Consider the following 54629-nt stretch of genomic DNA (forward strand, 5'->3'; position numbering starts at 1 on the left):
GGCCTGCGATGTGGCCCTCGTCACCGGCCGCCGGAGTGGCCGGGCGCCAGCGGCCGGTCAGTTCGCGGGCACGTCCGCGGGCACCGTCAGGGTCGGGTCGTCGATGTCGAAGTACCGCGGCCACTCCCGGCCCCGCCCCATCCGCAACAACCGCACCAGCGGTCGGCTGCGCGCCGACCGGGCGTCACGCACGAGGTCGGTGTGCACCTGCCGGGACAACGCGAGCCGGCGACTGGCGGCGATGACCGCCCCACAGTCCGGATCGGCCGGGTCCAGCTGCACCCCGCGCAGCTGCCGGGTCAGGTCGTTCTCCGCCGCCTCCCGCTCGTCCGGAGGGGCGTCCAGAGCGATCCGGGCCGCCGCGTACAGCTCGACGCCGAAGCGCCGCTCGGCCAGCACGGCGGCGGCCGCCGCCCGGCGCAGCAGGTGCGCGTCGAGGGCCCGCGCCGCCAGTTCCGCGCGGCCCTGCAGCCGCTCTACCCGGCCTGCGGTCCAGATGAGGTACGCCCCGACCAGCCCCACGACCAGGATCGCGGCCACCACCCACCACATGTGCGGCATCGTAGTGCTGCTCCGTTTCCGTCCGTCCGGGCACGGCCACGCCCGTCACCCGGGTCAGCGTCCGCACCATCCGTCACACCGGCTCAGCCCAGCCCCACCCATTCCTGGTCGATGACCCGCCCATCGGTTGCCTCGATCGCCGCTGCGTATACCTCCAGAACACGGCGAGCAACCACCGGCCAGTCGAAATTCGCCACCACCTGATCGCCGCAGACGCTCAGCTCGGCCCGACCGGCCGGGTCGTCCAGCAGGTCAGCCAACGCGTCGCGCAGCCCCGCCGGGTCGCCGGTGGGGAAGAGCCGCCCGGCCCGCCCGCCGTCGAGCACCCGCCGGAACGCGTCCAGGTCGCTCGCCACCACCGTCGTGCCGGCGGCCAGCGCCTCGGTGAGGATCATGCCGAACGACTCGCCGCCAGTGTTCGGCGCCACGTAGAGGTGCACACTGCGCAGCATCCGTGCCTTGTCCGGCTCGGAGACCAGCCCGAGGAAGGTCACCCGCTCGCGCAGCTCGGCCGGGAACTGGTCGTACAGGTCGTCGGCGTCACCCGGGCCGGCGACCAGCAGCCGCAGCTCGGGGCGGGTGGCGGCCAGCTCGACGAAGGCGTCCCGCAGCACCGGGAAGCCCTTGCGCGCCTCGGTGAACCGGCCCAGGAAACCCAGCGTGCCGCCCGTACCCGGAGTGCACTCCCCCGGCCAGCCGGGCAACGGCTCGGCGTCGGTGAACTTGGCCACCGCCACCCCGTTGGGAATCTCCACGGCGCCGCCGTCCATGTGCTCCACCTGCACCTTGCGGGCCAGGGCACTGACCGCGATCCGGGCGGTGATCCGCTCCAGCACGATCTGGAGCACACCCTGCGCGGCGGCCAGCACCCGCGAGCGGGTCATCGCGGTGTGGAAGGTGGCCACCACCGGCCCGCGGGCGGACAGCACCGCCAGCAACGACAGGCTCAGCGTGAGCGGCTCGTGCACGTGCAGGACGTCGAAGTCGCCGTTGGTGATCCACCGCCGGACCCGGGCGGTGGAGACCGGGCCGAACGCGATCCGGGCCACCGAGCCGTTGTACGGCAGCGGCACGGCCCGGCCGGCGGAGACCACGTACGCCGGCAGCGGAGAGTCCTCGTCAGCCGGGGCGAGCACGCTGACCTGGTGGCCGAGCGCGATCAACGCTTCGGCGAGGTCCATCACGTGGTTCTGCACCCCGCCCGGGACGTCGAAGGAGTACGGGCACACGATGCCGATCCGCATGCGTCAGCGCCCCTCGTCCGAGACTGTGGGGCTCCGCCTCACCGTGCACCCACCCCCTCAGGCCTGACCGGTGGCCGACGAGGGCAGCGCGGCGCCGCCCCCCGTCCCCCGCTGGTCCAGCCACATCCGCTGCAACATGTGCCAGTCTTCCGGATGCCGGGCGATACCCGCCGCCAGACGGTCGGCGATCATCTGGGTCAGCGACCGGACCCGCTGGTCCAGCGGCCCGGTCTCGGGCGCGGGCACCGGCAGCGGGCCGGAGAGCGAGGCGCACGCCGCGTCCGGTTCGTACCACAGTGACGCCACGTAGAGCGGCGCACCGGTGTGCAACGCGAGCAGGGCCGGCCCGGCCGGCATCCGGGTCTTCCCGCCGAAGAAGTCCACCTCCACCCCGCGGGCGGAGAGATCCCGGTCGGCCAGCAGCGGCACCACCGCACCGGCGCGTACGCGATCCAGCAGCACGTCGAACGCCGGGCGCGGCCCACCGTGGGTCGGCAGAATCTCCATCCCGAGGACCTCTCGGAACGCCAGGAAACGCTTGTACACGCCCTCCGGCTTGAGCCGCTCCATGACCGTGGTGATCGGCCAACCGGTGGCCGCCACCCAGGCGCCGGCGGCATCCCAGTTGCCGGCGTGCGGCAGCGCCACCACCGCGCCCCGGCCGGCGGCCACGTCGGCGGCGAGCAGCTCGGCGCCGTCGAGCCGGAAACTGGACAGGATCTGCGACCGGCTCAGGGCGGGCAGCCGGAACGCCTCCATCCAGTACCGGGCGTACGAGCGCAACCCGCGCTTGACGAGATCGTCCAACTCGGCGTCGGGCAGCTCGGGGCCGACCACCCGGCGCAGGTTCGCGCGCAGTCGGGCCGTACCCCCGCCGCCGGCGCGGTGGGCGCGGTCCGCGCCCGCCTGGAACGCCGCCGCCACCAACGGCCGGGGTAGCGCGCGGACCACCCGCCACCCGGCGATGTAGCCCAGCTCGGTGAGGTTCACGCGACTCGGCCGCCGGTCGTCCGACGCCGGGTCGCCGGCACGCCACTCACGCCTGACCGTCCGGCTGGAGCTGTTGGGCCTGGCGGTAGACGTGCGCCATCCGCTGCCCCACCGTGAAGATCGACACTGCGGCGAGCAGCCAGAGCGCGATCTCCAGCGCCGGGTCGACGCCGACGCCGGTCAGGATTCCGCCGACCCCGACGATGAGCAGCCGCTCGGTGCGCTCGGCGATGCCCACGTTGCAGGTCATGCCCAACCCCTCGGCGCGGGCCTTGACGTACGAGACCAACGCGCCAGCGGCCAGGCAGAGCAGCGCGGCGGCCACTCCGGAGTGGTTGTTCTGGGTGGCCAACCAGTACGCGACCGCGCCGAAGACGGCGCTGTCCGCAACCCGGTCCATGCTCGAATCGAGGAACGCGCCGAACCGGGTGGAGCCACCGCTCATCCGGGCCATCGTCCCGTCGAGCAGGTCCGTGAGCGCGAAAACGGTCACGATCAACGCGCCCGCGACCAGATGGCCGCGGGCACCGAAGCCGAGGGCACCGATGAGCACACCGACGGTGCCCGCAACGGTGACGGCATTGGGGGTGACGCCCGCACGGAGCAGGGCGCGTGCGATCGGCTCGACGACGCGGGTCATCCCCGCGCGGGCCGACACTTGGAAGATCTTCGCCATGGCGGTCCCCACGATAACGGTCCGCCCAGCTCCGGCGATACGGCCGGTCCCACCGACCCGCCCGGGGGAGGCTTGTGCCTACCCGGCAACGGGTGTGAGATCGAGCCAGGAGGTGAGCCAGCTCACCCGTCCGCCCGTCCCGTTCCCGCTGTGCAGCAGACCACCGGAGGATATCGCCGCGCACTCGCCCCGGGCCGCTTCCCGTCGCGCGGCGGTCGCCACCAACCACCGGCTGAGGGAGGTGCGCCCCATGGCGCAGAAGAGTCAGGAGAAGGGTCCCGCCGGCGGCACGCCGGTGGTGACCGAACCCGACAGGGTTCGCAACGTGGTGCTCGTCGGGCACTCCGGAGCGGGCAAGACAACCCTGGTCGAGGCGCTGCTCGCGGCCACCGGCACGATCGGCCGGGCCGGCAACGTGGTCGACGGCACCACGGTCAGCGACCACGACCCGGCGGCCGTGCGCCAGCAGCGCTCGGTGAGCCTGGCCTGCGCGCCCCTGCTGCACAACGGCATCAAGGTCAACCTCCTGGACACCCCGGGGTACGCCGACTTCGTCGGCGAGCTGCGCGCCGGGCTGCGGGCCGCCGACGCCGCGCTCTTCGTCGTGTCCGCGGCCGGCGGGATGGACGCGGCCACCGTGGCGCTGTGGGAGGAGTGCGCGGCGGTCGACATGCCGCGTGCGGTCGCGGTGGCCCGGCTGGACCAGCCGCGCGCCGACTTCGACGAGGCGGTGGCGCTCTGCCAGCGGGTCTTCGGCGACAACGTGATGCCGCTGTACCTACCGATGCTCGGCGACGACGGGGTCTCCACCGTCGGCCTGCTCGGCCTGATCACCCGCCGGGTCTTCGACTACACCGCCGGCCTGCCCGCCGACGTACGCGAGCCGGACCCGGAGCACCTGCCGGCCATCGCCGAGTCCCGCAACGAGCTGATCGAGGGGGTCATCGCCGAGAGCGAGGACGAGACCCTGATGGACCGCTACCTCGGCGGCGAGGAGATCGGCACCGAGGTGCTCATCGAGGACCTGGAGAAGGCGGTCGCCCGAGGTCACTTCTACCCGGTCGTGCCGGTCTGCGCGGAGACCGGGGTCGGGTTGGACGCCCTGCTGGAGGTGCTGACCGCCGCGTTCCCGTCGCCGCTGGAGCACGAGGTGCCGCCGGTGGCCGGCGTGGACGGCTCGCCCCGCCCTCCGCTGACCTGCGACCCGGCCGGGCCACTGGTCGCCGAGGTGGTCAAGACCACCGTCGACCGGCACGTCGGGCGGGTCTCGCTGGTCCGGGTCTTCTCCGGCACGCTGCGCCCCGACCAGACCGTGCACGTCTCCGGGCACGGCATGGCCGAACGCGGCCACCCCGACCACGACGCCGACGAGCGGGTCGGGCACATCTACACCCCGCTGGGCGCCACCCTGCGCGAGGTGTCACTCTGCGTGGCCGGCGACATCTGCGCGATCACCAAGTCGGGCAGCGCCGAGACCGGCGACACCATCTCCGCCAAGGACGACCCGCTGCTGATCGCGCCGTGGGAGATGCCGGAACCGCTGCTGCCGGTGGCGATCGTCGCGCGGAGCCGGGCCGACGAGGATGCCCTGGCCCGCAACCTGGCCCGGCTGGTGGCCGGCGACCCCACGCTGCGGCTGGAGCGCAACCCGGAGACCCACCAGCTGGTGCTCTGGTGCATGGGCGAGGCGCACGCGGACGTGGTGCTGGACCGGCTGCGCGCCGGCGGCGTGGAGCTGGACACCGAGCCGGTCCGGGTGTCGCTGCGCGAGACGCTGACGGTGCCCGCGAAGGGGCACGGCCGGCACGTCAAGCAGTCCGGCGGCCACGGCCAGTACGCGGTCTGCGACATCGAGGTCGAGCCCCTCCCCCGGGGTGGCGGCTTCGAGTTCGTCGACCGGGTGGTCGGCGGCGCGGTGCCGCACAACTACATCCCGTCGGTGGAGAAGGGCGTCCGCGACCAGCTGGAGCGCGGCCTGGTCGCCGGCCACCCGGTGGTGGACCTGCGGGTGACCCTGGTCGACGGGAAGGCGCACAGCGTGGACTCCTCCGACGCGGCCTTCCAGACCGCCGGCGCGCTGGCGCTGCGCGACGCCGCCGAACGTGGCCAGCCGGCGCTGCTGGAGCCGATCGACGAGGTGACCATCCGGGTACCGGACGGCTCGGTGGGCGCGGTGATGGGCGACCTGTCCGGCCGGCGCGGCCGGGTGCTCGGCACCGAGCCGGACCCGGACGCCGAGGGCCGCACCCTGGTCCGCGCCGAGGTGCCGTCCACCGAGCTGCTCCGCTACGCCGTCGAGCTGCGCTCGATGACCGCTGGCACCGGCACGTTCCGCCGCCACTTCGTCCGCCACGACCCCATGCCCGCCCACCTGGCCGACCAGGCCCGCAAGGAACAAACCCCCTAACCACCCGCCCCGCCCCGCCGCCCGCGATCATCGAGTTGTGGTGCCGGACAGAACGGGAAGGCGTGGCTATAACGCCCACCACAACTCCATGATCGGCGAAAGTGGGGATTGGCGGGGCGGGGCGGGGGCTTCCGCCTTGCGCCTGTCGAGCTGCCCCGGAATCGGGGCAACACCGCACCGCGCGCACAGAGCCGGCGGGACACCGCGCGCACAGAGCCGGCGGGACCCCGCGCGCACAGAGCCGGCGGGACACCGCCCCAGATCCGGGGCAGCTCGACAGCGGACAGCATCGACATCGGTGGGGAGCCTCCGCGCGGGACCCGGAGTTGAAGCGGGCCTGCCGGCACGGGGTCGAGAGCGGCCGTGCGGGGTCAGCAGGGGAAGCGGCCCCCGCCGGGCCCGGGATGGGAACCCCTCGCAGGTCGGGAAGAACACGCCAGCGCGGATCAGGGGTGGGTGACGGGGTGGGTGGGGCGGGGCCAGTGCGGGCGGTCGGCGTCCCGCAGGGCGGCGGTGCGCAGGGCGGCCAGCTGGCGCTCCACCTCGGCGAACTGATCCAGCGGCAGCGGGCCCCGGTGCAGCGCGGCGGCGTTCTCCTCGACCTGTTGGACCGTACGGCAGCCCGGGATCGGGACGGTGCGCCCGCTGCGGGCCCAGATCCACCCCAGCGCGCCCTGCGCGAGGGTGCGCCCGTCGGCGGTGAGCGCGGCACGGACCACGCCCACCCGGCGCAGCCACTCCGGTGCCGGCCGGCCGCCACGGAACCACTCCAGCCAGCCCGCGGTCAGCCCACGCACGTCGTCACGGGGCAGCGTCGAAGCGGCCGAGTACTTGCCGGTGAGCAGCCCCATTCCGAGCGGCCCGCGGTTGACGCTGGCCAGGTCGTACTTGTCGCAGATCGCGAGCAGTTCGGGGGCGTCGTGCAGCACCGACAGGGTGTGCTGCACGGCGGTGGCACCCGCGGCCGCGTGCCCGAACGCGGTCGCCCGGTCGGGGCGGTCGGTGCTCCACCCGTACGCCCGGATCAGGCCCTCGGTCACCAGGTCCTCGCAGGCGCCGATCAGCGCCTCGGCCCGAGGCACCGGCAGGTCGGCCAGGTGCAGCTGGTACAGGTCGATCCGGTCGGTGTCCAGCCGGCGCAGCGAGTCGGTGACCGCTCGCCGCAGGTAGGCCGGCGACGCGTCCTCCCCGGTCGCCTGCCGGCTCGCCTCGTCGAAGGTGTAGCCCCACTTGGTGGCGATCACGGCCTCGTCGCGGCGGCCGGCGAGCGCACGCCCGAGCACCCGCTCGCCGTGCCCGGCGCCGTAGGTGTCGGCGGTGTCGAACAGGGTGACGCCCAGGTCGAGCGCGCGGCGCACCGCCCGCACGGACTCGTCGTCGTCGACCGCGCCCCAGCCCAGCGGCTGGGTCCCCTCCGCCCAGGGGCCGCCGATCGCCCAGCACCCCATGCCGAGGGCGCTGACCTCGATGCCGCTGCGCCCCAACGTCCGTGTCGTGACTGCCATCGAACGATCGTGCCACCTCCACCGAGTCCGGACGTAGCGGTTCCCGGGCCGGGGACGTCGGTGCGCGAACGCCGGTGCGGTGCGGCATGATCGGCCCATGCGACGGCTGGGCGTGGACATCGGCGGCGTGCTCATCGAGCCGGCTGACGAGGACGCCGACACGTCGTTCTTCGGCGCGCACTACCTGCGCACCCCCGCCGTCGACGGGGCGTTCGACGCGCTGGCAGCGCTCGGCCCGGAGTTCGACGAGGTGCACCTGGTCTCCAAGTGCGGCGAGGCCACCGAGCGGCGGACCCGGGAGTGGCTCGCCCACCACGACTTCCCGGCACGCACCGGCATCCCGGTCGAGCGGCTGCACTTCTGCCGGACCCGGCCGGACAAGGCGCCGATCGCCCGGCGGCTCGGGCTGACCCACTTCGTGGACGACAAGCTGGAGGTGCTCGGCTACCTCGACTCGGTGCCGCACCGCTACCTGTTCCGCCCCCGTCCGGCGGAGGTCGCCGCGCACGCCGGGCTGCTGCCCCGCGTACACCGGGTGGAGAACTGGCCGGAGCTGGCCGGCCTGCTGCGCGCCGGCTAGCCGGACCGGCGCGCACCTCGCGCGCCGGCGCGACGGGTCAGGAGGGCCAGGCGCGGGCGAGCAGGTCGCGGGTGTCGCCGAGCAGCTGCGGCAGCACCTTGGTGCGGCCGATGACCGGCATGAAGTTCGCGTCGCCGCCCCAGCGCGGCACCACGTGCTGGTGCAGGTGCGCGGCGATGCCGGCGCCGGCCACCCCGCCCTGGTTCATCCCCAGGTTGAAGCCGTGGGCGTTGCTCACCTTGCGGATCACCCGCATCGCGGCCTGGGTGAACGACGCCAGCTCGCTGGTCTCCGGCCCGTCCAGGTCGGTGTAGTCGGCGACGTGCCGGTACGGGCAGACCAGCAGGTGGCCCGGGTTGTACGGGTAGAGGTTGAGCACCACGAAGACGTGCTCGCCGCGGGCCACGACCAGGCTCTCCTCGGGCGGCAGCTTGGGCGCCCGGCAGAACGGACAACCGGTCGGCTTCTCGTAGCCCTCGGCCGGGCGATCCTCGCCGGAGATGTACGTCATCCGGTGCGGCGTCCAGAGCCGCTCCAGGCCGTCGGCCATCCCGCCGCTGTCCGTGTGCCGTTCCGCCCCTGTCACGAGCCGATCCTACGGAGCCGGGCGGGCGGGTTGCGACACCCACCGTTGGGAAACTCGATCGCCGGAAGTTGTTGACGGACTGGAACAGGAACATGAAGATTCCATGCATCCAGATACTTCCATACATTGATGGAGGGTTCCATGATCCGACGGCTCGGCAGGATCGTCGCGGCGCTTGCGCTCGCCGCCGCCACCACGGTGGCCGGCATCACCGTCACCACCAGCGCGGCACACGCCGACGGCTGCTACACCTGGGGTCGCACGCTGTCCCAGGGGATGTCCGGCGAGGACGTCCGGCAACTCCAGATCCGGGTCGCCGGCTACCCCGGCTACGGCGCCGTGCTCACCCTGGACGGCGCGTACGGCCCGGCCACCCGATCGGCGGTGATCCGCTTCCAGCAGGCGTACGGGCTGTCCGCGGACGGCATCGCCGGCCCGCAGACCTTCAACCGGATCTACGCCCTCCAGGACGACGACTGCACCCCGGTCAACTTCAGCTACGCCGAGTTGAACAACTGCAACAGCACCTGGTCCGGCGGCGCGGTCGCGGCGAGCACCGCCCGATTCAACGCGCTCGTCTCGATGTGGAAACTCCAGGCCCTGCGGCACGCCCTCGGAGACGTGTCCATCTCGATCAGCAGCAGCTTCCGCAGCTACGCCTGCAACAGCGCGGTCGGTGGGGCGTCGAACAGCCGGCACCTGTACGGCGACGCGGTGGACCTGGTCGGATCCCCGTCGTTCTGCCGGCTGGCCCAGCAGGCCCGCTACCACGGCTTCGGGCAGATCCTCGGCCCCGGCTACCCGGACCACAACGACCACACCCACGTCGCTGCGGTCGGCGGCTGGTCGGCACCGAACTGCGGGATCTGACGCCCGGGCGACCGCCCCACATCGTGGGGCGGTCCGCGCCGGGACGCTACTCGGCGGCGGCGGACGGGCCGACGTTGGTCCGCGAGCTGACCACGTCGAGAACGTGGGTCACCGCCTCGGCGATCGGCACACCGTTGCGCTGCGAGCCGTCCCGGTAGCGGAAGGAGACCGTACCGGCCGCCACGTCGTCGTCCCCGGCGATCACCATGAACGGGATCTTCTGCTGCTGGGCGGTGCGGATCTTCTTCTGCATCCGGTCGTCGCCCGCGTCCACCTGCGCCCGGATCCCCTCGGCGCGCAGCGCCGCGACGAACCCGTGCAGGTAGTCGGTGTGGTCCTCGCGGATCGGGATGCCGACCACCTGGACCGGGGCCAGCCATGCCGGGAACGCCCCCGCGTAGTGCTCGGTGAGCACCCCGAAGAACCGCTCGATCGAGCCGAACAGCGCCCGGTGGATCATCACCGGCCGCTGGCGGCTGCCGTCGGCCGCCTGGTACTCCAACCCGAACCGCTCCGGCTGGTTGAAGTCGACCTGGATGGTGGACATCTGCCACGTCCGGCCGATCGCGTCCCGGGCCTGCACCGAGATCTTCGGCCCGTAGAACGCCGCGCCGCCCGGGTCGGGCACCAGCTCCAGCCCGGAGGTCGCGGCGGCCGTCCGCAGCGCCTCGGTCGCCTCCGCCCAGTCCTCGTCCTCGCCGATGAACTTGGGCGAGTCGTCGCGGGTGGACAGCTCCAGGTAGAAGTCGTCCAGGCCGTAGTCGCGCAGCAGGTCCAGCACGAAGCTGAGCAGCGTGGACAGCTCGCCGGCCATCTGCTCACGAGTGCAGTAGATGTGCGAGTCGTCCTGGGTCAGGCCGCGTACCCGGGTCAGGCCGTGCACCACACCGGACTTTTCGTATCGGTAGACCGTGCCGAACTCGAACAGCCGCAGCGGCAGCTCCCGGTACGACCGCCCGCGCGCCCTGAAGATCAGGTTGTGCATCGGGCAGTTCATGGCCTTGAGGTAGTAGTCCGCGCCTTCGAGCTGCATGGGCGGGAACATGGTGTCCGCGTAGTAGGGCAGGTGCCCGGAGGTCTGGAACAGCTGCGCCTTGGTGATGTGCGGGGTGTTGACGAACTCGTACCCCGCCTCCTCGTGCCGGCGCCTCGAGTAGTGCTCCATCTCCCGACGGATGATGCCGCCCTTGGGGTGGAAGACCGCCAGACCGGAGCCGATCTCGTCGGGGAAGCTGAACAGGTCCAGGTCCGCGCCGAGCTTGCGGTGGTCGCGCCGGGCCGCCTCCTCCAACAGCTTCAGGTACGCCTTCAGCTCGTCGCGGGTCGGCCACGCGGTGCCGTACACCCGCTGCAACTGCGGGTTCTTCTCCGACCCGCGCCAGTACGCGGCGGCCGAGCGCATCAGCTTGAACGCGCCGATCAGCCGGGTGGTCGGCAAGTGAGGGCCCCGGCACAGGTCCGACCAGCAGACCTTGTCCTCCTTGGCGTCGAGGTTGTCGTAGATGGTCAGCTCGCCGCCGCCCACCTCCATCACCTCGTCGGTGTCCAGGCCCTCGCCCTTGACCTCGATCAACTCCAGCTTGAACGGCTCGTCGGCCAGTTCGGCGCGGGCCTCGTCGAGGCTGCCGAAGCGGCGACGCCGGAACCGCTGTCCCGACTTGACGATCTCCTGCATCCGCTTCTCGACCCGGCTGAGGTCGTCGGGCTGGAACGGCTTGTCGACGTCGAAGTCGTAGTAGAAGCCGTTCTCGATCGGCGGGCCGATGCCCAGCTTGGCCTCGGGGAAGATGTCCTGCACGGCCTGGGCCAGGACGTGCGCGGTGGAGTGGCGCAGCACGTTCAGCCCGTCGGGCGAATCCAGGCTGACCGGCTCGACGACGGTCTCTTCGGCCGGCGACCAGTCCAGGTCGCGCAGCTGGCCCTCCGGGTCGCGGACCACGACGATCGCCTTGGGGCCGTTCGCGGGCAGTCCGGCCGCGGCCACCGCGTCGGCCGCCGTGGTCCCGGCGGCGACGACGACAGGGTCGGCCACGGCGGGGGTACGGGGTGCGGACACGGTGACTCCTTCATGCGGTACGAAACGGACGCCGATCCTCGGCTCCTGCCGATGCTATCGGTCCCCCCACCCCAGGTAAGGAAGGGCACCTTCCTAACGCCTCCGGGAGAGGAAGGGCACCTTCTTAACGGTCGGCGTTGAACCTTTCGCGCCCCGGAGCCGAACTAGGAGGTGTGGCCGGAACCGGTGCCGGTCGCGTCGACACGGATGGGGGTACCAGATGGCGAGCACGCACGGCGGTGGCTGGCGGCAGCGGACCGCGGCGGTGACCGCGCTGACCGCCGCCGGCCTGCTGCTCTGGCCCGGTACGGCGCACGCGGTGGACGTGACGACCACTCCGACCCAGGCTCGGCAGGGCGACGCGGTGCGGCTGGAGTTCACCGTGCCGGAACGGGCCGGTACGACGACCCGCCAGATCGAGGTTCGGTTGCCCGCCGACGCGCCGGTCGCCGAGGTGTACCCGGTGTCGGTGACCGGTTGGGCGCCCCGGATCAGTTCCCGCACCCTGGACCGGCCGGTGGCCGGCATCCACTCCTCCGGGGTGAGCACCGTGACCACCGCGGTGACCTGGATCCGGATCGGCAAGGGCGAACCGGGCCCCGCCCGACTGGCGCTGTCCATGGGCCCGCTGCCGCAGGTCGAGCGGCTCACCTTCGAGGTGGTCCAGACGTACGCCGACGGCTCGGTGGTCCGCTGGGCCGACGCCACCGGCACCCACCGAGCCCCGGTGCTCACCCTGCTGCCGGCGGCGGCGGGCGCGGCCGGCCCGGCCGGGCACGGCGGGCACGGCGCCCCGGCGGCCGGTGCGGCGACCGACCCCGACGCCGGTGGCGCCCCCGCGCCGGCGGACCGCGCGGGCGGCAACGCCGAGGAGTCCGGCAGCGCCGACGTCATGCTTGCCGCCGGGCTGCTGGCCGGGCTGGGCGGCGGCGCGGCGATCGGCTGGCTGGTCAGCCGGTGGCGCCGGCGCGACCCGGCCGAGCGCGCCGCGCTGGCCGAGGTGACCTGCGGAAGCGACGACGATCCCGCGCCGACCGATGCGACGCCGGGTGGTGCGGCACCGGGTGATGCGACGTCCGGTGACTCCGCGCCCAGTGACTCCGCGCCGGGTGACTCGCCGCCAGTGGGGCCTGGGGCGCCAGCACAGGCCGACGCGGAGGCGGCGGCGGTCGCCACCCCGGTCCGCGCCGGCTGAGGCCGGCCCGCGCGGTCAGCGGTCCGCACCGTCAGCAGCCCGCACAGTCCGTAGCCCGCACCTTCAGCAGCCCGCGCGGTCGGCGGCCCACACGGTCCGCGGCCGTGGCTTCGACGGTCCGCATCCCGCGCGGCCGGCGGTCACGTCGCCACCTTTGCTCTGCTTCAACCCGCGCAACGGTTCAGGGCCGTGGCTGTTGCGTCGGCTGAAGCAGAGCAAAGGGCCCGAAGACGGCAGGGTGCGGTCGGCTCGGCGGTCCGACGCGGCGACGACACGGCGACGACGGCGACGTCAGAGCGACCCAGGGCGTCGGAGCACCAAGGAGATCAGAGCACCGCGGAGATCAGAGCACCGCGGAGATCAGAGCACCGCGCAGGTCAGAGCACCGCGCAGGTCAGAGCCTCAGGACGTCAGAGCGCCCAGGAGGGCAGCGGCTCGCGGGCGGCCAGCCACGTCTCGGGCACGCCGCCGGGCGTGCCGACACCGGTGTGCGCCGCCACCACCGCGCCCACGATGGCGGCCGTGGTGTCCACGTCCCCGCCGGCCTGCACGCAGACCCGGATCGCCGCCGGGTAGTCGTCCAGGTGGGTGGCGGCCACCCAGAGGGTGAAGCCGACGGTGTCCTGGGCGGTCACCCGGGAGCCGTTGCCGAGCGCCGCCACCACCCGGGACAGCGGGCGGCCGAGCAGCCCGGCCGCCCGGTTCACGCTGCGGTGCACCTCGGTGCCCGGATCGACCGCACCGGCGATCCCGGCGAGCAGCCGCTCCGGGGCCGGCCGGTGCCCGTCGAGGCGGGCCCGGCCGGCCAGTGCGGCGGCGACGGCCACCGCGACCGCACCGGCGATCCCCTCCGTGTGCGCGTGCGTCACCTCGGCTGAGGCGCGGGCCTGGGCTGCGGCGCGGACGGTCGAGTCGGCAAAGTACGCGCCCAGTGGACCCACCCGCATCGCCGCGCCGTTGCCGCAGGAGCCCTGGCCGTCGAAGGCGGACGCGGCGGCCACCGGCCACGGCGTGCCGGTGCGGATCAGCCGCAGGATCAGCATCGCGCCCGAGCCGTAGCCGCGGCGCGGATCGCAGCGCTGGGCGAACGCCAGGGCCAGCCGGTCCCGGTCGACGCCGCCGGACTCCGCCAGCCCGGCGAGGACCGAACAGGCCATCTCGGTGTCGTCGGTCCACTCCCAGGGCGCCGGCGGCAGGACGCCCTCCGCAAGATCCGCCGGAGGTGTCCCGGGAACGAAGTACCGCGCGCCGAGCGCGTCGCCGGTGGAGAGACCGGCGAGGCTGTCCCGGGCGAGCGCCAGGCGGGCATCGGCGAACAGGGTGAAGGACATCGTCGTACCAGCTTGCCCGCTCGCCAGGTACGCCGCAACGCGATCAACTTGCCAGGCCAAGTACGGTCTTGGGGTGGCCTCCGTGCTCCTGGTCGAAGACGATCACGTCGTACGCGGCGCGATGCTGCGGTCCCTCGCCGACCGGGGGCATGCCGTGCACGCCGTGGGCACGGCGCTGGACGCCCTGCGCCGGGTCGCCGCGGAGACGCCCGACCTGGTGGTGCTGGACCTGGGCCTGCCCGACCTGGACGGCTCGGACGCGCTGCGGATGCTGCGCGGCATCACCGACATCCCGATCATCATCGCCACCGCCCGTGACGACGAGCAGTCGGTGGTCAAGCTGCTGCGGGCTGGCGCCGACGACTACATGGTCAAGCCGTTCACCGGTGCGCACCTGGACGCCCGGATCACCACCGTGCTGCGCCGGGCCGGTCGGGCCAGCCGGACGGTGCAGCCCGCGGTGCACACCGTCAGCGGGCTGCGGGTGGATGTCGGCGAGCGCAGCGCCCACCTTGACGGGGAGCCGCTGGCGCTGACCCGCAAGGAATTCGACCTGCTGGCGTATCTCGCCGCACGACCCGGGCGGGTAGTGTCCCGCCGGGAGCTCTTGGAGGAGGTATGGCGGCAGCCATCGGTCGGCGAGGATCAGACCATCGACGTTCACCTGTACTGGCTTCGCCGAAAGATGGGCGAGTCCGCGGCGAAGCCGCGCTACCTGCGCACCGTGCGGGGGGTCGGGTTCCGGTTGGTGGCGCCGGACTGAGGACGGCGCTGGCCCTGCTCACGGCCGGCATGTGCAGCCTCGTCGCGCTCGCCTTCCTGATCCCGCTCGGGCTGAGTCTGCGCGAGCAGACCCGCGAGGAGGCGATCGGCGACGCCGCCCGACGGAGCGCGCTGGTGACCGGGGCGCTGGCGGTCAGCACGGAGCCCGCGGTGGTCGAGCGGGCCGTGGTGGCCAGCGGCGAGGGCGCACCGGCCCGACCGGTGGTGCACGGGCTGGGTCTCGACGAGTCCGCCGGCCGGGCCAGCGACTCCGACCTGGACCGGGCACGTGCCGACCGGCGCTCACTGGTTGTCGACGTCGACGGCGGGGTGGTCCGGCTCGACCCGGTGGTCCTCGGTGATCGGACGGCCGTGGTCGAGGTGTTCGTGCCGGCGTCGACGCTGGGCGAGGGCGCTGGCGGCACCTGGCTGCTGCTGCTCGCGGTCGGCGCGGCGATGGCCGGCGCGGCGGTGCTGGTCGTGGACCGGGTCGCCGCCCGCGCGGTGGACTCGACCCGAGGGCTGGTCAAGGCCGCGCTCTCGATCGGCGACGGCGACCTGGGGGTACGCGTGGAGCCGACCGGCCCACGCGAGCTGGCCGAGGCCGGGTACGCCTTCAACCGGATGGCCGACCGGCTGGACGCGGCCCGCACCGACGAACGGGAGTTGGTGGCCGACCTGTCGCACCGGCTGCGTACCCCGCTGACCGTGCTGCGGCTGGACGCGGAGGCGTTGGAGTCCGACGACACCAGCGTGGGTTCGTTCTCCGAGGCGGAGCTGGACCGGCGACGTGGCATCCGACGGATCCGGCAGGCGATCGTCACCCTGGAGGGTGAGATCGACGTGCTGATCAAGACCACCCGCAAGGCGGTGGCGCACGAGGCCGGGCCGGCGATGTGTGACGTCAGCGAGGTGGTCCGGGATCGGATGGTGTTCTGGGCGGCGTTGGCCGGCGACCAGAACCGGCCGCACCGGGTCATCGGCGCGCAGCTGCGCACACCCGCACCGGTGCCGCGGGCCGAACTGGCCGCCGCGCTGGACGCGGTGATCGGCAACGTCTTTCGCTACACGCCGCAGGGCACTGCCTTCGAGGTGGCCGTGTCCCGTCGCGACGGCTATGTGGCGATCCGGATCGACGACGCCGGCCCCGGCATCGCCAACCCGGACCGGGCGCTGCGCCGGGGCACCAGCGACCAGGGCTCGACCGGGCTCGGCCTGGACATCGCGAAGCGGGTGTCGTTGCAGGCCAACGGGTCGGTGAGCATCGACCGTGCCCGGCTGGGCGGAGCCAGCGTGGTGATGCTGCTCGCCGATCCGGAGGCGACGCCCCGGCAGGTCAACCGTTTCGGCCTGGTCGGCCGGATGGCGCGGGACGCCCGGGACCAGAAAACCACCGGCCGACGGTGGCCCCGCCAGCGGCCCACCGACGACTGACCGGCCCGGGGTTGTGGCCCGGCGCAAGTCTTCCTTAGATCGCGGTTAACGACGGCGGCGAAGCCGCCGCGGGCTGTCAGGATCAAGGCACGAACCCACCAGTTCCACCGGCCAGCGCACCGCGCACCCACCGGCCGGTGGAGCCGCGCGCGCGGCGGGAGTCCAGGTCCCCCCACACCCACGCTCCCGCCGCGCGCCCTGCTCCCCCGGAACGGCTCAGCCGGTGACGGTGGCGAGGTGGGCGTCGATCTCCGCGGTGATCCGCTGCTTGCCGTCCGCGTCGAGGAAGGACGCGGCCACCGCGTTGCGGGCCAGCCCGGCCAGCCCCTGCGGGCCCACCCCGAGCAGCCGGGCCGCCACCGCGTACTCGTCGTTGAGGGTGGTGCCGAACATCGGCGGGTCGTCGGAGTTGATGGTGACCAGCAGCCCGGCTTCGACCAACCGGGGCAGCGGGTGCTCGTCGAGGCTGGCCACCGCGCGGGTTCGCACGTTGGACGTCGGGCAGATCTCCATCCCGATCTGCCGCTCGGCCAGGTACGCGAGCAGCTCCGGGTCCCGTGCGGCGGAGATGCCGTGCCCGATCCGCTCGGCGCCCAGCTCGTTCAGCGCGTCCCAGACGGTCTGCGGGCCGGTGGTCTCCCCCGCGTGCGGCACCGAACGCAGCCCCGCCGCGCGGGCCTGGTCGAAGTAGGGGCGGAACTGCGGCCGGGGTACGCCGATCTCCGGGCCGCCCAGGCCGAAGCTGATCAGCCCGTCCGGCCGCTCGTCCAGCGCGATGCGCAGCGTCTCCTCGGCCGCCGGCAGGCCCGCCTCGCCCGGGATGTCGAAGCACCAGCGCAGGTCGAGGCCGAAGTCGACCGCGGCGCGCTTGCGGGCGTCCTCGATGGCTTCGCAGAACGCCGGCGCGGGGATGCCCCGGCGCACGTGCGAGTACGGCGTGATGGTCAGCTCCGCGTACCGGACCTGCTGGCGGGCCAGCTCCCGGGCCACCTCGTGGGTGAGGATCCAGACGTCCTCGGGGTCGCGGATGAGGTCCACCACGCTCAGGTAGACCTCGATGAAGTGGGCGAAGTCGCGAAACTCGAAGTAGTCGGCGAGTGCTTCCGGGTCGGCCGGCACCGGGGTGCGTCCCTCGTGCCGGGCGGCCAGCTCGGCGACGATGCGGGGCGAGGCGGAGCCGACGTGGTGCACGTGCAGCTCCACCTTGGGCAGTCCGGCGATGAAGGTGGGCAGGTCGGTCACTGGTTCTCCTGGGCACGGTCGCCGGTGCGGGCGACGACGAAGACGCGGCGGAACGGGAAGTACACCTGACCCTGCCGCACCGGGTACGCGGCGGCGAGTCGTACCCCCAGCTCGGCCCGGAAGGCGGACCAGCTGGCGGCGTCCAGGGCCGCCCGGACCGGGCGCAGCGCGGTGCCCTCCATCCAGGTCAGCACCGGGTGGTCGGCGGTGGGCCGGGCCGGCAGCAGGTGCACGAAGGTAGTCTCCCAGGCGTCCACCGTGCAGCCGGCACCGGTCAGCAGCTCCGCGTAGTCGGCCGGGTCGTCGACCGGGTCGGCGCGCAGCAGCGGGGCCAGCTCGGCCCGCCAGGCCGGTCGGCCGGCGACCTCGCGCAGCGCCAGGTGCGAGGGGGCGGCGAAGTTGCCCGGGACCTGCATGGCGAGCCAGGCGCAGGCGGGCAGCTCGACGGCCCAGCGTCGCAACAGCGCCTGGTGGCCCGGCACCCATTGGAGCGCGGCGTTGGTGACCACCACGTCCTCGTCGCCGGCCGGGCGCCAGTCACGCAGGTCGGCGACGGCGAAGTCGACCGGGGCATCCAGGGCCGCGGCCCGGTCGATCATCTCCGGCGAGGAGTCGAGGCCGACCACCCGGCTCGCGGGCCAGCGCTCGGCGAGGGTGGCGGTGAGCTGGCCGGGGCCGCAGCCGAGGTCGACCACGGTGCGGGGCCGTTCGGCCGGGATCCGGGCGACCAGGTCGTGGAACGGCCGGGACCGCTCGTCGCCGTAGCGCAGGTATGTCGTCGGATCCCACATCGTCGCCTCCCAAACCGTACGTCCGTCTTGTTTACCGTACGGCTCGCCTGGCAGGCCGGCAACCCGATCACTAGGCTCGGGGCATGGAACAGCGCAGCTTCAACCGGCTCGGCCGGACCGTCGGAATGGTCGGCCTGGGCGCCTGGCAGCTCGGCGCGGACTGGGGCACCGTCAGCGAGGACGACGCGATGGCCGTGCTGGCCGCCGCCGTGGACGCCGGGGTCACCTTCCTGGACACCGCCGACGTGTACGGCGACGGCCGCAGCGAGCAGCTGATCGGCCGCTTCCTGCGTTCCCGGCCCGACGCCGGGCTGACCGTCGCCACCAAGATGGGGCGCCGGGTCGAGCAGCGGCCGGAGTTGTACACCCTGGCCAACTTCCGGCAGTGGACCGACCGGTCCCGGGCCAACCTGGGGATGGACACCCTGGACCTGGTCCAGCTGCACTGCCCGCCCACCGCCGTCTTCGCCGACGACGCGGTCTTCGACGCCCTGGACACCCTCGTCGCCGAGAAGGCCATCGCCGGGTACGGCGTCAGCGTGGAGACCTGCGACCAGGCGCTCACCGCGATCGCCCGGCCCGGGGTGGCCAGCGTCCAGATCATCCTCAACGCGGTCCGGCACAAGCCGCTGGAGCAGGTGCTGCCGGCCGCCGCGGCGGCCGGGGTCGGCATCATCGCCCGGGTGCCGCTGGCCAGCGGTCTGCTCTCCGGCCGCTACGACGAGCACACCGAGTTCCCGGCCGATGACCACCGCAACTTCAACCGGCACGGCGAGGCGTTCGACGTCGGCGAGACGTTCTCCGGCGTCGACTTCGAGCGGGGGTTGGCCGCCGTACGCCGGCTGGCGCCGCTGGTCGACGCGGACCGCACGATGGCGCAGTTCGCGCTGCGTTGGGTGCTGGACCAGCCGGGCGTCACCGTCGTCATCCCCGGCGCCCGCGACGCCGATCAGGCCCGGCGCAACGCGGCCGCGGCCGACCTGCCGCCGCTCTCGGCCGGGCAGCTGACCGGCGTGCGTGAGGTCTACGACGAGCTGATCCGCCCGCAGGTGCACGACCGGTGGTGACCCGCGCGGCCCGGGTGCTCGCACCGCCTCGCCCGGCCGGCGATGCTGGCAGGGCGGGGCGGCGCGCCGCCCGATCCGGCGGGAAGGGGACGCGATGAGGGGTTGGCTTCCGCTCACCCTCGGCCTGTTGGCGGTCGTGATCGGTGCGGTGTGGACGGTGCAGGGCCTCGGCTACGTCAGCGGCAGTGTGATGACCGACCAGCAGCTCTGGGTGGTGCTCGGCCCGATCGTGGCCGTGGCCGGGCTGGTGCTGCTCTGGTTCGGCCTGCGCTCCCGCCGTCGACCCTGACCCCGGTCTCCACAGTGGCGCGGGGGCAGACGCACCCGTCCCGGGTACGTGGAAAGCCCCGCATCCCGGACGGGATGCGGGGCTACACAACGACCCCTGGCCGGATCGTCCCACTGGCCGGCGGGGGCCGGCCACACTACTCAGATGGGACGGACCTGCTCAGCCTGCGGGCCCTTCTGACCCTGAGCGATCTCGAACTCCACCCGCTGGTTCTCCTCCAGCGTGCGGTAGCCGCTGGACTGGATGGCCGAGAAGTGGACGAACACGTCAGCACCCCCGCCGTCGACGGTGATGAAGCCGAAGCCCTTGTCAGCGTTGAACCACTTCACGGTTCCCTGCGCCATGTGTATCTCCTTCTAAAACTGGCGGCCGTGCACGCCGTGCGGCCGATTGGCCGTTTTCGAGCAGCGGCGTCTGAGGCGGCCCCACGAAGGAGACTTCTCTCAACCCACGCCATCTCGCAACAGCGGCAACAGCAAATCACGTACGCAAAAACTCTGCACGACCTCTCCGACGAATTTCTCCGACATGTGACCTGACGGATGCCCGAGATCCGCTGGGCGGCGTGCAATGCCATGCGAAAGGCCCCCTTCCCGTCGATGCGGGAAGGGGGCCGATGTCTCTGCGCTGGTCAGTCCGGCCAGTGGCCGGTCATCCGGCGGACGCCGACCGCGCCGCCCCGGTCCACGGCGGCCCGGACCACCGCGAAGATGGCCCCCTGCAACGCCGCGGCGGCCAGGATCTCGCCCCAGCCACGGTCCTCGTCGGTGGCGTTGGGCGCCTCGCCGTCGCCGGCGGTGACCTTCCAGACCTGCCGGAAGATCGCGCCGGCCACCGCACCGGCGGCGATACCCAGCAGCACGCCGGCCGGTCGGTACGCGACCCTGCTGATGCCCTTGCTCACCTACGCCTCCCCCGCACGATCATCAGTACCACCACGGTGGCCACCGCACCGGCGGCGATGGCCGCCCATGGCACCGGGTTGCGTCGAACCAGTTCGCCCTTCTCGTGGGCCTGCGCGCGCACCAGCCCGCCCTTCTCGTGCGCCTGTGCCCGCGCCGACTCCGCGCGGCGTACGGCCTGCCCGCGGACCCGCGCCACGGTCTGCGCCGCCTGCTCGCGCATCCGCTCCCGGGCCTGCCCGGCGGACTCCTTCAGTCGCGCCTTGACGTCCGCCCTGGCGGCCAGCGCCTCCATCGTCTCGCCCAACTCGACCCGGGTGCGGCGGATCTCCTCGCGGAGCGCCTCCGTGTCGCCCGTCCCGTTTCCCGTCATCCCCGCCCCCTGTCCTTCACCGCGGCGGCGACGGTGTCCATGTCAGCGCGGAGGCTGCGGACCGTGGCCGCCGGAACCGGCGGGACCGCACGGCTGACCTGCTTCTTGCCCACCAGGGCGAGGATGCCGGCCACCAGGAAGAGGGCCACCGCCACGATCAGCGCCGCAGCCCAGGCGGGCAGCACCAGGTCGAGCAGCAGGATCGCGGTGGCGACCAGGGCACCCAGCCCGAAGAAGGCGAGCGCCCCGCCGGCGCCGAACAGACCGATCCCGATGCCGGCGTGCTTGCCCTTCTGGGTCAACTCCGCCCGGGCCAGCGCCAGTTCGTCCCGCACCAGACGGGAGACCTGCTCGGCGGCCCGCTGCACCAATTCGGCGGTGGAGGGCTCGCTCCCGTTGTGGGATGTGCGGGCATTCGCCACGTCAGCCATGCTGTCCTCCTTTCCTCATCACCGCGCTGTATGCCCGGAGTCGGCGCTCGTCAATCCTAAAGCGCGCCTACCCGGTCGCTGTTCCTGTCGTCCGGTTGCGCGCCCGGCGCGGCGTCCGTCCGCCCCGATCACGGTAGAGACATCCGGCAGCAGGTCCCCCGCCTAAGCCCGGTCAAACCTCTCCCCGCCCCACCAACGCCCCGCCCGGCCCCCCGGACACGCCCGGGCCCCCACCCTCGCCCCGTCGAGCATGGAGTTGGCGGCACGACACGCCGTCATCGGCGTCGCTAACTTCATGATCAACCGGGAGAACCGCCGGGACCGGAGGCCCGGGGGGGGTCAGGGGCGGGGGGAGGTGGTTTCTTCGGGGCCGATGAAGGCTTCGCTGCGGGCGTCGCCGTCATCGCTGCCGCCGAAGACGCGGGCGTCGTCGGGGACCTCGGTGCGGCGCGCCGGCCGGCGTGGCTGCACCCACTGCCAGGGCAGGTCGCTGCCGGCGACGCCCAGCTCGGTGCGCAACCGGGGCATCGCGGTGGGGCGGTTGTCCCGGATCCACGCCACCAGGTGCTCGCGGACCAGGCAGCGCAGGTCCCACAGGCTGCCGGCGTCGGCGGCGCTGACCAGCGCGCGCAGCCGGACCATCCCGCCGGTGGCGTCGGTCACCTGCAGCACGCAGACCCGGCCGTCCCACAGCTCGGTGCCCTCCACCAGGCGGCGCAGCTCCTCCCGCATGGTCTGCACCGGGACCGCCCAGTCCACGTCGAACTCGGCGGTGCCGAGCACCGCCGCCTCGGTCCGGGTCCAGTTCTGGAACGGCTTGCTGGTGAAGTACGAGGTGGGCAGGATCAGCCTCCGGTCGTCCCAGATCTGCACCACCACGTAGCTGAGGGTCAGCTCCTCGATCCGGCCCCACTCCCCCTCGACGACCACCACGTCGTCGAGCCGGACCGCGTCGCTGAAGGCGAGCTGGAGGCCGGCGAACACGTTGCCGAGCAGGCTCTGCGCGGCCAGCGCGGCGACCACACCGACCACGCCGGCGGAGGTCAGCACGCCGGCGCCGATGCCGCGCACACTCGGGAACGTCATCAGCATCACGCCGACGGCCAGGATCACGATCACCGCGATGGTCAACCGGCGCAGCATCACCACCTGGGTCCGTACCCGGCGGGCGTGCCGGTTGTCCGGCACGTCGACCCGGAACCGGGCCAGCGCGGTGTCCTCCACGACGACCAGCAGGGCGGCCACCAGCCAGGCCACGGTGGCGATGACGCCGAGGACGAGCAGGTGCAGCAGCAGCCGGCGCCAGCCCTCGCCGACCGCGTACCCGGTGCTGAACCGGGCGGCGAACTGCACCGCGAGCACCGTCGCGGCGACCTGGAACGGCCGGCGCGCGTGGTCGGTCAGCTCGGTCATCAGCAGCGACCGGCGGCCGAACCGCCGGGTGATCCGGTGGACGACCTCAACCAGGAACAGGGCGACCGCCGCCGCGGTGAGCGCGGCGACGGCCGTTTCGAGATAACTCCGCACGTGTTTGCTGCTCCCCTCCGGCCGGGCGGCGATCCTTCGGGCAGAAGCCCACCAGTGCCCGGCGTCTTCCGGAATCGACCAGGTCAGACCTTGCGGTACCGGGACTGGAGGAAGCAGTAGAGGCCGAAGGCGGCGATGCCCAGGGCGACCAGGCTCAGCAGGAGCGTGCCGTACGACTGCTCGCGCAGCGTGCGCAGCGCGGCGTCCAGCCCACGGGCCTTCTCCGGGTCGTAGTTCACCGCCGCCACGATGACGAGCAGACCGGCGATGCCGTACGCGACGCCCTTGGCGACGTACCCGGCGATGCCCAGCCGGCGGGCCAGCGTGCGGGTCTTCGGGCTCATCTCGCCCGTCTTCAGGTGCTTCTCGAACCGCTTGACCAGGCCGTAGATCACCAGACCCACGCCGATCGCGGCGAGCACCAGCCCGGCCAGGCCGACCAGCCAGCGGCCACCGCTGGAGGTCATCAGCTTGCCGGTCAACGCCTCCTGCTGGTCGGCGCTGTTCGACCCGGCGTCCTTGAAGACCTTGAACGCGGTCCAGGCGAAGTAGAGGTAGACGATGGTGCGGCCGGCCGAGGCGAGCCGTTCCATGACCCGCTCCCGGCCCCGCTCGGCGCGGTGGCCCACCGCCGCCTCCAGCGCCTGCCAGATCGCCATCGCGAGCAGGCCCACCGCGGTGGCGATGACCAGGAACTTGCCCAGCGGCTGCGCGGAGAGGGTCCGAAGGGCGCCGGACTGGTCGCCGTCGTCGGACGACGTCCCGAATGCGATCTGCAACGCCAGCCAGGCGAAGAGCAGGTGCACGATGCCGTAGCCGATGAAACCGGCCCGGGCGAGGAGTTCCAGCCACCGGCTGTCCGCCGTGCGGGAGGCGGTGGCTTCGGCGTTACGGGTGAGTGACATGGCGCCACAATCTCCGATTGCGGAGATCCCCAAACGTCGGCCACCGCCGCCCGCCCGGTCAGTTGCCCGGGTTGCGCGAAACGCGAATCTTGACCTGTTGGTCGGTGACGCTGTCCAGGGTGACCGCGAAACCGCCGGCCTCGGTGGCCTGCTGCCCGGTGGTGAGCGTGAGCTGCTCGCCGGCGACCTCGACGGTCACCTGGTCGCCCTCTGCGCCGACCAGCTTGGCGTCGACGCCCAGGATGGAGGCGCTCGCGTCGACACCCCGCTCGAAGGTGACGGTGCAGGCGTCCAGCCCGCAGTCGGTGGAGGCGCCCTGCGAACTGCAGCCGGCGAGCACGGCGAGGCCGAGCGCCAGACCGGCGAACAGGCCGGCGGCGCGACGGACGGGGGGCAACGGAATGGTGGCGGGTCGGTTCGTCACCTCGCCAAGAGTACGAGACGCCCGCGAGAACGGCGCCGGTTGGTGATCATCGGGGACGGCGGCCCTCATGGGGGCGGGCGGGACCGGCCCGGGCACCGGCTAGGGTCCGGAACATGCCGTTCGACATCGCCCGCACCCGGGCCGCCTACCCCGCCCTGACCGAGGGCTTCGTCCACTTCGACGGGGCCGGGGGCACCCAGACCGCGGAAGGTGTGATCGACGCGGTCGCCGACGCCATGCGCAGCGCGGTCGGCAACCGCAGCGCCGCCTTCGTGCCGGGTCGCCGGTCGCTGGAGCTGGTGGCCGCCGCCCGCTCGGCGGTGGCCGACCTGCTCGACGCCGACCCGGCCGGGGTGGTGCTGGGCCCGAGCGCCACCGCGCTGACGTACACCCTGGCGCGCACGCTCGGCGCGGGCTGGCGTCCCGGCGACGAGGTGGTGGTCTCCCGGCTCGACCACGACGCCAACGTGCGGCCGTGGGTGCAGGCCGCCGAGGCGGCCGGCGCGACGGTGCGGTGGGCCGAGGTCGACCGGCGCACCGGCGAGCTGCCCGCCAGCCAGTACGCCGAGCTGGTCGGCGAGCGCACCCGACTGGTCGCGGTGACCGCCGGCAGCAACGCCATCGGCACCGTTCCGGACGTTCCGGCGATCGCGAAGACGGCGCACGCCGTCGGCGCGCTGGTCTGCGTCGACGGGGTGCACTCGGTGCCGCACGGGCCGACCGACCTGGCCTCGCTCGGCGCCGACGTACTGGTCACGAGCGCCTACAAATGGTCCGGCCCGCACCTGGCGGCGATGGTCGCCGACCCGGCTCGGTGGGCGGCGCTGCGCCCGGCGAAGCTGGTGCCGTCCTCCGACGTGGTGCCGGACCGGTTCGAGTACGGCACTCCCAGCTTCCCGTTACTGGCCGGCGTGGCCGCCGCGGTGGACCACCTGGCCGGGCTGGACCCGGACGCGGTGGGCGACCGGCGGGCCCGGCTGCGGGCCGGGCTGGCTGCCGCCCAGGCGCACGAGGAGGCGCTGCTGGACCGGCTGCTCGCCGGGCTGGCCGAGCGGCCCGCGATCACCGTCTACGGCTCGCCGGCCCGGCGCTGCCCGACGGTCTCCTTCCGGATCGCGGGGATGTCGCCGGTGGCCACCCAGGAGGCGCTGGGCGCCGCCGGGTTCTGCCTCTCCGCCGGGGACTACTACGCCTACGAGTACTTCCAGATGATGGGGCTGCGCGACAGCGGCGGCGCGGTCCGGGCCAGCATCTACCACTACAACACGGCGGACGAGGTGGACCGGTTGCTCGCCGAACTGGATGTGCTGGTCGACGCTGCGGGGAGAATGGGCCGGTGAGCAACCTGGTCGAGGACAACCCCGCCAAGCACCGTTTCGAGATCCTGGTCGACGACGCGTTGGCCGGCTTCACCGCGTACCTGGTCCGTGGCGGGGTGCTGGTCTTCACCCACACCGAGGTGGACCCGCGCTTTCAGAACATGGGCGTGGGCGGGGCGTTGATCCGGGGCACCCTGGACCAGGTCCGGGCCCGGGGCGCCAGGGTGGTGCCGCGGTGCCCGTTCATGGCCGCGTACATCGACAAGCACCCCGAGTACGCCGACCTGGTCGCTGAGCCCTCCTAGGGCCTGACCGAACCGGCGCCGGTCAGCACCTCGGCCGCGGCCTGTCCGCTGGCCCGGGTGGCGCCGTGGGTGGCCAGGTGCACTGCGCCGGTGACCAGCTTGGGCACACCCAGCTCGACCACGACCGCGTCCGGACGGGCGGCCAGCGCCCGCTGCACCGCCGCGCGCATCCAGTCGTGCCGGTGCAGGTCGCGGACCACCAGCACCAGGGGACGCCCGTCCGCACCGGCGCCCGGATCACCCGGCACGTCCGGTTCGGCGTAGCGGACCGTGCTCGTGCCGGGCAGCAGCTCGGCCAGTGGCGCACCGATCCCCCAGGGCGTCTCCGCGCCGATGGCGATGTTGCGTGGCGGCTCGAACTCGACCACGTGCGCCGCGCGGGTCAGCGGCAGCGCGACGGCGTGCTCCGCGGTGACCCGGATGGCGCGGCGTGCGGCGACCAGCCCGACGTCGGTGGCGTCGCGCGCCGCGGCCGACCGGGCGGTGCGGGCGGCCACGGTCCAGGCGGCGAGCTGACCGACCCGCTTGGCCGCCTCGGCGAGACGCTCCTCGGGCAGCTCGCCGGAGACGACCGCGGCCACGATGGCGTCGCGCAGCTCCCGGGCCGCCTGCTCGTCGGCCCGTTCGCCGCCGATGCAGATCGCGTCGGCCCCGGCGGCGAGCGCGCGGACCGTCGCGCCGGCGAAGCCGTACCGGTCGGCGACGGCGCGCATCTCCACCGCGTCGGTCACCACCACGCCGGAGAAGCCCAGCTCGTCGCGGAGCAGGCCGCCCAGGATGCGCTGGCTCAGTGTGGCCGGCAGCTGCGGGTCGAGCGCGGGCACCAGCAGGTGGCCGGTCATCACGGCCTGCACCCCGGCCGTCACGGCGGCCCGGAACGGGGCCAGCTCGCAGGCGTCCAGCCGGTCCCGGTCGGCGGTGATCCGGGGCAGGTCGTGATGTGAGTCGACGCGGGTGTCGCCGTGCCCGGGGAAGTGCTTGGCGCACGCGGCGACCCCGCCGGCCTGGAGCCCACGGACCCAGGCGGCGGTGTGCCGCGCGACCAGAGTCGGGTCGGCCCCGAACGAGCGGACGCCGATCACCGGGTTGGCCGGGTTGGAGTTGACGTCGGCGTCCGGGGCGTAGTTGAGGGTGATCCCGGCGGCCGCCAGCTCCACGCCGAGGTCCCGGGCGACCGCCTCGGTCAGCTCCGGGTCGTCGACCGCGCCGAGGGCGAAGTTGCCGGGCCGGGAGCTGCCGTGGACCGACTCGATCCGGGTGACGTCGCCGGCTTCCTCGTCGATCGCCACGATGACGTCGGGCCGCTCGGCGCGCAGGGTCGCGGTGAGCGCCGCCACCTGGGCGGAGTCGACGACGTTGCGGGCGAAGAGCACCACCGAGCCGAGCCCCTCGCCGAGCCAGCGGCACACCCACGGTGGCGGGGTGGTGCCGACGAACCCGGGTTGCAGGACGGCCGCGGCCAACGCCGGGAGATGCCCGGTGGGCGCGGTCACGCCGCCCCCTCGTGGCGGTCGGCGTCGGCCGCCGGTGCCGGCGCGTCCGCGCCGACCCGCTGGTTGCGCTCGCTCATGCGGCCCCCGTACCCCATCTCTCGCGCGCCGTCGGCGCACCGCCACCGGCAGGCGGTGCTGCCATGGTCACACCGGGCGATTCAATAGTCAATAAACCTTACAGTTGCCGGACGGCACGGTCCCGGGGAGAGTTCGGGGATGGATCCCGCCCTGCTGGCCGACGCGACGAGCCCGGCCGACATCCCCGGCGTACGCCTGCTCGGCCTGGTGGTCGGCGCTCTGCTGCTGCTCGCCGCGATCCGGGCGATGTTCGGCCGGCGCTGAGCGACCACCCGGTCGAGCACCTGGCCCGCGTGTGGCCGACCGTCACCGGGGTACGGCTTCCCCGTCACCGGGTACGCGTGCCGAGGGGGAATGATGAAGATCGGTTACATTCTGTCCAGTGAGGAGTTCACGCCGGCTGAGCTCCTGGAACAGGCGCGCGGCGCCGAGCAGGCTGGCTTCGAGGCGCTGTGGATCTCCGACCACTACCACCCGTGGACGGACGCGCAGGGGCAGAGCCCGTTCGTCTGGTCGATGATCGGCGCGCTCAGCCAGGTCTGTTCGCTGCCGGTGACCACCGCGGTGACCTGCCCGACCGTGCGAATCCACCCGGCCGTGATCGCCCAGGCGGCGGCGACCAGCGCGGTGCTGCACGGCGGCCGGTTCGTGCTCGGCGTCGGAAGCGGCGAGGCGCTCAACGAGCACATCTTCGGCGATGCCTGGCCGCAGACCGACGTCCGGCTGGAGATGCTGGAGGAGGCCGTCGAGGTGCTGCGGAAACTGTGGACGGGTGACTTCGTCAACCATCACGGGAAGCACTACACCGTCGAGCACGCCCGCATCTACACGCTGCCCGACACTCCCCCGCCGATCTACGTCTCCGGCTTCGGCCCGAAGGCCATCGACCTGGCCGCACGCATCGGCGACGGCTACGTGAGCACCAGGCCGGACGCCGAGATGGTCCGGCGCTTCCGGGAGAACGGCGGCGGCGACAAGCCGTGCCAGGCCGGCTTCAAGGCGGCGTACGCGGCCAGCGAGGACGAGGGCATGCGGATCGCGTACGAGCGCTGGCCCAACGCCGGGGTGCCCGGTGAGCTGTCCCAGGTGCTCCCGTCGCCGCGCCACTTCGAGCAGGTCGCCGAGTTGGTCAGGCCGGAGATGATGAAGGAGGCGTTCGTCTGCGGCAACAGCGCCGACGCGCACCTGGAGATGATCGACAGGTTCGCCAAGGCCGGCTTCGACGAGGTGTACCTGGCCAACGTCGGTCCGCACCACCAGGGTCTGTTCGACCTCTACCAGCGCGAGGTCCTGCCCCGCCTACGCTGAGCCCGGGCGGCGGTTGACGACCGCCACGGCCGGAGACGGTTTCGGCGGTGATCGGGTCGGGTACCTCCGGCCCTCGATGAAACTGTCCACGCACTCGATGACGTTGCGCCGCGCGGCGCGGAGCCTCTTTGGCTGGACCGCGCTGCGGCCCAACCAACTGGCCGCCATGCGCGCGGTGATGAAGCGACGTGACGCCCTGGTGGTGCTGCCCACCGGCGCGGGCAAGTCGGCCATCTACCAGATCCCGGCCAGCCTGATCCCCGGCCCCACCGTGGTGATCTCGCCGCTGCTGGCCCTTCAGCAGGACCAGATCGCGGCCCTCAACGAGCGCCAGCGCCCGGAGCTGCGGGCCGTGCGGATCAGCTCGAACGAGTCGGCCGCCCAGCAGGCCGAGGCGATCACCGAGATACGCGAGGGCCGGGCGGAGTTCCTGTTCATCACCCCGGAGCAGCTGAGCAACCCCGACCGGATGGCCGAGGTCGCCTCGCTCAGGCCGGCACTGGTGGCGATCGACGAGGCGCACTGCATCTCGGCCTGGGGGCACGACTTCCGTCCCGACTACCTGGCGCTCGGGCACCTGATCGAGGGCATCGGCCGGCCGCCGGTGGTCGCGCTGACCGCCACCGCGTCACCACCGGTACGCGACGACATCATCGCCCGGCTGCGGCTGCGGAAGCCCGAGGTGGTGGTCTCCGGGCTGGACCGGCCCAACCTGTTCCTGGAGGTGGCGCACTGTCCCACCGAGGACTACCGGTGGCGCCGCCTGGTGGCGCTGCTGCGCGACGACGAGCGACCGGGGATCATCTACGTGCCGACCCGCCGCTCCGCGGAGGAGCTGGCCACCCGGTTGACCGGCGCCGGTTTCCCGGCGCAGTGCTACCACGGCGGGATGTCGGCCGGTGCCCGCGCCGAGCTGCACGAGGCGTTCCTCGCCGACCAGGTGCCGATCATGGTGGCCACGTCGGCGTTCGGGATGGGCATCGACAAGCCGAACATCGCCTGGGTGGTGCACATGGCGCTGCCCGACTCGCCGGACAGCTACTTCCAGGAGATCGGCCGGGCCGGCCGCGACGGGCAGCCGGCCCGGGTCCTGCTGCTCTGGCGGGCCGAGGACGTGGGCCTGCAACGGTTCTTCAGTGGTGGCCTGCCGGACGAGAACGAGCTGCGCGACCTCGCGGCGCTGCTGCGTCGCAAGCCGGCCACCAAGACCGAGCTACGCGAGGCCACCGGTCTCGGGCCACGCAAGCTGGGCCAGTACCTCTCCCTTCTGGAGCAGGTCGGGGCCGCCGAGCCGCGCGCCCGGCAGCGCATCGCCGCCCCCCGCTACGCCCCCACCCCGGTGGACGCCGCCGCGGCCGCGCTGGCCGAGGCGGAGCGGCAGCAGACGGTGACCCGGTCACGGACCGACATGATGCGGGCCTTCGCCGAGACCACCGCCTGCCGGGGGCAGACCCTGCTGGCCTACTTCGGCGAGCAGATGACCGAGATCTGCGGGCACTGCGACAACTGTCATGCCGGCACCAGCGTCGCCGACGACGGCGCGGTCGGGCCGTTCCCCGTGCACAGCCAGGTACGTCACCCGGAGTGGGGGCAGGGCCTGGTGCTCGGCTACGAGGAGGACAAGATGACGGTTCTCTTCGACGAGGTGGGGTACAAGACGCTGTCCGTGCGCGTGGTGTCCGAACAGGGCCTGCTGACGCTGGACTAGCCTGAGCCGGGCGCCAGCGCAGGGCCCACCGATTGACCGAGCAGAGCAGGGCGGAAGGGGCGTTGCCGTGATCGAGCAGCCGGCGTACACCGGTTTCGGTTTCTCCGACGAGGAGTGGGGGCTGCTGGTCGGCCTGCCGCAGTCGGTGCTGACCGCCGCGAGCGCCGCCGAGTCCGACGGCACCCGCCGGACCATGGCGGAGAACGCGGCCGGGTTGGAGACCATCTCGGCGGGCCGGGAGTCGGCCAGCCCGCTGGTCGCCGCCGTGGCCGGCGAGATCGTGACCCGGGTCGGCGACCCGGAGACCGGCGAGGAGCTGCCGGTCATCGCGCCCGCCGACCCCCGGGCGATGATCGACGACGTGCTGGTGCGGGCCGGCGAGGCCGCCGCGCTGCTGGCCGTCCGGGTCGACGAGGGTGCCGCTGGCGCGTACAAGCACTGGCTGGTGGACATCGCCGAGCAGGTGGTCGGCGCCGCCTCCAGCGGTGGGCTGCTCGGGCTGGGCGGCGAGCCGGTCAGCGACTCCGAGCGGCGTTTCCGCGACCGGCTCGCGCACGTGCTCAACGACTGACCGACGACATCGGCGTACCGGCCGGACCGGTCGGCTCGGCGGCCACCGCCGCGGGGTCGGCCGGCCGGACGCCGCGCAGCGCGGCCAGCGCGGTCACCGCGCCCAGCAGCATCGCCACCGTGGCGGCGATCGCGGCGAGGTGCAGCCCGTCGGCGAACGCGAGTCGGGCGGCGTGCAGCACGGCGTCGCCCAGATCGGCCGGCAGCCCCTCGGCCACCGCCAGCGCACCGCCCAACGTCTCATGGGCCGCGTCGCGGGCGTCGGCCGGCAGGCCGGCGGGCAGGCCGTCGAGGACCTCCCGGCGGTAGACCGCCGCGCCGACGCTGCCCAGGATCGCCATCCCCAGCGCGCCGCCCAGCTCACTGCTGGACTCGGTCAGCGCCGAGGCGACACCGGCCTGCTCGGGCGGCGCCGCACCGAGGACCAGCTCGGTGACCAGCGACATCACCATCACCAACCCGGCCGCGTAGATGCTGGCGCCGAGCAGCAGCAGCCAGAGCGGCGACTCGGGCGTGACCCGCGTCAGCACCAGGAAGCCGAGCACGGCGATCCCGAAACCGGTGCCGATCAGGTACGACCGATCGATGCGCTGGGCGAGCGCGGCGGCGGCCGGAGCGATCCCGCCGACCGCCAGGGACGGCACCAGGCTCCACAGTGCCGCCCGCAGCGGGCTCAGGCCGAGCACCAACTGGAGGTGCTGGGTGGTGAAGATGGCGAAGCCGACCAGGGCGAACATCGCCAGCAGGTTGACCGCGAGGGACCCCGCGAAGCCGCGGCGGCGAAACAGCGCCAGGTCGATCATCGGGTACGCCCGGGTCCGCTGCCGGTGCAGGAACAGCGCCCCGACGAGCAGGCCGGCGACGATGGCCGACACCCGTGCGGGGCTGACGCCGTCGCGGGCCATCTCCTTGATGCCGTAGATCACCGGCAGCAGCGCGCCGAGCGACAACAGCGCGCTGACCAGGTCGAACCGGCCGGCGCCGGGGTTGCGGAACTCGGGCACCAGGATCGGGGCGAGCAGGAGCAGCAGCACCATCGCGGGAATGTTGATCAGGAAGATCGAGCCCCACCAGAAGTGCTCCAGCAGGACGCCGCTGAGCACCGGACCGATCGCGATGCCACCGGTGAGCGTGGCGGTCCAGATGCCGATCGCGGTGCCGCGCTGCTTGGCGTCGTGGAACATGTTGCGGACCAGGGCGAGCGTGGAGGGCATCAGGGTGGCCCCGCCGACGCCGAGCACGGCGCGGGCGGCGATCAGCGTCCCGGCGCTGTCGGCGTACGCGGCCAGCAGGGACGCCGCGCCGAACGCGGCCGCGCCGAACAGCAGCAGCCGACGCCGGCCGATCCGGTCACCCAGGGCGCCCATGGTGATCAGCAGTCCGGCCAGCACGAAGCCGTAGATGTCGAAGATCCAGAGCTGCTGGGTGCCGGTGGGGCGCAGTTCCTCGCTGATGAACGGGACGGCGAAGTAGAGCACCGACACGTCCATCGAGACCAGGAGCAGCGGCAGCATCAGCACCGTGAACCCGATCCACTCCCGTCGGCCCGCTCGGGGGGCCGGTGCGGTCGTCGTCGTCATGGGAGAACTCCTTCTGCGTATGGCGTACGCTCTTATGCGTAGACCATACGCAGAACTAGGATGACGGGGCAAGGAGGAAAATGTGGCGGCGAGGACAGACGACAACGGCCCGGCGATCCCGCCGGCCATCGAGAGCGCCTGGGGGTTGCGTGAGCGGCCACCCAAGGGGCCCCGGCCGGGGCTGACCGTGAGCGGCATCGTGGACGCCGCCGTGCGGGTGGCCGACGCCGACGGGCTCGCGGCCGTCTCGATGAGCCGGGTGGCCAAGGAGTTGGGCGCCGCCACCATGGCCCTCTACCGGCACATCGGCTCCAAGGACGAACTGCTGATGCTCATGGTCGACACCGGGTACGGCCCACCGCCCGGTCCCGCCGCACCGGACGCCGACTGGCGCGCCGGCCTCACCCGCTGGGCCTGGGCCGAGCACGACGTGCTGCGGCGGCGGCCCTGGCTACTGCACGTGCCGATCACCGGCCCGCCGATCACCCCCCAGACGCTCGGCTGGCTGGAGGACGGGCTGCGCTGCCTCGACGGCACCGCGCTGGCCGAGAGCGAGCAGATGTCGGCAATGCTGCTGATCACCGGGTACGTCCGCAACGAGGCCACCCTCACCACGCAGATCGCCGAGGGCAGCCGGGCCGCCGGCATGAAGCCGGGCGAGATGATGCCGGCGTACGGCCGGATGCTCAGCCGGCTCATCGACCCTGCCCGCTTCCCGGCGCTGCACCGGGTGCTGACCTCCGGAGTGCTGGGCCAGGACGACGACCCGGATGAGGAGTTCACCTTCGGCCTCGACCGGATCCTCGACGGCATTGAGGCCCTGATCCGGCGGCGAGCGGTCTGAGGAGCACCGGATGCTGCACCGGGACACCGTCGACACCACCGTGCTGCCGCCGGGTGAACGGTTCGGGATGTGGCTGGACCTCGTGGCACGCACCTCGGCGCCGATGCGGATCCAGTCCGCGCACGCCGACGATTTCGCCGCCCGGGCCGACTTTATCGATCTCGGCCCGATCCAGCTGATCAATTACCGCTATCCGTCGCTGGACGCCACCCGGACCCGCAAGCTCGTCCGCCAGTCGGATCCGGAGCTCTACATGCTCGCCCTTACGACCGGCGGTGTCGGCACGTCCAGCCAGGACGGTCGCCGCAGCGAGATTCTGGCCGGGGAGTTCACCTTCTACGACGCCTCCCGCCCGCATGACGTCGGCCACCACGCCATCGAGCCCGAGCGGGACCAGGCCAGCTCAGTCATCGTGATGATCCCGCACGCGGCGCTGCCACTGCCGCCGCAGCGGATGGCCGGCCTCTACGGCGGCCGGATGTCCGGCAGCGAGGGCGTCGGCGCGTTGCTGGCGCGGTTCCTGCTCCAGGTCACCAGGCATCCCGAGCAGTACCATGGCGCCGACGCCAGCCGGCTCGGCGCGGTCGGGCTGGACCTGGCCACCACCATGCTCGGCCGGCACCTGGTCGCCGAGGACGCGGTGCCGACCGAGGTCCGCCGCCGGGCGCTGGTCACCCAGGTGCAGGCGTACGTTCACCGCAACCTCGGCGACGCGACGCTCAGCCCGCAGACCGTCGCGGACGCCCACCACATCTCACTACGCTCGCTGCACCGGTTGTTCGAGGCCGAGGAGTCCACCGTCGCGTCCTACATCCGGGACCTGCGGCTGGCCCGGTGCCGGCGCGACCTGACCGACCCCGCGCTGCGCACCCAGCCCGTGCAGATGATCGCCGCCCGCTGGGGGTTCACCGACAAGGCGCACTTCAGCCGGGCGTTCCGGGCGGCGTACGGGATGAGCCCGCAGGCGGACCGGGAGGGCCACACGGATCCGGCGCGGATCGTCAACCGCCCGGCATCCATGGTCAACTCGTCCCGGGCAGACTGACGATCAACGCGGTCGACCCGCGGCCCGCCCAGGCGGCCGCGGCAGGTCGCCAACGGGGGCCGTGGCGAGGCGCCCGCCGCCAGACGCGGCGGGCGGCCGCCCGGTGCCCCCCGACCGCGGACTGAAGCTCCGGTCCCGTCACTCTCCCCCCAGGACCGTAGGCGGGGCCGGTCAGGCCTTCTCGAGCAGCTCCAATACGACCCGTTCGGCCTCCTCCCGTGGCGCCTGCGGGTCCACCGGCGCCACCACCCCGTCGTGGTAGAGGTCCACCACCCGAGGGTCCACATAGGATGTGCGCGCCACGGTAGGGGTGTTGCCCAGCAGCTCGGCGACCTCGCGCATCACCGCGACCACCGCCTTGCGCCGGGCGGTCATCGAGCGCCCCGGGCCGGCGGTGGCCAACTCGGTCGCGGCGAGCACGGTGGCGTGCCAGGTGCGGAAGTCCTTGGCGGTCATCTCCCCGCCACTGGCGTCGCGCAGGTACCCGTTGACCTCGTCGCTACGCACGTCCCGCCACTCCCGGCCGTCCCAGTAGCCGAACAGCCGGTCCGCCTGCCGACGCCGGCGGCGCAGGTCCGTCAGCACCTGGCACAGCTCCGGGTCCTCGATCCGGCGCACCTGCTCGATGCCGCCCTTCGCCGGGAACTCGAAGACCACGCAGCCGCCCCGGGACCGGGCGTGCTCGGGGCGCAGGGTGGACACCCCGAACGTCGGCTCGTCGCCGGCCGCGTACTGGTCGCTGCCGACCCGGAACATCCCCATGTCCAGCAAGCGGGCCACCGTGGCCAGCACCCGGTCCCGGCCCAGGCCCCGGCCGCCCAGGTCGTGCCCCACCCGCTCCCGCAGCACCGGCAGCCGCCGGGCCACCTCCAGCATGTGGTCGAACTTCGCCTCGTCCTGCTTCTCCCGCCACAGCGGGTGGTAGAGGTACTGCCTGCGCCCCGCCGCGTCGATGCCGATCGCCTGGATGTGGCCGTTCGGGTACGGCGAGATCCAGACGTCCTCCCACGCGGGCGGGATGACCAGCTCCCGCAGTCGGGCCAACTGGTCGGGATCCCGGACCGGAACGCCGCCCGGATCGACGAAGTGCCAGCCCTTGCCGCGCCGTCGGCGCCCGTACCCCGGCCGGCCCGGATCGCTACGCCGCAATCGCACCGGAGACCCGCACCACCCGTTCCACCTCGTCCACGGCGGCCAGCACCTCGTCGAGCCGCAGAGCCGCCAACGTCGGGTGGCTTCCTACCCCGTCCCACCGGCGCCAACCGCCGGCACCGGCCCAGAGCACCCGGTGCCGGGGCCGGTCCGGCGGCGGCCCCCAGTGGGCCGGCGGCACCGGCCCGAAGAGCACCACCGAGGCGGTGCCGTACCCGGTGGCCAGGTGCGCCACCCCGGTGTCCCCGCTGACCACCAACCGGGCGTTGGCGACCAGCGCGGCGAGCGCCCCGAGGTCGGTCCGGCCGGCCAGCACGGAGGTCGGCGGCAGGCCGGCCGCGTCGGCCACCCCGGCGGCCAGCGCGCGTTCGTCGGCCGAGCCGGTGAGCAGCACCCGGTGCCCCCGGTCGGTGAGCGCCCGGGCCAGCGCGGCGAACCGCTCGGCCGGCCAGCGCTTCGCGGGGATCTTGCCGCCGGGATGCAGCACGGTCGCCCCGCTGGGCAGCCGGGGCGCCTCGGGACGGCGCAGAGCGAGGTCGGTGCGGTCGGCCGGGATGTCGTACCACGACAGCAGCCCGCACCACCGGTCCACCTCGTGCTCGTCGGCGGCCCACGGCGGGCCGTCGACGAACCCGGCGTCGGTGTTGGCGAAGGCGAGCAGGCGTCCGGGGCGGGCGGCGGCGAGCAGCCGGTGCGACTGCGGGCCCTGCCCGTGCAGGTTGACCGCGACCTGCGGGGCCGGGCCGGGCCAGGCCGGGCCATCCAGCCCGGCGGTGTCCACCAGCCGGTCGACGCCGCCGACCAGGTCGACCAGCGGGGCCAGCCAGGCGGGCGCGGCGAGCGCCAGCTCCCGACCGGGGTACGCGACCCGCAGCGCCCGCAGCGCGGGCACCGCGGTGACCAGGTCGCCGACGCCGAGGGCGCGCAGGACGAGGATCACGGGTACGAGGTCTCCTGCTCGGCGCAGACCACCATCTCGCGTACGGCGCAGCCGGGCGGCTGGTTGAGCGCGTACATGATCGCCGCGGCGGTGTCGACAGGATCGTTGAGGATGGCGTCCGGCCCCGGCTTGTACTGCGGGTCACGCTCGTCGAAGAACGCGGTACGCATCCCGCCGGGGATGAGCAGGGTGACGCCGACCTGGCCGGCGAGTTCGGCGGCGAGGGCGCGGGTGAAGCCAACCACGCCGAACTTCGCCGCGCAGTACGCGGTGGCGTCGCTGACCGCCTTGACACCGAGGGTGGAGGCGACCGTGACGATGCGACCGCGGGAGGTCTGCAGGAACGGCAGGGCGGCCCGGATCACCGCGGCGGTGGCCAGCAGGTCTACCGCGACGATCCGGTCCCAGGTCTCCCCCGGCACGTCGGCGAGCCGGCCCGGCACGTCCATGCCGGCGGCGGTGACCACCGCGTCCAGGCCGCCGGCCTGCTCGGCGAGGTGTTGCGTGGCCACCTCGGCGGCCCGGGTGTCGGCCAGGTCGCACTCGGTCCAGGACACCCCGTCGACCGGCGGCTGCCGATCCAGCACGAGCGGCCGGCCACCGGAGGCGGTCACCGCGGCGACCACCGCCGCGCCGAGACCGCTGGAACCGCCGGTGACCAGGACGGTGGGCCCGGCACCGGGTGACGCGGCGCTCATCGGGTCCGCTCCCCGCCGGGCGTCACCGACGACGGCACGGCGGTGCGGGCCGGCTCCGTCGGGTCGCCGGTCGCGCAGCACGCGCCGGTGGCGTGCCCTTGGCCGGAGCGGGCGATCATGTCGGTGGTGGACCGGCCGTCCAGGTACGGCACCACCACCGTGTGCCCGTCCCAGCGACGCAGGACCTCCGCCTCGGGCAGCGCCGCGGCGTCCCCGCCACCACTGGCGTAGTCCCCGCCCTTGACCCAGATGTCCGGACGCAGCCAGGACAGCGCCGCCTCCGGGGTCGACTCGTCGAAGACCATGACCGCGTCCACACAGCTCAGCGCGGCCAGCAGCCGTGCGCGGTCACCCTCGGACATCACCGGCCGGTCCGGCCCCTTCAACCCGGCGACGCTGGCGTCGGAGTTGAGGCAGACGATCAGGCAGTCGCCGAGCTGACGGGCGGCCTGCAGGGTGGCCACGTGCCCGGCGTGCAGCAGGTCGAAGCAGCCTCCGGTGGCCACCACCGTGCCGCCCGCCGCGCGTACGTCGGCGAGCAGCGTGGCGACCGCCGCCACGCCCACCCGGTCACCACCCAGGCCGACCACGCCGGTAGGCGCCGACTTCACAGGCGGTGGGAGGGCCGCGGCCACTCCCCCGCCCGCCACATACGCGGACGCGTCGGCGACCGCCGCCTGCACCGCCTCGGAGACCAGCGCGCCCTGGGCCAGCGCAAGGCTGGCGCTGGCCGCGAACCGGTCGCCGGCGCCGCAGGTGTCCCCCTCGGCGCTGCCCGGGGTCGGCACCACCAGCGGCGTCGACCCGGCGTGGCAGAGCAGCGCGCCGTCCCCGCCCAGCGTCACCGCGACGGCACCGGCCCGCCAGCGTCGGCGCAGACCCTGCGCGCCCCGGGAAGCGGTCGCGAGGCGGGACGCCCCGGGCAGCGTGGGGACCAGCTCGCGCACCTCCGACTCGTTCGGTGTGGCCAGATGCACGCCAGGCACCGCCGCCGGTCCACGCGGATGCGGGTCCCACACCACCGGGGCGCGGGTCGCGGCCAGCGCGGCGCGCAGCGCGGGCTGGCGGGCGACCCCCCGACCGTAGTCGCTGACCAGCACCGCCGACGCCGCACCGATCACCCGCAGCACCTCGTCGGAGGGCTGGCCCGGTTCGCCGGGTACGCCGCCGCGGTCGTGGCGCAGCAGCACCCGGCCGCGGGCCCGCAGCCGGACCTTCTCCGGCGTCGCGCCGGACAGGGTCAGCGGGTACACCTGCACACCTGCGGCGGCGAGCAACGCGCTCAGCCGGGCGCCGCCGGCGTCGTCGGCGAGCGCCGTCACCAGCACCACCTCGGCGCCCTGCGCGGCGGCGAAGACCGCCGCCAGGCCGGCGCCACCGGGCCGGTCAGCGGCCGCGGTCTCGTCGAGCACGGGCACCGGGGAGTCCGGGCAGAGCCGGTTCACGACCCCTTCCACGTCCCGGTCGAGCAGGGTGTCCCCGACCACCACCACGGGTCCCCTCACGCTTACCTCCTCATCCTCACGCGTCGACCTGCTGTCCGGTCCCGCCGTCGAGCACCACCTCGACCCCGGTACGCACCGGCCCGGACGGGAGCCGACCGGCCGGTGCGGGCTCGGCCGGCGCGTGCCGGGTGGACGCGGCCAGCGCGGCGGGCAACTCCTGCTCGAGGTATTCGCAGAGCAGGTGGCTGGTGACGAGGTGCAGTTCCTGGACGACCTGGGAGTCGGGGGACGCGACGGCGAGGGCGTCGGCGCAGGCGTCGGCGAGGGGGTTGGGGGCGGGCCCGGTGAGCGCCCAGGTGGTGAGGCCGCCGTCCCGGGCGGCGTGCGCGGCGGTGAGCAGGTTGCCGCTGGTGCCGCTGGTGCTGAGCAGCAGCAGGATGTCGCCGGGTCGGCCGTGGGCGCGGACCTGGCGGGCGTAGACGTCGGCGTAGCCGTAGTCGTTGGCGATCGCGGTCACGGCGCTGGTCTCGGCGTGCAGGGCGATGGCGGACAGCGGCTGCCGGTCGTGGTGGAGCTTGCCGACGAGTTCGGCGGTGAGGTGTTGGGCCTCCGCCGCGCTGCCACCGTTGCCGGCGACCAGCAACCGTCCCCCGCCCGCCAGCCGGTGCGCCAGCTGCGCACCCCAGCGCGCCAGCTGCGACTCGCACCGTCGGTAGGGCACCAGCGCCGCGGCGAGGTTCGTCAGGTGGGTGTCGAGCGGGCTGCCCGCCGGCATCAGGCCACCACCCGGGTCGGCCGGCGCACCGCGGCCACCTCGCCGTAGAGCTCCGCCAGCCGCTCGGCCGTGGCGGCCCACGAGTACCGCGACCGGGCCCGCTCACGCGCGGCGGTGGCGTACCGGAAGCGCCGGATGCGGTCGTCGAGCAGCCGCTGGATCGCGGTGGCCAGGGCACGTGGATCGCGGGCCGGCACGAGATCGCCGGTCGTCCCGTCGACCACCGTGTCCCGGATGCCGCCCACGGCGGTGCCGACCACCGGCACCCCACAGGCCATCGCCTCCAGCGGCGTCAACCCGAAGGGCTCGTACCAGGGGGCGGCGACCAGCAGGTCCGCCGAGCGGTACCAGCGGCCCATCTCCTCCCGGGGCACCGCGCCGACCAGCCGTACCCGGTCGGCCACCCCGCAGGTCTCGGCCAGCGCCCGCAACCGCCGGGCGTACGGGTCGGTCTCCAGCAGCCCCTCGGGCGGCCCGCCCACCACCACACACTCGGCGTCCGGCACCAGCGCCATCGCGCGGATCACGGTCTGGAAGCCCTTGCGCTCCACCAACCGGCCCACGGTCAGGATCCGGGGCCGGCCCGGCTCCCGGTCCGCGGCCGGCCCGAGCGGGGTGAACGAGGCGAGGTTGACCCCGGACGGAACGACGGTCATCCGGGACCGGGGCACTCCCATCCGGACCAGCTCACCGACCTCGTCGCGGCACTGCGCGACCACCCGGTCCACCGAGCGGCCCAATTCCCGCTCGTAGGAGATCCGCCGCGCCGGGCTGGTGTCCTGCACGCCCTGGTAGCGGCGCTTCACGGTGCCCAGCGCGTGGTACGTCTGCACCACCGGCACGCCGGTCTGCCGGCCGGCGTTCAGCGCGGCCAGGCCACTCATCCAGAAGTGCGCGTGGATCACCTCGGGCATCCAGTCCCCGCCCCGCCACCGCTCCACCAGCCACCGGCTGAACTCTCGCATGTGCGGCAGCAGCGCGTCCTTGGCCACCGGCTCGGCCGGACCGGCCGGCACGTGCACCACGTCGTACCCGTCCGGGCTGCGGACGGTCACCGGCAGGTCGAGCGCGTCCCGGCGGGTGTAGACCCGCACCTCGTGCCCGGCGTCGGCGAGCGCGGCGGACAGCTCCGCGACGTGCGTGTTCTGGCCACCGGCGTCCTCCCCTCCGAGGATGGCGAGCGGGCTGGCGTGCTCCGAGATCATCGCGATCCGCATACTTCCTCCTCCAGCAGCCGGTCCCAGTCAGCGAGGAAACGGTCGAGGCCGTACCTGTCCCGCGCGGCCGTCCGTGCCGCCGCGCCGGCCTGACGCGCGGCCTCCGGCTCGGTGATGAACCGGCGGGCGGCGTCGAGCAGGGTGTCCATCCGGGTGGCGAGGGCCCCCGCCGCCGGGGGCACCGCCGTCACCGCCTCGGTGGTGGCGAGCGCGACGACCGGCATGCCGATCGCCATCGCCTCGATCAGGCTGAGCCCCAGCGAGGTCCACCGGCACAGGTGCAGGTACGCGCGCCGCCGGGCCAGTTCGGCGTGCATCCGGTCCTGGGGTACGTCGTCATGGCTGGTGAGCCGCTCGGCGGGCAGGCCGAGGTGGTCGGCGAGGCCGGCGACGCCCATGCCGAACACGTCCAGCGGAGCGATCTCGGCGAACCGGGGCAGCAGGTCGGTACCGGTGACCCGGCCCCGCCGTACCGGCTCGTTGATCACCACGGCGAGCCGGTCCAGCTCACCGGTGTACGACACGGCGGGGGCGACGATCCCGTGATCGACCACTGTGGTGCGGGTGCCGCCGGTGTCCCAGAAGATCTGGTTGAAACCGGTGACGTGGGCGATGAGCAGGTCGTCGCGGTCGGCCATCGGATGCCGGGTGTTCGGCACGTCGCCCTTGGGCGTGTTGTGTTCGACGTAGATGGCCGGGACGTCGCGGCCGGGGCGGCGGCCCAGCCACTCCTCGGCGAGGTCGACCTCCTCGGGGCGTTGCAGGATTACCAGGTCGACGCCGGCGCCGGGCAGGTCGGCGGGGGCGACCTCGACGGCGCTGTCCGGCCAGGGGTAGGTGCGGGCACGGCCGAGGCCGTTGGGGCCACGGTCGGGTGTGGTGGGGATCAGGTAGCGGTGGCTGCCGTGCACGAAGGACGTGGTCCAGGAACCGTGCACGTGCCAGAGCAGGACGTTCATCGGCCGCCACCACCGCTGACGGCCAGCACCCGCAACGCCTCGACCACCTCGGCCGGGTCGATGCCGCTCAGGCAGGGGTGCGCGGGCACCGGGCAACTGGCCGCCCGGGTGTCCCGGCAGGGCGCGTCGGCGTTGCCGAGCCGGACGGTGGGCACCCGGTAGGGCCCCCACTGCCCAAACGGGACGGTCGGCGCGAAGAGACTCACCACCGGCACCCCGGCCGCCGCGGCGAGGTGTGCCGGCCCGGTGTTGCCCACCACCACCGCGCCGGCGTCGGCGACGATCGCGGCCAGCCCGGGCAGGTCCGTCCGGCCACCCAGATCGGTGCCGCCGGCCGCCGCGACCCGGGCGGTGACGTCGCGCTCGTCGGAGCCACCGGTGACCAGCACCCGGTGCCCGGCGGCGGTCAGCGACCCGGCGATCCGGGCCGCCAGCTCGGGCGGGCAGGCCCGGCTCGACGCCGCCGAGCCGGGGTGCAGCACCACGTAGCCGGGGTCACCGAGGTCGGCCGGGCGGGGCGGCAGGGCGTCCGGCCGCAGCCGGAGCACGGGTTCGTCGTCGCCGGGCAGCCGGTGGCCGGCGGCGGCGGCGAGGGAGAGGGCACGTTCGGGTTCGGGGACGCCGACGGGCACCCGGTGGCGGACGTCCAGCAGGGAACCCGGATAGTCGTCGCTGATCGCGGAGATCCGGCGGATCCCCGCCATCCGCAGCAGCAGCGCCAGCGGCAGCGCGGACTGGTGGAACGAGGTGAAGACCACCGCCTCGTCCGCGCCTATGGCGGCGAGGCGCGCGGCCAGGGTCCGCATGGCGTCCGGGTCGACCGGCGCCGGAGTGGGATCGATCCACGGCAGCGGATGTTCGAGAATCTCGTCGACGCCAGGCAGCAGATCGGCGGCCGCCCGCCCGCGTGGCCCGCACAGCAGCACCACCCGCTGCGCGCCGGCCGCGACGGCGCGGATCGCCGGCCCGGTGACCAGCACGTCCCCCGCCGAGTCCGACCGCACCACCAGCGCTGTGCCCACCCGCTCGCCGATCCGACCCGGCACGGTGTGCACCGCCTGCTGGCGGCGCAGGATCTCATCCACCGCCGCCGGCAGGTCGCTGGCCAGCCACCCGGCGGCGGCGACCTCCTCCGGCCGGGTCACCGGGGTGGGCACCAGCACACCGGCCGCCCCCGCCGCCAGCGCGGCGGCCACGTCCCGACCGATGTCGCCCACCAGCACGCAGCGCGACGCGCGCGTGCCGAGCTCCCGTGCGGCGGCGTGCACCAGGCCGGGGGCCGGCTTGCGGCAGTCGCAGCCGTCGGCGTCGTCGTGCGGACAGACCAACCACGCGTCGAAGCGCCCCAGCAGCTCCTCGATCCGGGCGTGCACCGCCCGCATCTGCTCCTCGCCGAAGTAGCCCCGGGCCAGGCCGGACTGGTTCGTCACCACCGCCAGCCGCAGCCCGGCGGCCCGCAGCCGGTCCAGCGCCGCTCGCGCTCCCGGCACCGGCCGCACCTTCTCCGGATCACCGTTGTACGGCACGTCCTCGATCAGGGTGCCGTCCCGGTCCAGCAGCACCGCGTCGTACAGGACGGGGCGGGTGCCCTCGACAGGCCCGGAACCGGCCCGGCCAGCACCGGCGTACACCCGGGCTGACCTGCGCTGATCCGGATCCTCCTGGTCCTGTCGCACAGGCGGCGGGTTCCCTGCGCCCCGAGGAGTAAACGTGGTCGTCGGCGCGGTGGGCCAGCGCCGCCGGCGGTGCCCCGCGTCGGCCTTACCCGCCGCCCCCGAGAAGCTAACCCGCCGGGCCGTTAGCCACCTTTCCCGCGGGGTATGGGAGTCCAGTGGCGGTTGTGGAGAAAGTGATCGACGCTCCCCCCCAGCAGGTTTTCGACGTGCTGGCCGACGGATGGACGTACAGCGACTGGGTGGTCGGCACGGCGCACGTCCGGGACGTGGACGAGGCCTGGCCGCGGGTGGGCAGCCAGCTGCACCACCGGGCCGGGCCGTGGCCGTTCTCGTTGCAGGACGCCTCCACCGTGCTGGCCTGCGAGCCACCGCACCGGCTCGTGCTCCGGGCCGGTCTCTGGCCGGCCGGCGAGGCGATCGTGGCCTTCACCCTGGAACCGGTCGGCGCGGGCGCCACCCGGGTCCGCATCGGGGAGGACTTCGCCGCCGGTCCGCTGCGCTGGGTCCGCAACAAGATCAATGATCTCGTGCTGCACCTGCGTAACCGGGAGACGCTGAACCGGCTGTCCGACATCGCCACCCGGCAGAAGGGTGCGCCGTGACGCAGGCCGTGGTGGTGACCGGCGCGAGCGCCGGCGTCGGACGGGCCGTCGCACACGCGTACGCGGCCCGGGGCGCCCGGCTGGCGCTGCTGGCCCGGGGCGAGGCGGGCCTGGCGGCGGCCGAGCGGGAGTGCCGGCGGCGCGGCGCCACCGACGTACGGGTGTACCGGGTCGACGTCGCCGACGCGGGTGCCGTGCTGCAGGCCGCCGACGACGTGGTGCACCGGTGGGGCCGCATCGACGTGTGGATCAACAACGCGATGGTGTCGGTGTTCGCACCGGCGTGGGAGATCCCGGCGCGCGAGTTCCGCCGGGTCACCGAGGTCACCTACCTGGGCACGGTGTACGGCACGCTGGCGGCGCTGCGGCACATGCGGGCGCACGGCCGCGGCGCGATCGTGCAGGTGGGCTCGGCGCTGGCCTACCGGGGGATCCCGCTGCAGTCGGCGTACTGCGCAAGCAAGCACGCCGTCCAGGGGTTCAACGACTCGCTGCGGGCCGAGCTGCTGCACGACTGCCCGGGGGTGAAGCTGTCGATGGTGCAGCTGCCCGCGGTGAACACGCCACAGTTCTCCTGGGTCCGCACCCGGCTGCCCCGGCATCCGCAGCCCGTGCCGCCGATCTTCACGCCGGAGTTGGCCGCGCGGGCGATCGTCTGGGCCGCCGATCACGGCACCCGGGAGCTGAACGTGGGCGGCCCGACCTGGCGGGCCCGCCTGGGCGACATCCTGATCCCCGGCCTGCTGGACCGCAAGCTTGCCCGGGACGGGTACGACAGCCAGCAGACCGGCGACGAGATCGACCCGGCCACCTGGCGGGACAATCTCGACCACCCCGGCGACGAGGACCGCGACCGGGGCGCGGCGGGCGTCTTCACCGACCGGGCGCGCGGTCGCTCGGCGGCGCTCTGGGTTGGCACCCACAAGCCGGCGCTGTCCGGTTTCGCGCTCGTCGGCGTGGCGCTGGCCCTCGCCGCCGCCGCCCGACGCCCTCGCTGACCTGCGCCCGGAGCAGCGGAGCAGGGCTCGCACCCAGCGGAGGGACACCGTCCGCAACGCCCGGAAGGGGAGCCTTTCCAAGCCGGACGTGGCAACTGGCTACCCTCTCAGGTAGCCCTGTCCGCAAACCGAGGATGTCCGACATGATCGAGCCCGTGCAGCTGCCGTCGCCGTGGCGGGACGCGCGCCTGACCGTCGTGGTGCCCACCTACAACGAGGCGGGCAACCTCCCGGCGCTGGTCGAGCGGCTGCTCGCACTGCCGCTGCCGGGGCTGCGCATCCTCGTTGCCGACGACAACTCTCCCGACGGCACGGGCGAGGTGGCCGACAAGTTGGCCATCGAGCACCCGGACCGGATCGAGGTGGTGCACCGGGCTGGCAAGGAGGGCCTGGGCCGCGCCTACGTGGACGGAATGGGGCGGGCGCTCGACGGCGGCGCCGAGTACGTGGCGCAGATGGACGCGGACCTGTCCCACCCGCCGGAGGCACTGCCGGGGATGCTGGGCGCGCTGCTCTCCACCCAGGCCGGCGTGGTGATCGGTTCCCGGTACGTGCCGGGCGGCGAGCTGGACGAGAACTGGCCGCTGTACCGCCGGGCGCTGAGCGGTTGGGCGAACCTATACGTGCACACGCTGCTGCGGGTGCGGATCCGGGACCTGACCGCCGGCTTCAAGATCTGGCGGGCCGACGCGCTGCGGGACATCGGCCTGACCCGGGTGCAGTCCAACGGCTACAGCTTCCAGGTGGAGATGCACTACCTGGCCACCAAGCTGGGGCACACGATCCTGGAGGTGCCGATCCGCTTCGAGGAGCGGCGCGACGGCGAATCCAAGATGACCACGGCAACCAAGATCGAGAGTGCTCTGATGCCGTTCCGCCTGCGCAGCAAGCACCGCAACATCACCAGCTGACCTGGCCTCCGGCCCGCCCCTTCGCGGGGCGGGCCGGCCAGGGCGCGGCGGGTCAGTCGGGGTAGACGGCCCGGTGCGCGGTGGCGATGGTGGCGGCGTAGGCGCGGCCGGTCAGCGCATGGTCGCGTGCGAGCGCCGCACGGGCCGCGTTCGCGCCGGGCGCGCCGTGCACCCCGCCGCCGGGATGCGCCGACGAGCTGGCCAGAAAGAGCCGGTCCACCGGGGTGTCCGCCCGGCCCAGGCCGGGGATCGGGCGCAGGAACAGCTGCTGGTACGCGGCGGCGGTGCCACCGCCGAGCGTGCCGCCGACCAGGCTCGGATTGCCCTTCTCCAGGTCGGCCGGACCGGCCACGTGCCGGCCGACGATGAGCTGCCGGAAACCCGGCGCGGCCGCCTCCAGCACGTCCTCCATCCGCTGGACGTGCCCGGCGACCTCCTCGGCCCGCCAGTCCCGGCGGAACGGCAGGTGGGTGTACGACCAGAGCGACTCGGTGCCCGGCGGGGAGTGGCTGGGGTCGGCCACCGACATCTGCCCGAGCAGCAGGAACGGGTCGCGCGGCAGCTCGCCGCGGGCCAGCTCACCGGAGTACCGGGTGAGCCCGTCCAGGTCCGCGCCCAGGTGCACGGTGCCGGCGCCGGCCACCTCCCGGTTCGTCCACGGCACCGGCGCGCTGAGCGCCCAGTCGACCTTCAGCGTCGAGCCGTCCCACCGGAAGTGCGCCAGGTCCTCCACCAGGCGCGACGGCAGCGCGGCCGCGCCGACCAGGTCGAGGTAGAGCGCCGGCGCGGGCACGTCCGCGAGCACGGCTCGCCGGGCCCGCCACAGGAGGCCGCCCTCCGTGCGTACCCCCATCGCCCGGCCCCGGGCGGTGAGCACCCGGTCGACCCGGGCCCCGTAGACGATCCTGCCGCCCCGCTCCTGCAGCCGGGCCACCAGCGCGTTGGTGATCTGCTGCGCGCCGCCGTCGGGCACCGGCCAGCCGACCTGCTGACCGAGCATGGCCAGCAGCCAGCCGTACACCCCGGAGCCGGCCTCCTCCGGGGACAGGTCGGTGTGCAGGGCGCAGCCGGCGAGCAGCGCCGGCCCACCGTCGCCGTCGAAGAGCTCGTCGCCGAGCTTGCGGACCGGTACCACCAGCCGCCGGGCCAGCCGCAGCGCTCCTGCGACCCGCAACCGCCGCAGCAGAGCCAGCCCGCCCCGCACCGGCGGGAACGGCGCGGTGATGGTCGTCAGCATCGGCTCGGCCACGTCGAGCCAGTCGGTGTACGCGTTGAGCCAACGCTTGCCGTCGCCGGGCGCGAACTGCTCCAGCGAGGCGGCGGTGACGTCCGGGTCCCGGTTGACCACCGCGGCGCGGCCGTCCGGCAGCAGGTGCGCCAGCACATCCGGCGAGTGCCGCCAGGACAGCCCGTACCGGTCGAGGTCGAGCCCCGCCAGCACCGGCGAGGAGTACCCGAGGGGGTAGAAGGAGCTGTAGAGGTCGCTGAGGTAGCCGGGCGCGGTCACCTCGGCGGAGCGGACCGCGCCGCCGGGCACGGCGGTCGCCTCCAGCACCACGACGTCCCATCCGGCGTCCGCCAGCAGGTTGGCCGCTACCAGGCCGTTGTGGCCGGCGCCGACGACGACGGCGTCCGCGCTCTCCGCGCCGGTGGTGGTCATCCGATCCGCCTACCCGGCGTGGAACCGGGCGAAACGCGTTTGCCTCGCCGGGGCCGGGGCATCCAGCGCCGCATGTACACGGTTGCGCAGTTGATAGGCGGGGTGTGGGGCGCCGGCGGCGGTGGTGGTGAGCTGGTCGTCCATGACCCGGCGGACGGTTCGCCGGTCAGCTCGGTGCCGGTGGCGACGGCCGATGAGGTCGCCAAGGCGGTGGGGGCGGCGCGCGAAGCGGCGGCGGAGTGGGCGGCGACCGCCCCGGCCGCGCGGGCGGCGGCGGTGCACCGGGCCGCGGACGCGGTGGCGGCGGTGACCGAGGACCTGGCCGCGGCGGTCACCGCGGAGATGGGCAAGCCACTGGCGGATGCCCGCGGCGGTGTCGAGGCGGGCATTGGCACCCTGCGACAGTACGCCGAGCTGGCCCCGCTGCGCGGCGGGCGGACGCTGCACGGCGTAGCGGACGCGCTGGACTTCATGACCCCGCAGCCGCGTGGCGTGGTGGCCGCGATCACCCCGTGGAACGACCCGGTGGCGGTGTCCTGCGGGCTGCTCGGCGCGGCCCTGGTCACCGGCAACGTGGTGCTCTACAAGCCCAGCGAGCGCACCCCGGCGACCGGCTGGCTGCTGGCCCGGGCGCTGGACCAGGCCCTGCCGGCCGGGGTGCTGTCCCTGCTCACCGGCGGCCCCGAGGTCGGCGCGGCGCTGTCCGGCCAGGAGGTGGACCTGGTGGCGCACGTCGGGTCCACGGCGACCGGCCGGGCCATCGCCGCGGCCTGCGCCGGCACCGGCGCGAAGGCGCTGCTGGAGAACGGCGGCAGCGACCCGCTGGTGATCGACGCCAACGTGGACCCGATCTGGGCGGCGGAGCAGGCGGCGCGGGGCGCGTTCGCCAATGCCGGGCAGATCTGCGTCGCGGTGGAGAGGATCTACGTGCACCGGGACGTGGCCGAGGAGTTCGTGGCCGCGCTGGTGGAGCGGGCCGAGGCGCTGCGGATGGGCCCGGGCCGCGACCCGGGGACCGACCTGGGTCCGCTGGTCGACCGGCGGCACCGCGACCACGTGCACGGTCAGGTCACCGCGGCGGTGGCGGCGGGCGCGCGGCTGCGCACCGGCGGTGAGCTGCCGGACGGTCCGGGCGCGTTCTATCCGGCCACCGTGGTCGCCGACTGCCGGCACGACATGCCGCTGGTGCGGGATGAGACGTTCGGGCCGGTCGCCCCGGTGGTGGTGGTCGACTCGTTCCACGAGGCTCTGCGCTGCGCCGCGGATTCCCCGTACGGGCTGGCCGCCACGGTGCTGACCGCGTCGATGAGCCACGCACAGCGGGCCTGGCGTGAGCTGCCGGTGGGCACCGTGAAGATCAATTCCGTGTTCGGGGGCGCACCGGGCGGCGCCGCGCACCCGCGCCGGGCCAGTGGGCAGGGCTTCGGGTACGGCCCGGAGCTGCTGGACGAGTTCACCGCCACGAAGGCCGTGCACATCGAGGCGCCGGGCGGCGGGCACTGGTGAACGGCACGGGCGGGCGCGGGGTCGCCGCGTCCGCCCGTACCGCATGCGTGTGCCTCCGGTGCGGGCCGCGCACCGGCGTCGCGGTGGTCAGTCGCCGCGGGCCTTGCGGGTGGCCCGATCGTTGGCCTTCTCGATCGCCTTGACCAGCTCCGGCTTGGACATGCTGGACCGGCCGGCCACGTCCAGCTCGCGGGCCACCGACATCAGGTGGTCCTTGCTGGCGTTGGCGTCCACCCCACCCGCGGTGGGAGCCCGCCGTTCCGGCCCGCCGCCGGCCGCCTGGCGATCGCTCGGGCCCTTGCGGCCCTTCGGTTCCCAGTGGTCGCCCACCTTCTCGAACTGGTGCTTCACCGCGGCGAAGGCGGTGCGGTGCGACCGCTCCCCCTCGCCGTAGGTCTCCACCGCCGAGTCGTGCGTCTTCTCCCAGGTGCGCTGCGCCTTGTCCGGGGAGCGTCGCAGCGTGCTGGGCAGGTCCTCGCGCCCGGGCATCTCGTCCTCCTCCGTGTCGACAGGATCACCCATGACCGTTCCCCGGTGACGGGGCGGCAAACCATACGCGGCGGCCAGCCGACGGAGGGCGGGTTTGTCGATTTCCCCGCGCGGGTACCGGCCGGGCCAGGCCCGACCGGATGACCGGTCATCCGGCGGCCGGGGCGCAGGGAGCGGGCATGACGACCACGGGTCCCGGTACGACGCTCGGCGGCACACTCGGCACGCGGGTACCCCGGCGGATACGGCAGCTGAGCTGGCGAACCTGGCGTGGGGTGGTGGTCCGTAGCGCGCAGAACTTCGTCACCGACAACTGCTCCGACTGGGCCGCCGCGCTGACCTACTACGGCGTGCTCGCGCTCTTTCCGTCCGCCATCGTGGTGGTGGCCCTGGTCGGCCTGGTCTCCACCGGGGAGCGGACCGTGGACACGGTGGTCGACCTGGCCAAGCAGATGGGCGCCGGGTCGATCGTGGCTGACGACGGCGTGGTCGGGGTGATCCGGGCCGTGGTGGTCGAGCAGAGCAACGCCAAGGTGCTGCTGAGCTTCGGCCTGCTCGGCGCGCTCTGGTCCGCGTCGGGCTTCATCGGCGCGTTCACCCGCGCCTCCAACGCCATCTACGGCGTGACCGAGGGCCGGCCGGTCTGGAGGCTGCGGCCGTTGCAGATCGGCCTGGCCGCGATCACGCTGGTGCTGCTCGCGGTGGTCGCCCTCGGGCTGATCGTCAGCGGTCCGGTCACCGACGCGGTCGGCGACCTGATCAACGCCGGTGGCCTGGCCCGCACGGTGTGGAGCGTGGCGAAGTGGCCGGTGCTCGCCCTGATCATGATGGTGCTGCTGTCACTGCTGTTCTGGATCGCCCCGAACGTGCGGCAGCCCCGGTTCCGCTGGCTCACCCCGGGCGGCGCGGTGGCCCTGTTCGCCTGGGCGGTGGCCTCCCTCGGCTTCGGCCTCTACGTCGCCAACTTCGGCTCGTACGACGCCACCTACGGCAGCCTGGGAGCGGCCATCGCGTTCCTGGTCTGGCTCTACCTGTCCAACTCGGCCCTGATGCTGGGCGTGCAGATCAACGCCGAGGTGCAACGTGGTCGGCGGTTGCAGGCCGGCGACCCGGACCCGGACGAGCCGGTGCTGCCCCGCGGAAGCCGGCCGAGTCCTGAGCGCCGTACCGGGCCTCGTGTCCGATCCGGGGCCGGCCCGAGGGCCCGTTCGTGACCCGGTGCCGGTTTACCGGCCGGGGTGCCGGGTAGCGCAGAAGGCATGGAGCGTGGCAACAGCAAGCACGGACCGAGAATCGACGAGCAGATGAGCCAGGAGGTCAGCGGCCTCGTGCAGGGGCCGGGGACCGGCGGCTCTCGGGTCGACGAGTCCCGCGTGCCGGAACCGGCCGGCGAGGACCAGCCCGAGGCGACCACCGCCCCGGCCGGTGAACTGCGCACCGGCTCCCCGCAGGGGATGAGCTCCGAGGACGTCGAACAGCGCAGCCGGCTGGGCCGGTTCATCACGATGAGCGCCCTGCCCGGCGACCGGGAAACGCTGGTCGCCAACGCGCGCGACAACGACGCGCCGGACGACATCGTGGCCGCGCTGGAGCGGCTGCCCGACGGCACCCGCTACCAGACGGTCTCCGAGGTGTGGGCCGCGCTCGGCAACAAGAACGAGACAACCCGCTGGTGACCGGATCGTCCCCCGATCCGTACGACCGGCGGCCGAAGGAGGATTTCTGATGAGTGGCGTTACCGAACATGTCGACGTGTCAGTCCCCGTTCGCACCGCGTACGACCAGTGGACGCAGTTCGAGGAGTTCCCCGAGTTCATGGAGGGTGTGCAGGAGGTCCGGCAGCTCTCCGAGACGATGACCCACTGGACGGTGGACATCGCCGGGGTGAAGCGCGAGTTCGACGCGGAGATCACCGAGCAACTGCCGGACGAGCGGGTCGCCTGGCGTTCCACCGGCGGCACCCAGCAGGCCGGCGTGGTGACCTTCCACCGGCTGGACGAGGACAAGACCCGGGTCACCCTCCAGCTCGAGTTCGAGCCGCACGGGGTGGTCGAGCAGGCCGGTGACAAGCTCGGCATCGTCGACCGGCGGGCCAAGGGCGACCTGGAACGGTTCAAGACCTACATCGAGCGGCGCGGTCAGGAGACCGGCGCCTGGCGCGGCAGGGTGGACCGCCCGCAGCCGTGATCCCCAGCACCGATATCCGATGGCCGCCGGAGTCCCCGGCGGCCATCGCCGTGTCTCGGACCAAGCACCATCCGTTTGCGATCATCGCGCCCGGGTACCGCTGAAGGCATGACCGACGACAGGGTGTGGCGCGACGAGGAACGGATTCCGCTGGAGGAACTGGAACGGGCCGTGGCGGGCTCCAGCATCGACGGGCAGGCCGACGACGTGACCGGCAACGACGCCGGCGAGGAGGCCGCGTTCGGGCACGGGCCGGCGGCAGCGGACCGCGGCGGTCAGGCCAGGGGCGCCGGCCGGGAGCCGACCGACCCGGACCGCGCCTACCGCCCCTCCACCACCGGCAGGACCGGACCGGACACCGGCTGACCAGCCCCACTGGCCTCACCGGCTGCACCGGCCGCCGTACCGGTTCCGGCCGGAGCGGGCGACGTGGGCTGATCCGGCCCGGCCACGGCGGGCACCGGCCGCTCCGGGCCGGGCCGGCCGGCGCCCAACTCGTAGAGCACGATCAGGGCCAGCGCTAGCACCAGCAGGGCTGGGCCGAGCACCTGCACCGACACGTTGCCGATCAGCACGCCGAGCGCGGCCGGAACGAACGCGGCGCCCAGGCCGGCCGCGCCGATCTGGAGCCCGATGGCCTGGTCCGCGTGCGCCGCACCGACCCGGTCGGCGGTGGTGAGGGTGAGCAGCGGGAACACCGGCGCGGCGGCGAAACCGACCACGACCAGACCGAGCACGGCCAACGCGCCCGGCCCGGGTACGGCGATCAGCACCGCACCCGCCGCCATCCCGGCCAGGCTGCCGCGCAGCACCAACCAGGCCCCCAGCCGCTCGGCCACCACGCCCTGCACCACCCGGCCGACGAAGAGACTGCCCCAGTACGCGGAGACGCAGCCACCGGCCACCACGGCGCTCAGCCCGCGCCCCTCGGTCAGGAGCAGGAACGCCCACAGCCCGGCGGACACCTCGATGGCCACGTACAGCGCGAAGGCGAGCGCCCCCGACCAGACCGCGGGCAGCCGCAGCGTGGCCCGGATCGGGACCTTCACGGCTGGCGGGGCGGGCGCGGCACCCGGCTCGGTGGGGCCCGGGACGCGGCGCCGCCAGGCCCGCACGGTGAGGGCGAACGCGGTGGCGAGGGCGAGCTGGGCGGCGGCCACGATGCCGTACCCCCACCGCCAGGCCAGCCCCGCGCTCAGCACCGCCGTCATGATCAGCGGGCCGATCGCCACCCCCAGCCCGAAGAAGGCGTGCATCCAGTTCATGTGGCGCGGACCGAAGGCCCCGGCGGCGTACGCGTTGAGCCCGGAATCGATCGCGCCGGAGCCCAGACCGAGCACCAGCGCGCAGCCCACCAGCACGGCCAGCCCGGGGCTCGTGGCGTACCCGGTCAGCGCCAGGCTCGACAGCAGGGTGCTACCGGCGAGCAGCGCGCCCACCCCGACCCGGGCCAGCGTGAACCCGGCCAGCACGCTGGAGGTCAGGTAGCCGACGGTGCCCGCGGTGAGCAGCAGACCGACCGCCTCGGTCGGTACGCCGAAGTCGGCGCTGATCGAGGGCCAGCCGACGCCGAGCAGGCTGTCGGGCAGGCCGAGACTGACGAAGGCGAGATAGGCCAGCAGGAGCAGCGAGGCGCGGGGTGGCGCAGGTGCGGTGGACACGGAACATCATCCTGCCGCAGCCGCACCTTACCGCCAGCTCCGGCCGGTCGCCCGCGGTGACAAGAAGTGGTGCCCGGACGGTCGAGAAAACGGACAGCTCATCCAGAATCGGCCGATCGGACGACGGCAAGCCGACCGGATCGCGCAAGACTTTCGGGATGCATCAAGGCTCCGGAATCCTCTCCACGCGTCAGCGCCGACTCGCCTGGCTCGGCTTTCTGCTCGCCGCACTGCAGGCACCGGTCTCCGCCTGGCTCGTCTCCGACGAGTCCTGGCTGTTCAGCCTCTGCGTCGCGCTGATGGTGGCCACCGTGATCATCGCCGACGACGCGGCGCGGCGCCGACCGGCGGACACGGCCGGGGACTAGCCTTCGCTGCCCGGCCGGGCCTCGTGCCCTGGCCGGCCCCGGCTGCGGCGTCGCTCCTTCATCTCCGCCTCGTAGAGGTGGCGCCGCCCGCCCACCAGCTCCTCGCGGGCCTGCCGGTCCAGCTCCCGGAACAGCGCGTGGTAGCCGTCGTCGAAGTCCTCGACGATCTGGAACGTCCACCGGCCGGCGATGACGTTGCGGCCCAGCAGCTCGGTGTCGATCCGGTCGGCGAGCCGCGGATGCCCGGCGGCGCGGAACTGCTGCACCGCGTCGTCGAGCATCAGGTCGGCGTGCCCGATCAGCTGGTGCAGCGAGTACAGGTGCCCCCGGGCCCGCTCGACGCACTCCAGCGCCTCGCTGAGCTTGCCGAGCGCGGCGACCGTCGCGTCGCTCACCCCGGCCGGCCGGCGATGTTGCTCGTCCGGCCCGTCCGCCTGCTGTCCCATCCGTTCCTCCGGTGCTCTGTGCCGCCGTGTGCCGTGGTTCTCCTGCTGCCCCGTCTGTGCCGGATCAACCCTCGCGGTCAGCCCGAGTCGGCCGGTGGCGCAGCCGACACCCGCCGAGCGGCCGAGGTCGGCCCGGTCACCGGTCGGTTAGCCTCGGTCACCATGCGTGTGCCGTTCAACCGGGTCGCCTCCCGTACCGCCGTCGACTCGGCGCGGTCCACCCTGGCCGCTCTCACCGTCTCCGTGGGCACCGCCGGGCTCGCCGCCGCCGCCGCGCGCCCCGGGCTGCTGGCGCTGGTCGACCAGCACGCCGCCGCCGTGCGGGACAGCCTCGACGGGGACCGCCGCCCGTTGACGGCCGCGGCGCTCGCCGGCTACGCGGAGGGGGTCCGCGCCGCCGCCGACGAGCACGGGTGGGTGCCGCCGAGCGGCCCGGTGGACTGGAGCGAGCCGGAGTGGCCGCTCACCCGGCTGGTCGCGGTCTGCGCCCTGGCTCGCGCGCTGGACCGAACCTGACGATCTGCCGAACGGGCGGGCCGCC

The 54629-nt window shown here is 73.8% G+C and carries 57 protein-coding genes; 26 read left to right on the top strand and 31 right to left on the bottom strand.

Annotated elements, in window-relative coordinates; all coding sequences use genetic code 11:
• Positions 1 to 57 precede the first annotated feature (57 nt).
• The 4 genes from ACWD6N_RS10720 to pgsA all read right to left on the bottom strand — a co-directional run bounded on the left by ACWD6N_RS10720 (position 58) and on the right by pgsA (position 3471).
• A complete protein-coding gene (locus ACWD6N_RS10720) occupies positions 58 to 561 on the bottom strand; it encodes a hypothetical protein (protein ID WP_354964158.1) in 504 nt (167 codons plus the stop codon).
• 83 nt (positions 562 to 644) lie between these two features.
• On the bottom strand, positions 645 to 1805 hold the full coding sequence (locus ACWD6N_RS10725) for a glycosyltransferase family 4 protein (protein WP_354964157.1): 1161 nt from the start codon (positions 1803 to 1805) through the stop codon (positions 645 to 647).
• A gap of 57 nt (positions 1806 to 1862) precedes the next feature.
• Positions 1863 to 2795 carry a phosphatidylinositol mannoside acyltransferase gene (locus tag ACWD6N_RS10730; RefSeq protein WP_354964156.1) on the bottom strand — a complete coding sequence of 311 codons (933 nt, stop codon included), beginning with the start codon at positions 2793 to 2795 and terminating at the stop codon, positions 1863 to 1865.
• Positions 2796 to 2841: 46 nt separating this feature from the next.
• A complete protein-coding gene (gene pgsA, locus ACWD6N_RS10735; protein WP_089021603.1) occupies positions 2842 to 3471 on the bottom strand; it encodes a phosphatidylinositol phosphate synthase in 630 nt (209 codons plus the stop codon).
• 250 nt (positions 3472 to 3721) lie between these two features.
• On the opposite strand from pgsA, the gene ACWD6N_RS10740 reads away from it, so the two are divergent.
• On the top strand, positions 3722 to 5878 hold the full coding sequence (locus ACWD6N_RS10740) for an elongation factor G-like protein EF-G2 (protein ID WP_354964155.1): 2157 nt from the start codon (positions 3722 to 3724) through the stop codon (positions 5876 to 5878).
• A 446-nt stretch (positions 5879 to 6324) separates the two neighbouring features.
• On the opposite strand, the gene ACWD6N_RS10745 is transcribed toward ACWD6N_RS10740, so the two are convergent.
• Complete coding sequence (locus ACWD6N_RS10745; protein ID WP_354964154.1) at positions 6325 to 7383, bottom strand: aldo/keto reductase; 1059 nt, start codon at positions 7381 to 7383, stop codon at positions 6325 to 6327.
• Positions 7384 to 7480: 97 nt separating this feature from the next.
• Between ACWD6N_RS10745 and ACWD6N_RS10750 the strand changes: the two genes are divergently transcribed.
• A complete protein-coding gene (locus tag ACWD6N_RS10750; RefSeq protein ID WP_354964153.1) occupies positions 7481 to 7963 on the top strand; it encodes a hypothetical protein in 483 nt (160 codons plus the stop codon).
• Between the two features lie 37 nt (positions 7964 to 8000).
• Here ACWD6N_RS10750 and ACWD6N_RS10755 read toward each other — a convergent pair whose 3' ends face one another.
• Entirely contained in the window at positions 8001 to 8513 is a 513-nt protein-coding gene (locus ACWD6N_RS10755) for an HIT family protein (RefSeq protein ID WP_172899152.1), read from the bottom strand.
• 177 nt (positions 8514 to 8690) lie between these two features.
• Here ACWD6N_RS10755 and ACWD6N_RS10760 point away from each other — a divergent pair, with 177 nt between their 5' ends.
• Entirely contained in the window at positions 8691 to 9419 is a 729-nt protein-coding gene (locus ACWD6N_RS10760) for a D-Ala-D-Ala carboxypeptidase family metallohydrolase (protein WP_354964152.1), read from the top strand.
• A 46-nt stretch (positions 9420 to 9465) separates the two neighbouring features.
• Here the strand turns inward: ACWD6N_RS10760 and thrS are convergent, their stop codons facing one another.
• On the bottom strand, positions 9466 to 11475 hold the full coding sequence (thrS, locus tag ACWD6N_RS10765; protein WP_354964151.1) for a threonine--tRNA ligase: 2010 nt from the start codon (positions 11473 to 11475) through the stop codon (positions 9466 to 9468).
• Between the two features lie 220 nt (positions 11476 to 11695).
• On the opposite strand from thrS, the gene ACWD6N_RS10770 reads away from it, so the two are divergent.
• Positions 11696 to 12670 carry a DUF1775 domain-containing protein gene (locus tag ACWD6N_RS10770; protein ID WP_450004676.1) on the top strand — a complete coding sequence of 325 codons (975 nt, stop codon included), beginning with the start codon at positions 11696 to 11698 and terminating at the stop codon, positions 12668 to 12670.
• A gap of 410 nt (positions 12671 to 13080) precedes the next feature.
• Here the strand turns inward: ACWD6N_RS10770 and ACWD6N_RS10775 are convergent, their stop codons facing one another.
• Positions 13081 to 14001 carry an ADP-ribosylglycohydrolase family protein gene (locus ACWD6N_RS10775; RefSeq protein WP_354964149.1) on the bottom strand — a complete coding sequence of 307 codons (921 nt, stop codon included), beginning with the start codon at positions 13999 to 14001 and terminating at the stop codon, positions 13081 to 13083.
• Between the two features lie 73 nt (positions 14002 to 14074).
• Between ACWD6N_RS10775 and ACWD6N_RS10780 the strand changes: the two genes are divergently transcribed.
• Together ACWD6N_RS10780 and ACWD6N_RS10785 are read left to right on the top strand one after the other, a co-directional pair.
• Positions 14075 to 14764, top strand: a complete 690-nt coding sequence (locus ACWD6N_RS10780) for a response regulator transcription factor (RefSeq protein ID WP_354964148.1) — start codon at positions 14075 to 14077, stop codon at positions 14762 to 14764.
• A 29-nt stretch (positions 14765 to 14793) separates the two neighbouring features.
• On the top strand, positions 14794 to 16197 hold the full coding sequence (locus tag ACWD6N_RS10785; protein WP_354964147.1) for a HAMP domain-containing sensor histidine kinase: 1404 nt from the start codon (positions 14794 to 14796) through the stop codon (positions 16195 to 16197).
• 216 nt (positions 16198 to 16413) lie between these two features.
• Here ACWD6N_RS10785 and ACWD6N_RS10790 read toward each other — a convergent pair whose 3' ends face one another.
• Both ACWD6N_RS10790 and ACWD6N_RS10795 read right to left on the bottom strand, forming a co-directional pair.
• Complete coding sequence (locus ACWD6N_RS10790; protein ID WP_354964146.1) at positions 16414 to 17439, bottom strand: adenosine deaminase; 1026 nt, start codon at positions 17437 to 17439, stop codon at positions 16414 to 16416.
• Complete coding sequence (locus tag ACWD6N_RS10795) at positions 17436 to 18230, bottom strand: trans-aconitate 2-methyltransferase (protein ID WP_387325763.1); 795 nt, start codon at positions 18228 to 18230, stop codon at positions 17436 to 17438. The genes ACWD6N_RS10790 and ACWD6N_RS10795 overlap by 4 nt, the downstream gene beginning before the upstream one ends.
• Before the next feature lie 83 nt (positions 18231 to 18313).
• Between ACWD6N_RS10795 and ACWD6N_RS10800 the strand changes: the two genes are divergently transcribed.
• The gene (locus ACWD6N_RS10800; RefSeq protein ID WP_354964144.1) at positions 18314 to 19297 is read left to right on the top strand and encodes an aldo/keto reductase; all 984 of its coding nucleotides are present in this window, start codon (positions 18314 to 18316) and stop codon (positions 19295 to 19297) included.
• 94 nt (positions 19298 to 19391) lie between these two features.
• Positions 19392 to 19586, top strand: coding sequence for a hypothetical protein (locus tag ACWD6N_RS10805; RefSeq protein WP_354964143.1), 195 nt, complete (start codon positions 19392 to 19394; stop codon positions 19584 to 19586).
• A gap of 140 nt (positions 19587 to 19726) precedes the next feature.
• Here the strand turns inward: ACWD6N_RS10805 and ACWD6N_RS10810 are convergent, their stop codons facing one another.
• The 7 genes from ACWD6N_RS10810 to ACWD6N_RS10840 all read right to left on the bottom strand — a co-directional run bounded on the left by ACWD6N_RS10810 (position 19727) and on the right by ACWD6N_RS10840 (position 24148).
• The gene (locus ACWD6N_RS10810; protein ID WP_091424054.1) at positions 19727 to 19930 is read right to left on the bottom strand and encodes a cold-shock protein; all 204 of its coding nucleotides are present in this window, start codon (positions 19928 to 19930) and stop codon (positions 19727 to 19729) included.
• Positions 19931 to 20217: 287 nt separating this feature from the next.
• Entirely contained in the window at positions 20218 to 20490 is a 273-nt protein-coding gene (locus ACWD6N_RS10815) for a DUF4235 domain-containing protein (protein ID WP_089016691.1), read from the bottom strand.
• Positions 20487 to 20861, bottom strand: coding sequence for a DUF3618 domain-containing protein (locus ACWD6N_RS10820; RefSeq protein ID WP_354964142.1), 375 nt, complete (start codon positions 20859 to 20861; stop codon positions 20487 to 20489). Before ACWD6N_RS10820 ends, ACWD6N_RS10815 begins: the two co-directional genes overlap by 4 nt.
• Positions 20858 to 21292 (bottom strand): phage holin family protein, encoded by a 435-nt coding sequence (locus ACWD6N_RS10825; RefSeq protein WP_354964141.1) that lies wholly within the window; start codon positions 21290 to 21292, stop codon positions 20858 to 20860. Before ACWD6N_RS10825 ends, ACWD6N_RS10820 begins: the two co-directional genes overlap by 4 nt.
• A 339-nt stretch (positions 21293 to 21631) precedes the next feature.
• A complete protein-coding gene (locus tag ACWD6N_RS10830; protein ID WP_354964140.1) occupies positions 21632 to 22819 on the bottom strand; it encodes a mechanosensitive ion channel family protein in 1188 nt (395 codons plus the stop codon).
• Positions 22820 to 22902: 83 nt separating this feature from the next.
• The gene (locus tag ACWD6N_RS10835; RefSeq protein ID WP_387325768.1) at positions 22903 to 23724 is read right to left on the bottom strand and encodes a DUF1206 domain-containing protein; all 822 of its coding nucleotides are present in this window, start codon (positions 23722 to 23724) and stop codon (positions 22903 to 22905) included.
• Positions 23725 to 23782: 58 nt separating this feature from the next.
• Positions 23783 to 24148: a hypothetical protein gene (locus ACWD6N_RS10840; RefSeq protein ID WP_354964138.1), complete on the bottom strand. Its 366-nt coding sequence runs from the start codon at positions 24146 to 24148 to the stop codon at positions 23783 to 23785.
• Between the two features lie 113 nt (positions 24149 to 24261).
• On the opposite strand from ACWD6N_RS10840, the gene ACWD6N_RS10845 reads away from it, so the two are divergent.
• Both ACWD6N_RS10845 and ACWD6N_RS10850 read left to right on the top strand, forming a co-directional pair.
• A complete protein-coding gene (locus ACWD6N_RS10845; protein ID WP_387325771.1) occupies positions 24262 to 25488 on the top strand; it encodes a cysteine desulfurase-like protein in 1227 nt (408 codons plus the stop codon).
• Positions 25485 to 25772 (top strand): GNAT family N-acetyltransferase, encoded by a 288-nt coding sequence (locus tag ACWD6N_RS10850; RefSeq protein WP_354964136.1) that lies wholly within the window; start codon positions 25485 to 25487, stop codon positions 25770 to 25772. The genes ACWD6N_RS10845 and ACWD6N_RS10850 overlap by 4 nt, the downstream gene beginning before the upstream one ends.
• On the opposite strand, the gene ACWD6N_RS10855 is transcribed toward ACWD6N_RS10850, so the two are convergent.
• Complete coding sequence (locus ACWD6N_RS10855; protein WP_354964135.1) at positions 25769 to 27265, bottom strand: glycoside hydrolase family 3 protein; 1497 nt, start codon at positions 27263 to 27265, stop codon at positions 25769 to 25771. The two genes, ACWD6N_RS10850 and ACWD6N_RS10855, sit on opposite strands and share 4 nt — an antisense overlap.
• A 216-nt stretch (positions 27266 to 27481) precedes the next feature.
• Here ACWD6N_RS10855 and ACWD6N_RS10860 point away from each other — a divergent pair, with 216 nt between their 5' ends.
• The 4 genes from ACWD6N_RS10860 to ACWD6N_RS10875 all read left to right on the top strand — a co-directional run bounded on the left by ACWD6N_RS10860 (position 27482) and on the right by ACWD6N_RS10875 (position 30930).
• Positions 27482 to 27607, top strand: a complete 126-nt coding sequence (locus tag ACWD6N_RS10860; RefSeq protein ID WP_255421242.1) for a hypothetical protein — start codon at positions 27482 to 27484, stop codon at positions 27605 to 27607.
• Between the two features lie 93 nt (positions 27608 to 27700).
• Positions 27701 to 28651: a TIGR03557 family F420-dependent LLM class oxidoreductase gene (locus ACWD6N_RS10865; RefSeq protein WP_354964134.1), complete on the top strand. Its 951-nt coding sequence runs from the start codon at positions 27701 to 27703 to the stop codon at positions 28649 to 28651.
• 76 nt (positions 28652 to 28727) lie between these two features.
• On the top strand, positions 28728 to 30359 hold the full coding sequence (locus tag ACWD6N_RS10870) for a RecQ family ATP-dependent DNA helicase (RefSeq protein WP_354964133.1): 1632 nt from the start codon (positions 28728 to 28730) through the stop codon (positions 30357 to 30359).
• A gap of 67 nt (positions 30360 to 30426) precedes the next feature.
• Positions 30427 to 30930 carry a hypothetical protein gene (locus ACWD6N_RS10875; protein ID WP_354964132.1) on the top strand — a complete coding sequence of 168 codons (504 nt, stop codon included), beginning with the start codon at positions 30427 to 30429 and terminating at the stop codon, positions 30928 to 30930.
• Here ACWD6N_RS10875 and ACWD6N_RS10880 read toward each other — a convergent pair.
• The gene (locus ACWD6N_RS10880) at positions 30920 to 32509 is read right to left on the bottom strand and encodes an MFS transporter (protein ID WP_354964131.1); all 1590 of its coding nucleotides are present in this window, start codon (positions 32507 to 32509) and stop codon (positions 30920 to 30922) included. The two genes, ACWD6N_RS10875 and ACWD6N_RS10880, sit on opposite strands and share 11 nt — an antisense overlap.
• Before the next feature lie 82 nt (positions 32510 to 32591).
• On the opposite strand from ACWD6N_RS10880, the gene ACWD6N_RS10885 reads away from it, so the two are divergent.
• Both ACWD6N_RS10885 and ACWD6N_RS10890 read left to right on the top strand, forming a co-directional pair.
• Positions 32592 to 33353: a TetR/AcrR family transcriptional regulator gene (locus ACWD6N_RS10885; RefSeq protein ID WP_354964130.1), complete on the top strand. Its 762-nt coding sequence runs from the start codon at positions 32592 to 32594 to the stop codon at positions 33351 to 33353.
• 10 nt (positions 33354 to 33363) lie between these two features.
• Positions 33364 to 34398 carry an AraC-like ligand-binding domain-containing protein gene (locus tag ACWD6N_RS10890; protein ID WP_387325777.1) on the top strand — a complete coding sequence of 345 codons (1035 nt, stop codon included), beginning with the start codon at positions 33364 to 33366 and terminating at the stop codon, positions 34396 to 34398.
• Positions 34399 to 34569: 171 nt separating this feature from the next.
• Here ACWD6N_RS10890 and ACWD6N_RS10895 read toward each other — a convergent pair whose 3' ends face one another.
• The 8 genes from ACWD6N_RS10895 to ACWD6N_RS10930 are packed head-to-tail and all read right to left on the bottom strand — an operon-like array spanning position 34570 to position 43260.
• Entirely contained in the window at positions 34570 to 35553 is a 984-nt protein-coding gene (locus tag ACWD6N_RS10895) for a DNA topoisomerase IB (RefSeq protein WP_387325780.1), read from the bottom strand.
• The gene (locus tag ACWD6N_RS10900; RefSeq protein WP_387325782.1) at positions 35537 to 36490 is read right to left on the bottom strand and encodes a glycosyltransferase family 9 protein; all 954 of its coding nucleotides are present in this window, start codon (positions 36488 to 36490) and stop codon (positions 35537 to 35539) included. The genes ACWD6N_RS10895 and ACWD6N_RS10900 overlap by 17 nt, the downstream gene beginning before the upstream one ends.
• Positions 36487 to 37188: an SDR family oxidoreductase gene (locus tag ACWD6N_RS10905; protein WP_387325785.1), complete on the bottom strand. Its 702-nt coding sequence runs from the start codon at positions 37186 to 37188 to the stop codon at positions 36487 to 36489. Before ACWD6N_RS10905 ends, ACWD6N_RS10900 begins: the two co-directional genes overlap by 4 nt.
• Positions 37185 to 38693, bottom strand: a complete 1509-nt coding sequence (locus ACWD6N_RS10910; RefSeq protein WP_387325788.1) for a PfkB family carbohydrate kinase — start codon at positions 38691 to 38693, stop codon at positions 37185 to 37187. The genes ACWD6N_RS10905 and ACWD6N_RS10910 overlap by 4 nt, the downstream gene beginning before the upstream one ends.
• A 16-nt stretch (positions 38694 to 38709) precedes the next feature.
• The gene (locus ACWD6N_RS10915) at positions 38710 to 39411 is read right to left on the bottom strand and encodes a D-sedoheptulose-7-phosphate isomerase (protein WP_354964333.1); all 702 of its coding nucleotides are present in this window, start codon (positions 39409 to 39411) and stop codon (positions 38710 to 38712) included.
• On the bottom strand, positions 39408 to 40625 hold the full coding sequence (locus ACWD6N_RS10920) for a glycosyltransferase (protein WP_387325790.1): 1218 nt from the start codon (positions 40623 to 40625) through the stop codon (positions 39408 to 39410). The genes ACWD6N_RS10915 and ACWD6N_RS10920 overlap by 4 nt, the downstream gene beginning before the upstream one ends.
• The gene (locus tag ACWD6N_RS10925) at positions 40610 to 41584 is read right to left on the bottom strand and encodes a glycosyltransferase (RefSeq protein ID WP_354964123.1); all 975 of its coding nucleotides are present in this window, start codon (positions 41582 to 41584) and stop codon (positions 40610 to 40612) included. The genes ACWD6N_RS10920 and ACWD6N_RS10925 overlap by 16 nt, the downstream gene beginning before the upstream one ends.
• Complete coding sequence (locus ACWD6N_RS10930) at positions 41581 to 43260, bottom strand: HAD-IIIA family hydrolase (protein WP_387325793.1); 1680 nt, start codon at positions 43258 to 43260, stop codon at positions 41581 to 41583. The genes ACWD6N_RS10925 and ACWD6N_RS10930 overlap by 4 nt, the downstream gene beginning before the upstream one ends.
• A gap of 155 nt (positions 43261 to 43415) precedes the next feature.
• Here ACWD6N_RS10930 and ACWD6N_RS10935 point away from each other — a divergent pair, with 155 nt between their 5' ends.
• The 3 genes from ACWD6N_RS10935 (at position 43416) to ACWD6N_RS10945 (ending at position 45771) form a co-directional block, all read left to right on the top strand.
• Positions 43416 to 43862, top strand: coding sequence for an SRPBCC family protein (locus ACWD6N_RS10935; RefSeq protein ID WP_387325796.1), 447 nt, complete (start codon positions 43416 to 43418; stop codon positions 43860 to 43862).
• Positions 43859 to 44860: an SDR family oxidoreductase gene (locus tag ACWD6N_RS10940; protein WP_387325799.1), complete on the top strand. Its 1002-nt coding sequence runs from the start codon at positions 43859 to 43861 to the stop codon at positions 44858 to 44860. Before ACWD6N_RS10935 ends, ACWD6N_RS10940 begins: the two co-directional genes overlap by 4 nt.
• Positions 44861 to 45003: 143 nt before the next feature.
• Positions 45004 to 45771 (top strand): polyprenol monophosphomannose synthase, encoded by a 768-nt coding sequence (locus ACWD6N_RS10945; protein ID WP_387325801.1) that lies wholly within the window; start codon positions 45004 to 45006, stop codon positions 45769 to 45771.
• Positions 45772 to 45823: 52 nt separating this feature from the next.
• On the opposite strand, the gene ACWD6N_RS10950 is transcribed toward ACWD6N_RS10945, so the two are convergent.
• A complete protein-coding gene (locus ACWD6N_RS10950; protein ID WP_387325804.1) occupies positions 45824 to 47431 on the bottom strand; it encodes a phytoene desaturase family protein in 1608 nt (535 codons plus the stop codon).
• A 72-nt stretch (positions 47432 to 47503) separates the two neighbouring features.
• On the opposite strand from ACWD6N_RS10950, the gene ACWD6N_RS10955 reads away from it, so the two are divergent.
• The gene (locus tag ACWD6N_RS10955; RefSeq protein ID WP_354964118.1) at positions 47504 to 48937 is read left to right on the top strand and encodes an aldehyde dehydrogenase family protein; all 1434 of its coding nucleotides are present in this window, start codon (positions 47504 to 47506) and stop codon (positions 48935 to 48937) included.
• 87 nt (positions 48938 to 49024) lie between these two features.
• Here the strand turns inward: ACWD6N_RS10955 and ACWD6N_RS10960 are convergent, their stop codons facing one another.
• Entirely contained in the window at positions 49025 to 49426 is a 402-nt protein-coding gene (locus ACWD6N_RS10960) for a ChaB family protein (RefSeq protein ID WP_354964331.1), read from the bottom strand.
• A gap of 179 nt (positions 49427 to 49605) precedes the next feature.
• On the opposite strand from ACWD6N_RS10960, the gene ACWD6N_RS10965 reads away from it, so the two are divergent.
• The 4 genes from ACWD6N_RS10965 (at position 49606) to ACWD6N_RS10980 (ending at position 51979) form a co-directional block, all read left to right on the top strand.
• Entirely contained in the window at positions 49606 to 50640 is a 1035-nt protein-coding gene (locus ACWD6N_RS10965; RefSeq protein ID WP_450004677.1) for a YihY/virulence factor BrkB family protein, read from the top strand.
• A 45-nt stretch (positions 50641 to 50685) separates the two neighbouring features.
• On the top strand, positions 50686 to 51102 hold the full coding sequence (locus tag ACWD6N_RS10970) for a DUF2795 domain-containing protein (RefSeq protein ID WP_354964116.1): 417 nt from the start codon (positions 50686 to 50688) through the stop codon (positions 51100 to 51102).
• Between the two features lie 49 nt (positions 51103 to 51151).
• Positions 51152 to 51613, top strand: coding sequence for an SRPBCC family protein (locus ACWD6N_RS10975; protein ID WP_354964115.1), 462 nt, complete (start codon positions 51152 to 51154; stop codon positions 51611 to 51613).
• Positions 51614 to 51721: 108 nt separating this feature from the next.
• A complete protein-coding gene (locus ACWD6N_RS10980; RefSeq protein ID WP_354964114.1) occupies positions 51722 to 51979 on the top strand; it encodes a hypothetical protein in 258 nt (85 codons plus the stop codon).
• Here the strand turns inward: ACWD6N_RS10980 and ACWD6N_RS10985 are convergent.
• Positions 51934 to 53274, bottom strand: a complete 1341-nt coding sequence (locus ACWD6N_RS10985) for an MFS transporter (RefSeq protein ID WP_387325809.1) — start codon at positions 53272 to 53274, stop codon at positions 51934 to 51936. The two genes, ACWD6N_RS10980 and ACWD6N_RS10985, sit on opposite strands and share 46 nt — an antisense overlap.
• A 158-nt stretch (positions 53275 to 53432) precedes the next feature.
• Here ACWD6N_RS10985 and ACWD6N_RS10990 point away from each other — a divergent pair, with 158 nt between their 5' ends.
• Complete coding sequence (locus ACWD6N_RS10990) at positions 53433 to 53642, top strand: hypothetical protein (RefSeq protein ID WP_354964112.1); 210 nt, start codon at positions 53433 to 53435, stop codon at positions 53640 to 53642.
• Here the strand turns inward: ACWD6N_RS10990 and ACWD6N_RS10995 are convergent.
• Positions 53639 to 54088: a hypothetical protein gene (locus tag ACWD6N_RS10995; protein WP_354964111.1), complete on the bottom strand. Its 450-nt coding sequence runs from the start codon at positions 54086 to 54088 to the stop codon at positions 53639 to 53641. The two genes, ACWD6N_RS10990 and ACWD6N_RS10995, sit on opposite strands and share 4 nt — an antisense overlap.
• 162 nt (positions 54089 to 54250) lie before the next feature.
• On the opposite strand from ACWD6N_RS10995, the gene ACWD6N_RS11000 reads away from it, so the two are divergent.
• A complete protein-coding gene (locus ACWD6N_RS11000) occupies positions 54251 to 54604 on the top strand; it encodes a DUF6401 family natural product biosynthesis protein (RefSeq protein WP_354964110.1) in 354 nt (117 codons plus the stop codon).
• The last annotated feature ends 25 nt before the right edge of the window (positions 54605 to 54629 follow it).

Source organism: Micromonospora sp. NPDC005163, assembly GCF_053599835.1.

Bases quoted from the DNA above. Each gene is read 5' to 3' on its own strand.
- ACWD6N_RS10720 (WP_354964158.1), bottom strand. From the start codon at position 561: ATGCCGCACATGTGGTGGGTGGTGGCCGCGATCCTGGTCGTGGGGCTG.
- ACWD6N_RS10725 (WP_354964157.1), bottom strand. From the start codon at position 1,805: ATGCGGATCGGCATCGTGTGCCCGTACTCCTTCGACGTCCCGGGCGGG.
- pgsA (WP_089021603.1), bottom strand. From the start codon at position 3,471: ATGGCGAAGATCTTCCAAGTGTCGGCCCGCGCGGGGATGACCCGCGTC.
- ACWD6N_RS10740 (WP_354964155.1), top strand. From the start codon at position 3,722: ATGGCGCAGAAGAGTCAGGAGAAGGGTCCCGCCGGCGGCACGCCGGTG.
- ACWD6N_RS10745 (WP_354964154.1), bottom strand. From the start codon at position 7,383: ATGGCAGTCACGACACGGACGTTGGGGCGCAGCGGCATCGAGGTCAGC.
- ACWD6N_RS10750 (WP_354964153.1), top strand. From the start codon at position 7,481: ATGCGACGGCTGGGCGTGGACATCGGCGGCGTGCTCATCGAGCCGGCT.
- ACWD6N_RS10755 (WP_172899152.1), bottom strand. From the start codon at position 8,513: ATGGCCGACGGCCTGGAGCGGCTCTGGACGCCGCACCGGATGACGTAC.
- ACWD6N_RS10760 (WP_354964152.1), top strand. From the start codon at position 8,691: ATGATCCGACGGCTCGGCAGGATCGTCGCGGCGCTTGCGCTCGCCGCC.
- ACWD6N_RS10770 (WP_450004676.1), top strand. From the start codon at position 11,696: ATGGCGAGCACGCACGGCGGTGGCTGGCGGCAGCGGACCGCGGCGGTG.
- ACWD6N_RS10775 (WP_354964149.1), bottom strand. From the start codon at position 14,001: ATGTCCTTCACCCTGTTCGCCGATGCCCGCCTGGCGCTCGCCCGGGAC.
- ACWD6N_RS10785 (WP_354964147.1), top strand. From the start codon at position 14,794: ATGTGCAGCCTCGTCGCGCTCGCCTTCCTGATCCCGCTCGGGCTGAGT.
- ACWD6N_RS10795 (WP_387325763.1), bottom strand. From the start codon at position 18,230: ATGTGGGATCCGACGACATACCTGCGCTACGGCGACGAGCGGTCCCGG.
- ACWD6N_RS10800 (WP_354964144.1), top strand. From the start codon at position 18,314: ATGGAACAGCGCAGCTTCAACCGGCTCGGCCGGACCGTCGGAATGGTC.
- ACWD6N_RS10805 (WP_354964143.1), top strand. From the start codon at position 19,392: ATGAGGGGTTGGCTTCCGCTCACCCTCGGCCTGTTGGCGGTCGTGATC.
- ACWD6N_RS10810 (WP_091424054.1), bottom strand. From the start codon at position 19,930: ATGGCGCAGGGAACCGTGAAGTGGTTCAACGCTGACAAGGGCTTCGGC.
- ACWD6N_RS10820 (WP_354964142.1), bottom strand. From the start codon at position 20,861: ATGACGGGAAACGGGACGGGCGACACGGAGGCGCTCCGCGAGGAGATC.
- ACWD6N_RS10825 (WP_354964141.1), bottom strand. From the start codon at position 21,292: ATGGCTGACGTGGCGAATGCCCGCACATCCCACAACGGGAGCGAGCCC.
- ACWD6N_RS10835 (WP_387325768.1), bottom strand. From the start codon at position 23,724: ATGTCACTCACCCGTAACGCCGAAGCCACCGCCTCCCGCACGGCGGAC.
- ACWD6N_RS10845 (WP_387325771.1), top strand. From the start codon at position 24,262: ATGCCGTTCGACATCGCCCGCACCCGGGCCGCCTACCCCGCCCTGACC.
- ACWD6N_RS10860 (WP_255421242.1), top strand. From the start codon at position 27,482: ATGGATCCCGCCCTGCTGGCCGACGCGACGAGCCCGGCCGACATCCCC.
- ACWD6N_RS10865 (WP_354964134.1), top strand. From the start codon at position 27,701: ATGAAGATCGGTTACATTCTGTCCAGTGAGGAGTTCACGCCGGCTGAG.
- ACWD6N_RS10870 (WP_354964133.1), top strand. From the start codon at position 28,728: ATGAAACTGTCCACGCACTCGATGACGTTGCGCCGCGCGGCGCGGAGC.
- ACWD6N_RS10880 (WP_354964131.1), bottom strand. From the start codon at position 32,509: ATGACGACGACGACCGCACCGGCCCCCCGAGCGGGCCGACGGGAGTGG.
- ACWD6N_RS10890 (WP_387325777.1), top strand. From the start codon at position 33,364: ATGCTGCACCGGGACACCGTCGACACCACCGTGCTGCCGCCGGGTGAA.
- ACWD6N_RS10905 (WP_387325785.1), bottom strand. From the start codon at position 37,188: ATGAGCGCCGCGTCACCCGGTGCCGGGCCCACCGTCCTGGTCACCGGC.
- ACWD6N_RS10920 (WP_387325790.1), bottom strand. From the start codon at position 40,625: ATGCGGATCGCGATGATCTCGGAGCACGCCAGCCCGCTCGCCATCCTC.
- ACWD6N_RS10925 (WP_354964123.1), bottom strand. From the start codon at position 41,584: ATGAACGTCCTGCTCTGGCACGTGCACGGTTCCTGGACCACGTCCTTC.
- ACWD6N_RS10945 (WP_387325801.1), top strand. From the start codon at position 45,004: ATGATCGAGCCCGTGCAGCTGCCGTCGCCGTGGCGGGACGCGCGCCTG.
- ACWD6N_RS10950 (WP_387325804.1), bottom strand. From the start codon at position 47,431: ATGACCACCACCGGCGCGGAGAGCGCGGACGCCGTCGTCGTCGGCGCC.
- ACWD6N_RS10955 (WP_354964118.1), top strand. From the start codon at position 47,504: ATGTACACGGTTGCGCAGTTGATAGGCGGGGTGTGGGGCGCCGGCGGC.
- ACWD6N_RS10960 (WP_354964331.1), bottom strand. From the start codon at position 49,426: ATGCCCGGGCGCGAGGACCTGCCCAGCACGCTGCGACGCTCCCCGGAC.
- ACWD6N_RS10965 (WP_450004677.1), top strand. From the start codon at position 49,606: ATGACGACCACGGGTCCCGGTACGACGCTCGGCGGCACACTCGGCACG.
- ACWD6N_RS10970 (WP_354964116.1), top strand. From the start codon at position 50,686: ATGGAGCGTGGCAACAGCAAGCACGGACCGAGAATCGACGAGCAGATG.
- ACWD6N_RS10975 (WP_354964115.1), top strand. From the start codon at position 51,152: ATGAGTGGCGTTACCGAACATGTCGACGTGTCAGTCCCCGTTCGCACC.
- ACWD6N_RS10980 (WP_354964114.1), top strand. From the start codon at position 51,722: ATGACCGACGACAGGGTGTGGCGCGACGAGGAACGGATTCCGCTGGAG.
- ACWD6N_RS10990 (WP_354964112.1), top strand. From the start codon at position 53,433: ATGCATCAAGGCTCCGGAATCCTCTCCACGCGTCAGCGCCGACTCGCC.
- ACWD6N_RS10995 (WP_354964111.1), bottom strand. From the start codon at position 54,088: ATGGGACAGCAGGCGGACGGGCCGGACGAGCAACATCGCCGGCCGGCC.
- ACWD6N_RS11000 (WP_354964110.1), top strand. From the start codon at position 54,251: ATGCGTGTGCCGTTCAACCGGGTCGCCTCCCGTACCGCCGTCGACTCG.